The 57,671-nt window shown below is 44.6% G+C and carries 47 protein-coding genes, 2 tRNA genes and 2 riboswitches (1 of these 51 running past the window's edge); of the genes, 34 read left to right on the top strand and 15 right to left on the bottom strand.

The window, feature by feature from the left end; all coding sequences use genetic code 11:
• From ruvX to recN, 3 genes are all read right to left on the bottom strand, one after another.
• Positions 1-329, bottom strand: the 5' portion of a protein-coding gene (gene ruvX / locus AS194_RS00915; RefSeq protein ID WP_083499554.1) for a Holliday junction resolvase RuvX. Its footprint begins 253 nt before the window's first position; the window shows 329 of its 582 coding nt (coding positions 1-329); its start codon is at positions 327-329; its stop codon lies off the left edge, out of view.
• A gap of 64 nt (positions 330-393) precedes the next feature.
• The gene (locus AS194_RS00910) at positions 394-957 is read right to left on the bottom strand and encodes a YqgE/AlgH family protein (protein WP_058023618.1); all 564 of its coding nucleotides are present in this window, start codon (positions 955-957) and stop codon (positions 394-396) included.
• 157 nt (positions 958-1,114) lie between these two features.
• Positions 1,115-2,794, bottom strand: a complete 1,680-nt coding sequence (recN, locus tag AS194_RS00905; RefSeq protein ID WP_058023617.1) for a DNA repair protein RecN — start codon at positions 2,792-2,794, stop codon at positions 1,115-1,117.
• 719 nt (positions 2,795-3,513) lie between these two features.
• On the opposite strand from recN, the gene AS194_RS00900 reads away from it, so the two are divergent.
• A complete protein-coding gene (locus AS194_RS00900) occupies positions 3,514-3,849 on the top strand; it encodes a pyrimidine/purine nucleoside phosphorylase (protein ID WP_058023616.1) in 336 nt (111 codons plus the stop codon).
• Between the two features lie 246 nt (positions 3,850-4,095).
• Positions 4,096-4,866: a 23S rRNA (guanosine(2251)-2'-O)-methyltransferase RlmB gene (gene rlmB, locus AS194_RS00895; RefSeq protein ID WP_058023615.1), complete on the top strand. Its 771-nt coding sequence runs from the start codon at positions 4,096-4,098 to the stop codon at positions 4,864-4,866.
• On the opposite strand, the gene coaE is transcribed toward rlmB, so the two are convergent.
• The 4 genes from coaE to pilB form a co-directional block, all read right to left on the bottom strand.
• A complete protein-coding gene (coaE, locus tag AS194_RS00890) occupies positions 4,829-5,515 on the bottom strand; it encodes a dephospho-CoA kinase (RefSeq protein ID WP_058023614.1) in 687 nt (228 codons plus the stop codon). The two genes, rlmB and coaE, sit on opposite strands and share 38 nt — an antisense overlap.
• Positions 5,516-5,619: 104 nt before the next feature.
• Positions 5,620-6,522, bottom strand: a complete 903-nt coding sequence (locus AS194_RS00885) for a prepilin peptidase (RefSeq protein ID WP_058023613.1) — start codon at positions 6,520-6,522, stop codon at positions 5,620-5,622.
• 7 nt (positions 6,523-6,529) lie between these two features.
• Positions 6,530-7,753 carry a type II secretion system F family protein gene (locus AS194_RS00880; protein ID WP_058023612.1) on the bottom strand — a complete coding sequence of 408 codons (1,224 nt, stop codon included), beginning with the start codon at positions 7,751-7,753 and terminating at the stop codon, positions 6,530-6,532.
• A gap of 220 nt (positions 7,754-7,973) precedes the next feature.
• Positions 7,974-9,689: a type IV-A pilus assembly ATPase PilB gene (gene pilB / locus AS194_RS00875; RefSeq protein WP_058023611.1), complete on the bottom strand. Its 1,716-nt coding sequence runs from the start codon at positions 9,687-9,689 to the stop codon at positions 7,974-7,976.
• Positions 9,690-10,078: 389 nt separating this feature from the next.
• Between pilB and tpiA the strand changes: the two genes are divergently transcribed.
• The 14 genes from tpiA (at position 10,079) to pnp (ending at position 23,901) form a co-directional block, all read left to right on the top strand.
• Positions 10,079-10,891 (top strand): triose-phosphate isomerase, encoded by an 813-nt coding sequence (gene tpiA / locus AS194_RS00870; RefSeq protein WP_058023610.1) that lies wholly within the window; start codon positions 10,079-10,081, stop codon positions 10,889-10,891.
• A gap of 215 nt (positions 10,892-11,106) precedes the next feature.
• Complete coding sequence (gene secG / locus AS194_RS00865) at positions 11,107-11,415, top strand: preprotein translocase subunit SecG (protein WP_021814138.1); 309 nt, start codon at positions 11,107-11,109, stop codon at positions 11,413-11,415.
• 142 nt (positions 11,416-11,557) lie between these two features.
• Positions 11,558-11,641, top strand: a tRNA-Leu gene (locus tag AS194_RS00860).
• 123 nt (positions 11,642-11,764) lie between these two features.
• Positions 11,765-11,841 (top strand) — tRNA-Met (locus tag AS194_RS00855).
• Between the two features lie 443 nt (positions 11,842-12,284).
• Entirely contained in the window at positions 12,285-12,785 is a 501-nt protein-coding gene (gene rimP / locus AS194_RS00850; protein WP_058023609.1) for a ribosome maturation factor RimP, read from the top strand.
• A gap of 137 nt (positions 12,786-12,922) precedes the next feature.
• Positions 12,923-14,407, top strand: coding sequence for a transcription termination factor NusA (gene nusA / locus AS194_RS00845; RefSeq protein WP_058023608.1), 1,485 nt, complete (start codon positions 12,923-12,925; stop codon positions 14,405-14,407).
• A 151-nt stretch (positions 14,408-14,558) separates the two neighbouring features.
• Positions 14,559-17,294: a translation initiation factor IF-2 gene (gene infB / locus AS194_RS00840; protein ID WP_058023607.1), complete on the top strand. Its 2,736-nt coding sequence runs from the start codon at positions 14,559-14,561 to the stop codon at positions 17,292-17,294.
• A gap of 202 nt (positions 17,295-17,496) precedes the next feature.
• Entirely contained in the window at positions 17,497-17,886 is a 390-nt protein-coding gene (locus tag AS194_RS00835) for a ribosome-binding factor A (RefSeq protein ID WP_058023606.1), read from the top strand.
• A gap of 9 nt (positions 17,887-17,895) precedes the next feature.
• Positions 17,896-18,984, top strand: coding sequence for a tRNA pseudouridine(55) synthase TruB (gene truB, locus AS194_RS00830; RefSeq protein WP_058023605.1), 1,089 nt, complete (start codon positions 17,896-17,898; stop codon positions 18,982-18,984).
• A 385-nt stretch (positions 18,985-19,369) separates the two neighbouring features.
• Positions 19,370-19,894, top strand: coding sequence for a type 1 glutamine amidotransferase domain-containing protein (locus AS194_RS00825; RefSeq protein WP_058023604.1), 525 nt, complete (start codon positions 19,370-19,372; stop codon positions 19,892-19,894).
• 74 nt (positions 19,895-19,968) lie between these two features.
• Entirely contained in the window at positions 19,969-20,130 is a 162-nt protein-coding gene (locus tag AS194_RS13680) for a hypothetical protein (protein WP_161808403.1), read from the top strand.
• 126 nt (positions 20,131-20,256) lie between these two features.
• Positions 20,257-20,433: a hypothetical protein gene (locus AS194_RS13750; protein ID WP_167337585.1), complete on the top strand. Its 177-nt coding sequence runs from the start codon at positions 20,257-20,259 to the stop codon at positions 20,431-20,433.
• Positions 20,434-20,807: 374 nt separating this feature from the next.
• Positions 20,808-21,074, top strand: a complete 267-nt coding sequence (gene rpsO / locus AS194_RS00820) for a 30S ribosomal protein S15 (protein WP_058023603.1) — start codon at positions 20,808-20,810, stop codon at positions 21,072-21,074.
• Between the two features lie 724 nt (positions 21,075-21,798).
• Positions 21,799-23,901 carry a polyribonucleotide nucleotidyltransferase gene (gene pnp / locus AS194_RS00815; RefSeq protein WP_058023602.1) on the top strand — a complete coding sequence of 701 codons (2,103 nt, stop codon included), beginning with the start codon at positions 21,799-21,801 and terminating at the stop codon, positions 23,899-23,901.
• A gap of 113 nt (positions 23,902-24,014) precedes the next feature.
• On the opposite strand, the gene AS194_RS00810 is transcribed toward pnp, so the two are convergent.
• From AS194_RS00810 to AS194_RS00795, 4 genes are all read right to left on the bottom strand, one after another.
• Positions 24,015-24,578: a hypothetical protein gene (locus AS194_RS00810; RefSeq protein WP_058023601.1), complete on the bottom strand. Its 564-nt coding sequence runs from the start codon at positions 24,576-24,578 to the stop codon at positions 24,015-24,017.
• A 28-nt stretch (positions 24,579-24,606) separates the two neighbouring features.
• Positions 24,607-25,155, bottom strand: coding sequence for a cell envelope integrity protein TolA (locus tag AS194_RS00805; protein ID WP_058023600.1), 549 nt, complete (start codon positions 25,153-25,155; stop codon positions 24,607-24,609).
• A gap of 142 nt (positions 25,156-25,297) precedes the next feature.
• Positions 25,298-25,555, bottom strand: a complete 258-nt coding sequence (locus AS194_RS00800) for a YheV family putative metal-binding protein (RefSeq protein ID WP_058023599.1) — start codon at positions 25,553-25,555, stop codon at positions 25,298-25,300.
• Entirely contained in the window at positions 25,556-27,757 is a 2,202-nt protein-coding gene (locus AS194_RS00795; protein ID WP_058023598.1) for a M3 family metallopeptidase, read from the bottom strand.
• Positions 27,758-28,310: 553 nt separating this feature from the next.
• Between AS194_RS00795 and AS194_RS00790 the strand changes: the two genes are divergently transcribed.
• The 11 genes from AS194_RS00790 (at position 28,311) to AS194_RS00740 (ending at position 43,726) form a co-directional block, all read left to right on the top strand.
• On the top strand, positions 28,311-29,423 hold the full coding sequence (locus AS194_RS00790) for a hypothetical protein (protein WP_058023597.1): 1,113 nt from the start codon (positions 28,311-28,313) through the stop codon (positions 29,421-29,423).
• 551 nt (positions 29,424-29,974) lie between these two features.
• Positions 29,975-30,091: riboswitch (guanidine-I (ykkC/yxkD leader) on the top strand.
• A 46-nt stretch (positions 30,092-30,137) separates the two neighbouring features.
• Complete coding sequence (locus tag AS194_RS00785; RefSeq protein ID WP_058023596.1) at positions 30,138-30,902, top strand: urea amidolyase associated protein UAAP1; 765 nt, start codon at positions 30,138-30,140, stop codon at positions 30,900-30,902.
• 155 nt (positions 30,903-31,057) lie between these two features.
• The gene (locus AS194_RS00780) at positions 31,058-31,759 is read left to right on the top strand and encodes an urea amidolyase associated protein UAAP2 (RefSeq protein WP_083499553.1); all 702 of its coding nucleotides are present in this window, start codon (positions 31,058-31,060) and stop codon (positions 31,757-31,759) included.
• 52 nt (positions 31,760-31,811) lie between these two features.
• A complete protein-coding gene (gene uca / locus AS194_RS00775) occupies positions 31,812-35,453 on the top strand; it encodes an urea carboxylase (RefSeq protein WP_058023595.1) in 3,642 nt (1,213 codons plus the stop codon).
• 76 nt (positions 35,454-35,529) lie between these two features.
• Complete coding sequence (atzF, locus tag AS194_RS00770) at positions 35,530-37,359, top strand: allophanate hydrolase (RefSeq protein WP_058023594.1); 1,830 nt, start codon at positions 35,530-35,532, stop codon at positions 37,357-37,359.
• Positions 37,360-37,496: 137 nt separating this feature from the next.
• Positions 37,497-38,522 carry an ABC transporter substrate-binding protein gene (locus AS194_RS00765; RefSeq protein WP_058023593.1) on the top strand — a complete coding sequence of 342 codons (1,026 nt, stop codon included), beginning with the start codon at positions 37,497-37,499 and terminating at the stop codon, positions 38,520-38,522.
• A 61-nt stretch (positions 38,523-38,583) separates the two neighbouring features.
• Positions 38,584-39,525, top strand: coding sequence for an ABC transporter permease (locus tag AS194_RS00760; RefSeq protein WP_058023592.1), 942 nt, complete (start codon positions 38,584-38,586; stop codon positions 39,523-39,525).
• Positions 39,526-40,503 (top strand): ABC transporter ATP-binding protein, encoded by a 978-nt coding sequence (locus tag AS194_RS00755; RefSeq protein ID WP_227511547.1) that lies wholly within the window; start codon positions 39,526-39,528, stop codon positions 40,501-40,503. It begins immediately after the preceding gene.
• Positions 40,504-40,717: 214 nt separating this feature from the next.
• Positions 40,718-41,473: an endonuclease/exonuclease/phosphatase family protein gene (locus AS194_RS00750; protein ID WP_058023591.1), complete on the top strand. Its 756-nt coding sequence runs from the start codon at positions 40,718-40,720 to the stop codon at positions 41,471-41,473.
• A gap of 178 nt (positions 41,474-41,651) precedes the next feature.
• Positions 41,652-42,677: an NADP-dependent oxidoreductase gene (locus AS194_RS00745; RefSeq protein WP_058023590.1), complete on the top strand. Its 1,026-nt coding sequence runs from the start codon at positions 41,652-41,654 to the stop codon at positions 42,675-42,677.
• A gap of 164 nt (positions 42,678-42,841) precedes the next feature.
• The gene (locus AS194_RS00740) at positions 42,842-43,726 is read left to right on the top strand and encodes an EcsC family protein (RefSeq protein ID WP_058023589.1); all 885 of its coding nucleotides are present in this window, start codon (positions 42,842-42,844) and stop codon (positions 43,724-43,726) included.
• Between the two features lie 32 nt (positions 43,727-43,758).
• On the opposite strand, the gene AS194_RS00735 is transcribed toward AS194_RS00740, so the two are convergent.
• From AS194_RS00735 to AS194_RS00725, 3 genes are read right to left on the bottom strand one after another with little or no spacing between them, the layout of a single operon-like run.
• Entirely contained in the window at positions 43,759-44,376 is a 618-nt protein-coding gene (locus AS194_RS00735) for an alpha-ketoglutarate-dependent dioxygenase AlkB family protein (RefSeq protein ID WP_058023588.1), read from the bottom strand.
• Between the two features lie 20 nt (positions 44,377-44,396).
• Positions 44,397-45,287, bottom strand: a complete 891-nt coding sequence (locus AS194_RS00730; RefSeq protein WP_058023587.1) for an alpha/beta fold hydrolase — start codon at positions 45,285-45,287, stop codon at positions 44,397-44,399.
• Between the two features lie 37 nt (positions 45,288-45,324).
• Complete coding sequence (locus AS194_RS00725; RefSeq protein WP_058023586.1) at positions 45,325-47,238, bottom strand: ABC transporter ATP-binding protein; 1,914 nt, start codon at positions 47,236-47,238, stop codon at positions 45,325-45,327.
• 361 nt (positions 47,239-47,599) lie between these two features.
• On the opposite strand from AS194_RS00725, the gene AS194_RS00720 reads away from it, so the two are divergent.
• Entirely contained in the window at positions 47,600-48,448 is an 849-nt protein-coding gene (locus tag AS194_RS00720; RefSeq protein WP_058023585.1) for a hypothetical protein, read from the top strand.
• A 177-nt stretch (positions 48,449-48,625) separates the two neighbouring features.
• Entirely contained in the window at positions 48,626-49,516 is an 891-nt protein-coding gene (locus tag AS194_RS00715; protein ID WP_058023584.1) for a fructose bisphosphate aldolase, read from the top strand.
• Between the two features lie 74 nt (positions 49,517-49,590).
• On the opposite strand, the gene thiC is transcribed toward AS194_RS00715, so the two are convergent.
• Entirely contained in the window at positions 49,591-51,717 is a 2,127-nt protein-coding gene (gene thiC, locus AS194_RS00710; protein ID WP_227511546.1) for a phosphomethylpyrimidine synthase ThiC, read from the bottom strand.
• A 246-nt stretch (positions 51,718-51,963) separates the two neighbouring features.
• Positions 51,964-52,119: riboswitch (TPP riboswitch) on the bottom strand.
• A gap of 292 nt (positions 52,120-52,411) precedes the next feature.
• Here thiC and pstS point away from each other — a divergent pair.
• The 5 genes from pstS (at position 52,412) to phoU (ending at position 57,604) form a co-directional block, all read left to right on the top strand.
• Positions 52,412-53,584, top strand: coding sequence for a phosphate ABC transporter substrate-binding protein PstS (gene pstS / locus AS194_RS00705; protein ID WP_058023583.1), 1,173 nt, complete (start codon positions 52,412-52,414; stop codon positions 53,582-53,584).
• A 219-nt stretch (positions 53,585-53,803) separates the two neighbouring features.
• A complete protein-coding gene (gene pstC, locus AS194_RS00700; protein ID WP_058023582.1) occupies positions 53,804-54,757 on the top strand; it encodes a phosphate ABC transporter permease subunit PstC in 954 nt (317 codons plus the stop codon).
• Between the two features lie 153 nt (positions 54,758-54,910).
• Entirely contained in the window at positions 54,911-55,723 is an 813-nt protein-coding gene (pstA, locus tag AS194_RS00695) for a phosphate ABC transporter permease PstA (protein WP_413771700.1), read from the top strand.
• A 77-nt stretch (positions 55,724-55,800) separates the two neighbouring features.
• Entirely contained in the window at positions 55,801-56,721 is a 921-nt protein-coding gene (pstB, locus tag AS194_RS00690; protein ID WP_058023581.1) for a phosphate ABC transporter ATP-binding protein PstB, read from the top strand.
• Positions 56,722-56,821: 100 nt separating this feature from the next.
• Complete coding sequence (phoU, locus tag AS194_RS00685; protein WP_058023580.1) at positions 56,822-57,604, top strand: phosphate signaling complex protein PhoU; 783 nt, start codon at positions 56,822-56,824, stop codon at positions 57,602-57,604.
• Positions 57,605-57,671: the final 67 nt, after the last annotated feature.

Genomic DNA, 57,671 nt, shown 5'->3' with positions numbered 1-57,671 from the left:
GAGCTGCTACCATCCATATTAAGTGGCAGTCCGACCACTACCTGTGCCACGCCCCAGACTTTTATAATACCGATGAGATTGTCCCAGTCAGGCTGACCATTATTCATCGCCAAGATATCAAAAGCGCGTGCGGTCTGGGTCAGGCTATTACCGAGTGCCATGCCCATTTTTTTGACGCCATAATCTAGCGCCAAGATAAGATGCGGCTTTATTTCTGGCTCAGAGTCGCTAAGACCATTGAGGTTAGACTCATTACTGTCAATGCCATTTATATCAAGATCATGATCTGTAGCTTCTGTGCTATCCACCATAAAAGTACTATCCACCATAGTGACGGCTATCCTTTATTTCTTTATCTGTATTCATAGAGCACAATTCATAGAACATGTGCTATTAAGCATGACCGATGTCACTGCTAAGATAGTCAAAGTTGACGCCGATTTTGTCAGCGGCGATTTGCCAACGCTCTTCGAACGGCGTATCAAACAATAAAGTCAGATCGGCAGGGCAGACGAGCCAATCACCGTTACCCAGTTCTTGGTCTAACTGTTTTTTGCCCCAGCTGGCATGACCTAAGCACAGTTGATAGTGACCGACGCCTTGACCTGCCGCGATACGCTTTAGAATATCTTGGCTGGTGGTGATGCAGACATTCTCTGAAATCGCAAAAGAAGACGCCCATTCAGGCTGACCTGTATGCAGCACAAAGCCCACCTCAGGATACATAGGGCCACCTTCTAAAGCCACATCTTCCATCACTTGCGGATCGGTCACCTCAATATCCAAATCTTCTAGCAGTTTACCCACTCGCGCCTGCTCTAACGGACGATTGACCATTAGACCTAGTGCACCGTGATTATCATGGCGACAAATATAAATGAGTGCCTGTTCAAACCTTGGGTCTGACAGCTCTGGTGCCGCAATTAAGAAATGATGGGTCAAATTGGTTTTAGACATAGAAACAAACGCAACCGAATAATAAGGGTGAAAGACCACTATATGGTGATAACCAATAGAAAAGCAAGATTCCCGCCAACTGCTATTGATAGCCACAAAGATTTAACAAGTACTTTTTTGATGAATCGTGCTGGATGATTTAACGACAATTAATGTGTCATTTGACATCAGACAGCAAGCTACGAGCATGATCACGAGTGACATCAGTGATCGTTACACCACCAGACATACGCGCCAGCTCATCTACTTGCGCTTGATCGGTTAGGATTACCAGCTCGCTTTCGGTTTGTTCTTGATGATGCTTTTGTACCAAAATATGCTGATGCGCTTGCGCCGCGACTTGTGCTTGGTGCGTGATCGCGAGCAATTGCTGCGTTTGCCCAAGCGCGCGTAGTAGCTCGCCGACCACCTGTGCCGTACCGCCGCTGATACCGACATCGACTTCATCGAATACGAGCATGGGTTTGGCAGCGTTGTTATCAGCGCTGGTTGCTTGCAAGACTTGCATGACCAGCGCCATTCGTGACAGCTCACCACCTGAGGCGATTTTATGCAGTGGCTGCATGGGCATACCGACATTGGCACTGAACAATAAATCAATATCGTAGCAGCCATGTGCATTGTACTGGCTAGGCTCTGTCTTTTTGGTAAAAACGAACTCGCAGCGCGCATTGGGTAAGGCAAGCGGTTGTAGTTGTTCTATAAGCTGTTTACTAATGGTTGGTGCCGCTTTTGTACGCTCTTGATTTAGCTGTGTGGCCAGTGCTAGATAATCCTGCCAAGCTTGCTCAATTTGCGCGGCCATCGCATCACTGCTCGGCTCGTTTTCTAACTGTTCTAATTGCTCTTGCCACGCTTTTGCTTCATCAATCAAATCGCTCGCTGGCAAGTTGTACTTACGTGATAAGCGATGACCTAAACTGATGAGATTGTCTAATGCTTGTAAGCGCTCAGGGTCAGGTAGTTGCTGCTCAGCATAGTCTGAGAGGAGCGCCGTTACTTCGGTGATTTGCTGCTGTGCCAAATGCAGCTGCTCAGAGGCTTGCTCAAAGGTTTGGCTGACACCAACTTGATGATCGCAAAGTTTGATTACTTGCCCGAGCAAGGTCATTACATCTGGCTCATCGGTATCGTTGTCGAGCAGATGCAAGCCATGGCTGGCCTCTTGCATTAAGGCTTCAATATTAGAGAGCTCCTCGTGCTCAGATTCAACTTCTGCATAGTCCACAGCCAATAGAGGGGTGATGTCTGCCAGTTGGCTTTGTAAAAGTTGAATACGGTCTTGACGCTGAGCCTCGCGACTTGCAATATCATCAGCGCGACGCTTTAGCTGCTGATACTGCTGATAGCTACTGGCTGTCTGACGCGTGAGTGGCGTTATTTGTGCCATCTCATCGAGCCAATTCACCACAAACTGCGGCTTGAGTAAGGCTTGCTGAGCATGTTGGCTATGAATATTGACCAGTAATGCGCCCAAGCTTTTTAGCTCAGCCAAACTGGCAGGCGAACCATTCAACCATGCTTTTGAGCGACCAGTATTGCTCAGCTGCCGCCGAATAAGTACTTCAGGCTCGTCTAGCGCCCGATCATTCTTGGCAAACCATTCGGCGATGACGCTGTTGTTGTGTACATCAAACTGAGCATAGATATCTGCGTTGTCTGCGCCATGTCTGACCATCGCGCTGTCTGCGCGTGCACCTACACACAAGGATAGTGCATCCAGCAATAACGACTTGCCAGCCCCTGTTTCACCAGTGATGACATTGAAGCCTTCAGCGACACTCAGCTCATGCTGAGCGATCAACGCAAACTGATGTAAAGTTAATGATACTAGCATCAACGCCTCTCATGACAGACAATGAACTTCATATAAATCTTAAGAAGCCATCTATAAAATAAGGTAAATAAAGCAATGAATTTATCTATTTAACGACACTAAATAGATAAATATTGTAGGCAAACAGTATGGTGCTAAATGTGCTCAAATACAAACATTAAGGGAGTGTATAATCGAATTTGTGATTGGAAGATTACCACAAAATTATCAAAAACTGGCAATGAGTAATCGCTGTAATATCAATCATTAAGAGGGTTGATTATAGCAAAATTATGTCTATATACTAAGCGCGATTTCGGACAAAATTCATAAAAATAGACCCAGTATAATGATGCGTTAATGGCATAAAAGCAGATAAATAAGTCTATCTAAGCTTAGCATCAAATAGTATTTTCCTAGTCGCTTTAACAAACTTTATAGAGATAATGTGGTAGCATAATCTCACATAATGATAAACTCTTCTTGTTATATTGATGACATACGGTGCATGATAACGAGTCATGATTTTGTAAAATTACAGGCGTATAGTGAGAAGAGTATGCCAATCAGTCATTATTCCAAAGCGTTTTCATAGAACCTGTGGCTACTCTTAGCACGCAGATATCTAGTAGAGAAGGATACCGCACTCAGTGCAGAGATGTGTGTTGATGACGCGGCTCTAGCGGTAACCAGTTACTTATTTTTTAGTTTTACCATAATTATTTGATAAGGAAGCCACTATGACAGCGGCGCAATTTACTAACGTAACAGTTAATGCCCAAGCGACAGTATCTTATGATGGTCGCTGTTCCAGCCATACCATTATGTTTGAAGACGGTCGTCACAAAACCTTGGGTGTGATCTTACCTTGTGATAACTTGGTTGAGCATTATCACTTTAGCACCAATACATCCGAGCGTATCGAAATCACCGGCGGCGAGTGTGAAGTGAAAATTAATGGTGATGACGAGTTTAGCTACTACCGTGCTGGTCAATCGTTTGTTGTCGAAGGCAATAGCGGTTTCAATCTACGTACCGAAGAAATCGTCCAGTATGTCTGCCATTTAGAAGGTTGATATTATCAACAATGCGATTAAGTTAACATTGGCTGCAATTAAGCTAGTATCATCAGTGAACAGCTAACGCCATCAAATATTAATGACCAAACAATAAACAATATCAGATTGGTATTGTTTATTTCTGTTTTTAGTGCTGACTTAATCGCTCCCTCATTGCCAACGAGTTGCAGTGCTCAATGCCAATGACATTCTTCTTATTCCATCGCTTAGCGCGATATCCAACTAATACTTAATAGGCCTGTTATGGCAAAACCCATTTATTTTTACGGCATTCATGCCATTGATGCGTTACTTAAACACCGCCCTTTGGATGGTCTTAGCTTGTTTGTGCAACAGGGGCGCGAGAGTGACAGCCATGTACAAGCCATTATGGCTGAGGCGGAAGCTAATGGTATCAGTATCCAGCCGACCCAAAAAGATAAGCTGACACAGCTATGTGGTAGCCCGCAGCATCAAGGCGTGGTACTCAATGCTCGTCCGCTAGGTTTTGCTGATGAAGGTCTACTTGATACCATTATTGGTCGCGAACAGTGCTTATTGTTAGTGCTAGATCAAATCACAGACGCACATAATTTTGGTGCTTGCTTGCGTACCGCGGTAGCAATGGGTGTGGATGCGGTCGTATGTCCAAAACACCATGCAGCAAGTCTGACGCCCACAGTCGCTAAAGTATCGGTTGGTGCCGCAGAGCTGATGCCGATTGTTAGTGTCACTAACCTGGCACGTACGTTATCCCAAATCAAAAATGCTGGGGTCTTTGTGTTTGGGACAGCGCTCAATGCGGATGCCAAACCAATACATGCAGCTGACTTGACTGGCAAGACGGCCATTATTATGGGGTCAGAAGGAGAGGGGATGCGCCGCCTGACAATGGAGAGCTGCGATGAGCTGGTTTATATTCCGATGTCAGGAAACGAGCATGGCAACCTACAGAGCCTAAACGTCAGTGTTGCTACTGGTATGGCACTGTATGAGGTTAATCGACAGCGAACTTTAGCTGCTGGGCAAGTTTAAGATATTCTTGATGCAAAGGCTCTAATTGTAAGTACAAAGAGTCAAGATCGCTCTCGTTGAGGATAACATTGTCTGCATGACGATTACGCTCTTCGCGACTGAGCTGATTGGTCATAATGGCTTTGATTTTTTGAATGCTCTGGCCATCACGTTGGCTGGCACGCGCAAGCTGCGTGTCTTCGGTGGCATCCATCACAAGGATACGTTGGCATAAATTGGCCAGCCCAGCTTCTGCGCCCTCAATGAGTAGAGGTGCGGACAATACCACATAAGGTGAGGTACTAGACTCTAACTGTGCTTTGGCTGTCTCACGTATCGCTGGATGCGTGATCGCCTCAAGCTCAATAAGCGCTTCAGGGTTTGCAAATACATGCGTACGTACAGCGGCCCTATCCATTGACCCATCACCATTTAACACCCAATCACCGAATCTTTTTTGGATTTTGCGCAGAGTATCGCTGCCTTTAGTAACGATCTCATGAGCGATCACATCGGCATCGATAATATCGATCCCTTGCTGAGCAAACCAAGCACTAGCAGCGGATTTGCCACTACCGATCCCGCCTGTTAAACCAACGACGAGCGTCTTGTTTTTTGTCTGTAGATTCTGTGGTTGACGCGAATAAGATTGTGCGGCTTTATTTGACATAATGATGGCTTATTTGACAGAGGTAGTAAAAGCAGTGACTAATGAAGAAATTGCTTATCAATAATTATGCTTATAGATTAGGGTAAAAAACTTACTATCAAGACTTAGTAAGTATACATACCAAGATACCAGCTGACGATATCTGAGCCGTATAATAAAGCAACAATGCCTGCGATAGCAATGTAAGGACCAAAGGCAAAAGGCCTGCTCTCACCTTGTTTTTTCATCAAGATTATTCCGACGATCGACCCAAGCAAGGATGACAATAAAATAATTAATGGCAACATCATGGGCCCGAGCCAAGCACCTAATACTGCTAGTAATTTAAAATCACCTTGTCCCATCCCATGTTTCTTAGTGATTAAGTAGAATACTTTAACGACGATCCAGAGTGATAAAAACCCGAAGAGTAAACCCCATATCGACTGCGTTGGTGAGACAAACCAGCCTTGTGAGTTGACGGCCAATCCTAGACCTGCTAGTGGAAAAGTCAGGCGATCGGGTAGTAGCTGCGTATCAAAATCAATACCGGTTAGAGCCACTAGTGTCCACACTAAAACGAGCGCTGACAATCCAGTTGCATTGACACCGAATTTGTAGATCACGAGCACCGATAGTAAAGCGGTTGCTAACTCAACTACAGGATAACGCAAACCAATCGCAGCTTTGCAGTTTGAGCAGCGCCCTTTTAGTGCCAGCCAGCTGATTAAGGGTATGTTTTCATACCATCTGATCTTATGAGCGCAATGGGGGCAGCGTGAGGCAGGTCGACTCAAAGTAATGGGTTGGTCAGTAGCCACGACATTCGCTATAGGTAACGTATGCTCGCGTGGCATATCTGCCTGTTCGATCATAAATTGGCTACATTCTTGTCGCCAACCGTAAATCATCATAAGTGGGATACGATGAATCACAACATTTAAAAAACTGCCAACACAAAGACCTAACAAACCAAATACGACCAAGGCTAGAGCTATATTTTCTTGTAGTAACTGTATGAATTGCATTAAACCATTATCCTACGACTGAGCCCATTTGGAAGATTGGTAAGTACATCGCAATGACCAAACCACCAACTAATACACCCAGTACAGCCATGATCATAGGTTCCATTAAGCTGGTCAAACCATCAACGGCATTGTCGACTTCGTTTTCGTAGTAGATAGCGACTTTATCTAGCATGTCTTCCAAGCTACCAGACTCTTCGCCGATACCCACCATTTGAATGACTAGACTTGGGAATAAATTGGTTGAACGTATGGAGAACTGTAGTTGCTGACCAGTAGAAACGTCATTTTTAATCTGCTGAGTGGCATTATAAAAAACGACATTATTGGTCGCACCAGCAGTAGAATCTAGCGCATCAATGAGAGGTACACCAGCGGCAAAAGTGGTAGATAGGGTACGAGCAAAGCGAGCAATAATTGCTTGATAAGCAATATTACCAAAAATTGGTGCTTTTAGTACCGCACGGTCTAAAAAGTCACGGAATTTTTTAGAGCGTTTTTTGGCTTCTGAAAATCCGATAATAGCCCCACCGATAAAAATAATTAAAATAAACCACCATGCTTTCATCCACTCAGACATACCCACTACCATTTGAGTAAAAGCAGGTAGCTCTGCGCCAAATGACTCAAATAGGTCTGAAAATACAGGCACGACTTTTATTAGTAGAATCATAGTAACGATAATGGCAACTACGATGACAGCAATCGGATATTTTACTGCTTTCTTAATCTTCGCTTTTAGTAGTTCGCTTTTTTCTTTGTAAGTCGCTACACGCTCAAGCATGGTCTCTAGCGCACCCGATTGTTCACCAGATTCGACGAGTGAGCAGAATAGATCATCAAAGTAACGAGGGTGTTTACGTAGGGCGGAAGCAAAGGTGCCACCTGCTTCGATATCAGCTTTGATTTGTAGCACCAAGTCTTTCATACTTGGATTATCAAGCGAATCTGCTACAATTTCAAAAGATTGAGTCAGCGGGACACCTGCTTTCATCATCGTTGCCAATTGTCGCGCAAAAATCGCAATATCAATGGCTTTAATTGGTTTTTTGAAGGTGTAGAGCGGTTTTGGTTTCTTCTTGATACCTTTAACCGTGATCCCTTGCTTGCGTAAAGTTGCTTTGGCTAACTCTAAGCTACGACTAGTGGTTTCGCCTTTCACCTTTTGTCCACGTCGGTTTACGCCATCATAGACAAAGTCCAACAGCATGTCAGTCTTAGCTTTTGCCATATTACTACCCTCGAAATTGTCTAATATAGATATTGCAAACATAAAGCAGAATACCAGACAAAATTGTTGGCTGATATACTTTATTTTAGCGCAAAAAACCAGTGCCTATCTGTTTTATTTTTAAGTATATCTATTAGATAGTATTTCTACGTTAGGAGCCTTTAGAAAGAAAAATACTAGAAGATTAATAGCTGCATATACGACTTAATGCTTATGCTACTTATTCAGAAGTAACGCGCATCATTTCTTGAATACTAGTGACACCTTGCAGAACTTTTAAGACCCCAGAACGGCGTAGATCTCGAAAACCATTTTTGAGCGCCGCATCTTTGATATCTATGGCATTGCCATCTTCCATAATAATACGTGAGATGTCGGGGCTGACCTTCATCACCTCATAAATACCTACACGGCCTTTATAACCTTCACGGCACTCATTGCAGCCCACTGGCTCATAAATCACGTTGTCTGGATTATCCAAATCTGCATCAGTAAAACCAATCTCTAGCAAACTTTGACGAGGGATATTGATCGGTTTTTTACAGTTCTTGCACAGTCGCCGTGCCAAACGTTGCGCAATGACTAAGTTGACTGACGTTGCAATGTTAAAAGAAGCCACACCCATATTACGCAAACGCGTTAATGTCTCGGGTGCTGAATTGGTATGTAGGGTGGAGAGTACCATATGCCCTGTTTGTGCCGCTTTAATAGCGATCTCGGCAGTCTCCAAGTCACGAATCTCACCAACCATGACAATATCAGGATCTTGACGCAAAAAAGACTTGAGCGCATTAGCAAAGGTTAGGCCGACCTTGGCGTTGACATTGACCTGATTGATACCCTCAAGGTTAATCTCCACAGGGTCTTCGGCGGTTGAAATATTGGTGGCACCAGTGTTTAAGATATTGATACCTGTGTAAAGAGAGACTGTCTTACCAGAACCAGTAGGGCCAGTAATCAGTAGCATACCTTGTGGTTTGTGCAGCGCTTCTAAAAACATCTCCTGCTGATCAGGTTCATACCCTAGCGCATCAATACCAAGCATGGCTGATGAAGGATCTAGGATACGCAAAACGATTTTTTCACCGAACAAAGTTGGTAATGAGTTCACACGGAAATCAATGGCTTTCGTTTTAGAGATTTTGAGCTTGATACGTCCATCTTGCGGTACTCGGCGCTCTGAGATATCCATTTGCGACATGACTTTCAAACGCGCTGCGATTTTGCCAGCGAGCTGGACTGGCGGATTGGCTATTTTTTCCATCACGCCATCAACACGAAAACGTACTCGGAAAGATTTTTCATAGGGTTCAAAGTGCAAATCAGAAGCACCCATACGAATGGCGTCAACCAGCATTTTATTAACAAATTTTACAACAGGTGCTTCATCGACCCCATCACTAAGCTTCGTTTCACCGTTATCGTTACCTTCATCACCATCTTCAAAACCAACATTTAAGTCACTGTCAGAGAAGCTGTCAAAGCTCTGCATCGTATCAGCGTAAACGCTTTCGATACGCTTTTTTAGCTTGTTTTCTTCAACAACAATCGTTTCAATAGACAAGCGAGAATTAAAGGCAATAGCATCAATAGCATCAACACGAGTTGGATCACTGAGCGCTACAAATAAGCGTTGGCCGCGCTTGAATAATGGCAATGCATTAAACTTACGGACGATTTTTTCATCGACTAAGTCCTTTGGAATGACATCAGTGCTGAGCGCATCGAGATCGAACAAGGGATCGCCAAAGGCTTGTGATAACATTTGAGCAAGGTGATAAGAATCAGCCAGTTTATTGTCTACAAGGTACGGCACCAATCCGATTTTCTGCTCCTGCGACTCAATCTGCGCTGTTTTCATATTTGCTTCGCTAACGACGCCATCACTGATGAGCTGCTGCGCTAGACCACCATATTTACTGGTTGTAATAGACATTATGACCTCTCCTTGATAAAGGGTTTGCACACCGCTTTAGAATACAGACTACTATATATGCTTTAATAATATTTGCGGTAATGGATACGTATTTTGATTCAGCAAGTTATTTCTACTTCTTTCGTAATAACTTAGAGAGCATTTAATAATTTTTAATTTCTGTTAGACACAATATACGACTTGACTTTATTTTAGTTTAAAGGCTTTCTACAAATGATTAAACAATCAATACATCAAAATCTCTGTTTTTAGTTGTCATTTTTGAACATAGGTATTGAAAAGCACCGGTGCTTCTGGCAGCACACTACTATAGCACTTACGAATTATTTGTTATACTGGCGCGCATATGAGCCGAATTGGCGCGAATACATGAGACAAGGTAAATAAGTATGCAAGCTTGGGTGATCGGTAATTGGAAGCAGAATCCAGCAACTAGCCATGATGTTGATGCGCTGTTAAATGACCTGCTGACTAAGGTTGATGCTAAAAATCAAGCTAAAATGCCAACCTCTAATAGTCAATGCAAATTGATGGTAGCACCAAGCTGTATTCATTTGGCCGCAGTCAGTGCACGCTTAGCAAATACTTCAATAATCAGCGCCGCTCAAGACGTGAGCGCTCATAGTGCAAGCATAGGCGCTTACACCGGAGACTGCTCAGCACAGCAAGTCGCAGATACAGGAGCTACTTGGACGATACTTGGTCACTCTGAGCGTCGCCAGTATCATAAAGAATCTCATGACTGTCTAATAAATAAACTGTCTCATGCGTTTTCTCAAAATCTTGGTGTGGTGTTCTGTATCGGCGAAACGCAAGAACAGTATGATAATGGTCAAACACTTGACGTTATCAATGAACAACTCTCAGTGATTAAAGATATGCTTGTTCAGCAACCAGATTTAGCAGCATCGTTATCTGAAAAGCTACTCGTCGCTTACGAACCTGTCTGGGCAATTGGTACAGGTAAAGTACCGACTGTGGCAGAAGTGAGTAAGACTCATCAACATATCAAACAAACCGTTGCGGGCTTTGCTGATATGGCCGATACAGTCACCGTCTTATACGGTGGTAGCGTTAATGCTGATAATGCTGATAGCTTTGCTGCTGACTCTATGATTGATGGCGCATTGGTTGGCGGTGCCTCATTGAAAGCAGATAGCTTCTTAGCGGTCGCTGATGCTTTTAGTCAAGCGAATGCTTAATCAAATAAATAACGCTCAGATATCAGTATCATAGCTGATAGACAGCGTGGTTTTACCAGTTGGTAAAAGTAGGTTTAACAGTACCCTTGCAATCGTGTACAATGCGCCTTATTTATATAATCGATTTGGTATCATGAGATGCTAGTCATTATTTTTATTAACCTTACGTTTTATTTTCCGTTATCAGTCGTCATTACGCGGCAAAAGAGGCCACCATGTTTACGTTTATATTAGCCCTGCATATTATCGTGGCCATTGCCATGATCGGCTTGATTTTGATACAGCATGGTAAAGGGGCAGATGCTGGGGCTTCTTTTGGTGCCGGCTCATCAGGTACCGTATTTGGTGCAGCGGGAACTGCCAACTTTTTGACGCGTGCGACTGCAGTACTAACGGTCATATTCTTTATTACCAGTATGACGCTGGCGGTGCATGCGCGTAAGCAGGCCGAAGACCAGTTTCGTCTAGACGCGCCAGTGTCAGCACCGCAAACGCCGCGTCCATTGACACAAAATCCTGAATAAGTGGCTTTTGAGTAGTCAGCGCTTGCTATTTTGGTAGGTTACATTTACAATGCTTTTCTGTTTTCGCAAGTCCTTATCTATTAATGCCTACCTTACGCATTATATATAGTAGATAGGAAGTTAGAGAGCAGGGTAGTAAAATGCGATTGTGGTGGAATGGTAGACACGCCATCTTGAGGGGGTGGTGGCGCAAGCCGTGGGGGTTCAAGTCCCCCCAATCGCACCAAGTTTCACAGACGCAGCATAGCGTCAGGTTGGATTTTTAGTAGTAACCACTTGATTTATAATTTTTTTAAATAAAGTGTTGACACTTCTACATTATCTCCCTATAATATGCGTTCTAGATTGATGCGGGGTGGAGCAGTCTGGTAGCTCGTCGGGCTCATAACCCGAAGGTCGTTGGTTCAAATCCAGCCCCCGCTACCACTTTTTATACTGATGTTTTGTACACTAAATTTGTCAGTACCGATTAACCCACCATAATGTTTGTGGGTTTTTTTGTATCTGAAGGTCAGTGTTATCGCGGTATCTATCCTACTTATGCTAAGCTCTAGGTCTATAGAGTACGATATTACTCGTCACTGGTCATCATCGGCCGCCACTGGCACGATGCTCCTTAAGCAACACTATCTTTTATTCCTCACGCTTTTATCGATAGTAGTGCTTTATAACTAATAAAAGCATTGTTTGGCTGAGCTTGATGTTTTTTAGGCTCGTCCCTATATAAACGCACAATACCTGTTATATGTTTGTGGTTTACCATTATATAATGACCGTAATTCTTACTATATATAAGTACGAAAAGAGCAAAGCTTTGATACGGTTTACTGAGTACGATAGATAAGCGAATAGGAAAATACAAAGAGATTATGAAGCTTTCGACTAAAGTTGCAGAACTGACTAATATTATTGCCCCTGCTGTGGCCGCTTGCGATGTGTCGCTATGGGGTATAGAATTTGCGCCACAAGGCCGTCGCTCTTTATTGCGTATTTATATTGAGGCATTGCCAGAAGAGCAAGCCCAAGATAAGCACGTTACTATCGAAGACTGTGCCGCAGTGAACCATCAAGTAAGCGGTATCTTAGAAGTTCATGATCCTATCGCTGGTGAATATATTTTAGAAGTGTCTTCACCTGGTTTTGACCGTGCATTTTTCTCAGATGAGCAGATGCATGCCTATGTGGGTCAAACAGTAAGCTTACGTTTGATTCAAGCTATCGGCACAGGTGATCAAAAACGTCGTAAAGCAACAGGTACATTAGATAGTATCGATGATAAAGTTTTAAAACTGACGTCAAGCGATGGTGAGCAGTTTGAGATTGCATTAAGTAATATTGATAAAGCCAACTTAGTTTACGAAGATGCCTAACTACATATTATTAGGCAGCTGCTCATAGATCAGCAGTGTCATCTTCAAATAGCTTATGTGGCTTATAGTAACTATATAATAGCAACACCCAAATTATAAAATTTAAGTCAATTAAAAAATGATAGGACAGGTATAGCATGAGTCGTGAAATCTTAACGGTAGTAGAAACTGTCAGTAATGAAAAGGGCTTAAATCCTGAAGATATCTTTGAAGCCATAGAAGACGCTTTGGTGGTATCGACCAAGAAAAAAGTATATACCGAGCAGCCAGAAGTGGCTGTGCGAGTAGCTATTGACCGTGCAACTGGCGATTATGACACTTATCGTTATTGGACCGTGGTTGCAGATGAAGACCATGAAATGCCTGCTTGTCAGCTTGCCATCACAGATCTTGATCAAGAAGAATGGTCAATTGGTGATATCAAAGAAGAGCAAATCGAATCGATTGAATTTGGTCGTATTGCAGCCACTCAAGCAAAACAGGTCATCATCCAAAAAATCCGTGAAGCTGAGCGCGCACTTGTGGCAGACGCTTTTGAGCCGCGTGTTGGTGAAATGATGTATGGCGAAGTCAAGAAACAGACCCGTGATGGCTATATCATCGACTTAGGCGACAATGCTGAAGGCTACTTGTCACGCGATCAAATGTTGCCATGTGAGCAGCTACGTGCCAAATCGCGTATCAACGCCATCTTATATCATGTAAACCGTGAAAACCGCGGTGCACAACTATTGTTATCTCGCACGCATCCTGAAATGCTATCAGCGTTGATGCAAAAAGAAGTACCTGAGATTGCAGAACAAATTATCGAAATCCGTAACGTCGCTCGCTTGCCGGGCACCCGTGCTAAAATAGCCGTGAAGACCAACGATCATCGGATTGATCCAGTCGGTGCCTGTATTGGTATGCGTGGTACACGTATCCAAGCAGTACAGCAAGAGCTAGATGGTGAGCGTATCGATGTCGTGGTATGGTCAGATGATCCAGCTCAGTTCATCATCAGCTCTTTAGAACCAGCTGATGTAAGCAGCATCATCTTAGATGAAGACACTCAAACAGCAGATATTATCTTTAGCACCAACGATCAACTGGCACGCGCGATTGGCTCACAAGGCCAAAACGTACGCTTGGCTTCTGAGTTGACTGGCTATAAGCTGAATATGATGCTCGAAGAAGAGTACAAACAGCGTCAAGAAAACGAATCAAAAGCATTCATTGAATTATTTTATGAGCGTTTAGAGGTTGATCAAGATCTAGCGCAGGCGCTGGTTGATATTGGTTTTACCAGTATTGAAGAAGTCGCCTATGTGCCAGTCGATACCTTCTATGACATTGAAGGGTTAGACGATGAAGCAATCGACATGATTCAAGAACGTGCTAAAGACGTCGTCATTGCTGATGAGCTGGTCAAACAACAGAACATGAAAGAGCCAAGTCAAGAGCTCCAAGAGCTTGAAGGTATGACAGTCAGCTGGGCCTATAAAATGGCACAAAAAGACATTATTACCGTGGATGATTTGGCAGAACAAGCCGTCTTCGATCTAGAAGATATCGAAGGATTAGACTCCGAAACTGCAGGAAAACTCATCATGAAAGCTCGGGAATCTTGGTTCGATGAATAAGCGGTAACTGCATATCGCTGTCTTTTGGTGATATGCTATTGAGAATAAAGTGCTGGTGTCTACATACTGTAAATACTGGCCTTAACCCAATCATTTGTAGCCAACAACTGAATTGAACATATAGCAAATAATAGACAGTAGGTGATAATAAATGGCAGATAAGACCGTCAAAGAACTGGCAGAAATGGTAGGCAAAACTACAAGTGCTGTAAAGCAGCAATTAGTAGATGCTGGCCTGCCTGCTCGCGCAGAGGATGACCTAGTCACCGAGTTTGAGCAAGAGAAGTTGGTGACGTATTTAAAACAAAGTCATGGTCAAAACGAAAAGCGTCGTATTAGTCTCAAATCTAAGACAACGAGTACCGCTCGTGTGACTGGCTCTTCGGGCAAATCTAAGAGCGTCAATGTTGAAGTACGCAAAAAGAAAGTATTTGAGAAGCCGGATCCAAAGAAAATAGCTGAAGAATTAGCCGCGCGAGAGCAGGCTCTCATTGAATCTCAAGAACGTGCTGCTAAAGAAGCAGAAGAACGTGCTGCGACCAAGAAAAAAGCAGAAGAGCGCCAAGCGGCAACTTTAGCTGCAATGCGTGCAAGCTTAGGCTCTAGCAAAAAATCAGACGACAAAAACGATGATATTTCTACGTCAGTTGTCGTTAAAAAAGGCGGTAAAGCGAGCAAAGCCACCGTTGAAGTCAAGCCTAAAGAGCAGCCGAAGAAAAAGGTTGCTGCTACTAAGCCTAAAGTGGAAACCGCTGCTGAGCGTAAAGCTCGCGAAACTCGTGAGAAAGAAGAAGCGCGTCTACGTGAAATCGAATTAGAAACTCGCCGCACTCAAGCTGAAGAAGCGCAAAAGCGTACACTTGAGCAAATGCGTAAAATGGCTGGTAAATATACCGATCGTGAGCCTGTTACCGAAGTGCGTAAAGATGAACCATTGGCTGAAGGCCTGGTCGGTGATGCATTAGAAGAGTCATTTGAAAAAGAACGTCGCGAAATCAAGCGCGGTGCAAACAGCACTGGTGCTCGTGGTCGTCGTCGTAAAAATCAAGATGAGCGTGAAATCAAAAACCGTAAAAACGGTTTGCGTTCAACACAAGCATCACAACATAAGTTTGAAAAGCCAGTTGAAAAAATCGTCTATGATGTTGAGATTAGTGAGCAAATTTCAGTTGCTGATCTGGCACAGCGTATGGCGGTCAAAGCTCGTGAAGTGACTAAGTTACTCATGAAAATGGGCGAAATGGCTCGTGAATCAGACACGATTGACCAAGCAACTGCAAGTTTACTGGTTGAAGAGATGGGTCATAACCCAGTACCAGTCAGTGATACCAAAGTGGAAGACGATCTACAAGACGCAGTTGATGAGCGTAGCAGTAACGTTCAAACACGTCCGCCAGTAGTGACGATCATGGGTCACGTCGATCATGGTAAGACATCACTACTTGATAAAATTCGTGAAACGAAAGTTGCGAATGGTGAAGCGGGTGGTATTACTCAGCATATCGGTGCTTACCACGTAAAAACCGATCGTGGTGTTATCACTTTCCTTGATACTCCAGGTCACGCAGCGTTTAGCGCAATGCGTTCACGCGGTGCTCAGGCAACTGATATTGTTGTACTTGTCGTCGCAGCTGATGATGGCATGATGCCACAAACGGCAGAAGCGATTGATCATGCACGTGCTGCTGGTACGCCAATCATTGTTGCTATTAATAAAATGGATAAGCCAAGTGCTGATCCTGACCGTGTTCTCAATGAATTGACAACGAAAGAAGTCGTCTCAGAAGAGTGGGGCGGCGACACACCAATGGCACGTATTTCAGCCAAGACAGGCGAAGGTATCGACGACTTACTAGAGTTTATTAGCTTGCAAGCTGAGTTAATGGAGTTAGAGGCGCCACTAGACGGTGCTGCACAAGGTGTGGTTATTGAATCAAGACTGGAAAAAGGTCGTGGCCCTGTGGTTAGTGTTCTAGTTAAGAAAGGCACGTTGAAACAAGGCGACTTGGTTCTAGCTGGTGAGCACTACGGTAAAGTACGTGCACTAACGGATGAGAATGGTCAACGTGTTAAATCAGCTGGCCCTTCTATTCCTGTAGAGATTTTAGGTCTGCCTGAAACACCTGCGGCTGGTAGTGAATTCTTAGTAGTAACGGACGAGAAGAAAGCCCGTGAAGTTGCGGCCTTTAGAACCAACCGTGAGCGTGAGCGTCAACTTGAGCGTCAAAATGCCATGCGTTTAGAAAGCATGTTCGATCAGATGGGTCAAGGCGATGTGTCATTCTTGAACATTGTATTGAAAACAGACGTACGTGGTTCACTTGAAGCACTACTAGCTGCCCTAAATGAATTGTCTACTGATGAAGTAAAAGTCAGAGTTATCAGTTCAGGTGTTGGTCCTATCTCTGAGTCTGACGTAACACTTGCAGAATCTAGCGAAGCGGTATTGTTAGGCTTTAACGTCCGTGCAGATGCCACCGCACGCCGTAAAGCAGATACAGCTAACATGGATATTCGTTACTATAGTGTCATCTATGGTTTGATTGATGATGTGAAATCTGCAATGAGTGGTATGCTTGCTCCTGAACATCGTGAGAAAATCCTTGGTGTTGCAGAAGTTCGTGAAGTATTCCGCTCTAGTAAGTTTGGTGCGGCTGCTGGTTGTATGGTGGTTGAAGGTACAATCTATCGCAACAAACCTATCCGCGTATTACGTGATGACCAAGTTATCTTTACTGGTCAATTGCAATCATTACGTCGCTATAAAGAAGACGTCAATGAAGTACGTACTGGTATGGAATGTGGTCTGGCCGTTCGTGGCTATGATGTCGAAGCTGGCGATAAGATCGAAGTCTTTGAAATTCAAGAGTTCGCCCGTACTATCTAAAGCCGCTGTTCGATAACAGAGTATGTAGCAATGCAATATGCCAAATGTGCTGAGCATGCTAGATACTCTGTCGATATTCAGCTGTACTTAGGCCTATCAGGTACACCCTGCTAGGCCTTTTTTAGCAAATATCATTACTACATTTTTTAGCAAACAGTTCTATATATTAATAACAATAAACCCATTAAAGTAAGGTAACAACATGAACCAACGTCTACAACGCTTATCCGATCAGATCCAGCGTGAGCTTGCTGTTCTTATTCGTGATGAAGTCAATGATCCTCGTCTGACAGGTTTTGTCACAATCTCTAGTGTCAAAGTGAGCCCAGATTTAGGCTATGCAGATATCTATGTCACTATCATGGAGCCTGAGCTCAATGATGCCATGACTAAGACCAATCACGAAGAAAGCGTCAAAGTACTGAATAAAGCAGCAGGATTTTTGCGTACTGAGCTGAGCCATAGCCTAAAAACACGTACTACGCCGCGTCTACGCTTTCACTATGATGAAGTGACTGCTCGTGGTAACTACATGATGGACTTGATCAGTAAAGCCGTCACCAAAACTGAGCAAAACGAGAATGACGAGTAAGTTATTATTATGTCTATAGCGTCTAAGCAACCTGATAAAAAAGCCAGCAAAGCACCTGAAAAAATAAAAGTTTCAGGGGTTATCTTGGTGGACAAACCCAAAGGTATGACATCCCAGCAAGTTGTGTCGAAAGTGAAGTATTTGTTTAAGTCACCGATACACGATAGCAAAAAGGCTGGTCATACTGGTACGCTTGATCCGATGGCAACTGGTTTACTGCCGATTTGCCTAGGCGAAGCGACCAAGTTTAGTCATTATCAACTGGATGCTGACAAATCTTATCAAGCAACGATTTTACTTGGTAGCCAAACCGATACGGGTGATGCAGACGGTCAAGTGGTGGCACAATCATCTATTCCAACATTTGATGATGTTTCATTGGCTACTATCGCACAGCAGTTTCTGGGCCCTCAGCAGCAGATACCACCAATGTATTCAGCATTAAAAAAAAATGGCAAAAAACTGTATGAGTATGCCCGCGCTGGTATTGAAATCGATAGGCCACCGAGAGATATCATTATTAAGGCGATTGAGCTGCATGCGATTGATGATATACAGATTTGTTTGACAGTCACTTGTACCAAAGGGACTTACGTACGCGTATTAGCAGAGGATATTGCGAAAACATTGGGTACGCTTGGACATTTAACGGCATTGCGTCGCACGCAAGTCGGTAATTTTAGTATTGATGACTCTATTGCACTATCGGCTTTAGAAGACAAAGACTTAGATAGCCGACACTCTCAGTTATTGCCTGTCGATGCGTGTATTGATATCGATGCTGAGTTGGTACTGACCGAAGAACAGTGCGCGCGCGTACATATGGGACAGCGCTTAAACGTATCCGATAGCTTGATAGGTAAGCTTAGAGATTATGTTGCAAGCAATGCTGCTCATCAAATATCCCATGCCAGTGAAGTAGAAACCAATATTGCTGGTTCTGATATCGGTACTGGAGACAGCATGGACATCTCGCAGCCTTTACAGCACGAGTTAGCTGTTGATATACGCTTGCTAAATGAGCAAGGAGCATTTCTTGGATTGGGGGCCGTTAGCCTTAATGGTCGATTACAGCCTAAAAAGTTGATTCAGCGCTGATAATAGAGTGATTGCTATAGCTAGTCTGTTAACTGAGGCCTATTCAATTTACTAATAGTTTACACTAATCACATACCGTCACATTTTATTGCAGGTTTCACCTATGGTGAGACCTGTTTTTTTTGTACAGTAGATACATCAGCTAGGGAAGACTGGATGAAAAATAAACTGGAAAAATAATATAACAATAAAAAATAAGAATAAAAAGCATGTAGAAAGGACATTCTTTAATAAGAAAAAATATGTCAGAGGATGACTATTATTAATGCAAAAATCATTTATCAAATCATAATAAACAACAAAAATTATCGCGCAATAATAAATTCGATTATAAAAACTCGAATGTAAATAAACAAAAACAAGTACAGACAGAAAAGGAAATATTATGAAAACGATCGCTTTTTTACTACACAATAATTTTGAGCAAGCAGAATACGAAGACGTTAATAACCAGCTGAAAGACAAAGGTTACAAGACCCTTCTGATCACTACTAATGAAGATAAAGAAGTGCAAGCTATGCAGCAAGATGTAAATAAAGGTGATACCTTTACTGCTGATATCTTCGCAAAAGATGCAAATGTTTCCGATTATGATGCATTGGTATTACCAGGTGGTACGGTCAATGCGGATACCATTCGCGGTAATAAAGAAGCCCATGACATTATCAATGCTATCAATGATGCAGGTAAACCATTAGCTGTGATATGCCACGCTCCTTGGGCACTTATCAACACGGGCATTGCTAAAGGCAAAACACTAACAGCCTATCATACGCTGCAAACCGATCTAGAAAATGCTGGTGCGACGTACGTCGACAAGACTGTACAAGTCGATGGCAACTTAATTACTTCACGTAATCCAGATGATATCAGTAATTTTGTCGATGCTATCGACAAAGCATTGTCTTAAATTTTGCTTCATTTATTGAAAGATGAAAAATTAAAAATTCTCAACTATTTATAATTACAATTAAGGAAAATATTATGTCTAACTCTAACCCAAATGATACTGAACTTGAGCAACAACGTGCTGAATCGGCAACCGCTGCTCTTAAGAGTCAAACTGAAGACAACCATACTGAAAACAGCGAAGCAGCAGCAGACCGTATTGCTAGTAATGTAGAAGATGCTAAAGAAGACCAATAGTATCTTTGTGTGTCATTCAGTCTAGAATGGCACAGCTGCATTTGGCTTTAGCTTAGTAGTAATAATTATATTAGTATTGGTAACTGTAAAATAGATATGTTGAAAAATAATAATGTAGGAGCTAACATGAGTAACTCAACAGATAATATGGATGCGCAAGAAAAAGAAATTCAGCAATTATCAGAAGACATTGATCCTAGTGAGGATGCTACTCCTGATAGTTTGGCAGAAGTCACCACAGCGTCACCACTTGACGATGACGAGCTAGGTGGCAATGCAACACAAGATGATGTTAACAAATAAGCAAACATTGTCATCTGTTGATAAATTGTCATCCCATTAAGGCCAGATCCAAATTTACAAGTTTTATGAAAAACTGCTGATAGTTCAGCAGTTTTTTGTTATAATTGCCCTCACATTTAAATCAGTTTTTGAATAATGTATGTTGGTTAGATCCACACCTTAACTAGGTGTTGACGTGAACAAATATAATGCATACGTTCAAACGTGTTAAATGGTTGTTATCTTTAACTGAATTTGTCGTACACTAGGTCAACTCTAGTAATGCAGGGTTGTCCTGAATGGCGCGCAAGTTATTTTATTTACTATTCTACTGCTTTTAATCTGACTCAAATTGTAGTCCGTTTTTAAAGTTTTTAGCATTGCCGGAGATATTTATGCTAACTAATACCGATCGTGAACAAATCATCGCTCAATACCAACGTGGCGAAAACGACACTGGCTCCCCAGAAGTTCAAGTAGCTTTGTTGAGCGCTCGTATCAACGATTTGCAGAATCATTTCAAAGAACATAAAGCTGACCATCATAGCCGTCGCGGTCTTATCCGTATGGTTAACACGCGTCGCAAATTGCTTGATTACCTAAAAGGTAAAGATCTTGGTCGCTACACCACTCTTATCAGTCAGTTAGGTCTACGTCGCTAATCTAACTACAATAGTACGAGTGGGTGGTAAAACAAAGGACGCCATTATATGGCAGAATCTTAAAACTTTTGCTAACTGCTTGGAACTTGTTTGTTGTTATCGATAAAATAGATTTTTCTAAAAACGGTGTGGAATAGTTTCACGCCGTTTTTTTTATGCTTATTCATTTTGAAAGCTATGTTTAGATAGCACCATTTGTCTAAAACACATCAAGGTCGACAAACATAAGCTACCAAAAATAGTGATAATGATGCTGATTGGGCATTAAAATCAGTATTTCCTATCGATAACGTCTCTGTTCTGCAATTAATTGGTCAATGGCTATAAATCACTGTAAAATAATGCCTTGTGAGTTCGATAGTATATCTACTGAATATATAGCGACTACTGATAAAGTACTTGTCTCTTAGCTTACTGCGTAAATAGCTGATTCTTAAGAGCGTAGACATAGCCTAGACGGTCTTTAGCGCCGAAGTCTTTTGACTTAATGTCTGTTTGATAGTATTTATAGTAAAGCCAAAATTGAACGACCAAATATACATAATAGTACGATGTCTAGCACGAAAAGATATATGAAATAATTAGGTAAAGTTATTGGCATTGATTGAGATGATTTCTAATAGAGAGATTGTCAGTTAATGACCATATACACAGAATTTTAATGACAGATATCAGGTTTTTTAAAGCTGATATCACTTTTGTCAGTCAACATTAGGAAGATTATATGACAATGTTTAATACCATTAAGCGTGAATTTCAGTACGGCGACCAGCAGGTCGTTATCGAGACAGGACGTATTGCTCGTCAAGCAAACTCTGTATTAGTACACATGGGTGGCGTGACCGTACTTGTCGCAGCAGTCGTAAAATCAGAAGCCAAAGAAGGTCAAAACTTCTTTCCATTGACCGTAAACTATCAAGAAAAAATGTATGCAGCGGGTAAAATCCCAGGTGCTTACGGCAAACGTGAAGGCCGTGCGAGCGAGTTTGAAACGCTGACCTCTCGCTTGATCGACCGTCCGATTCGTCCGTTATTTCCTGAAGGTTATGTAAACGAGATTCAAATTACTGCCACCGTTGTATCATCAGATAAAACGCAGTCTGCAGACATCGCTGCATTAATCGGTGCTTCAGCCGCATTGGCTATCTCTGATGCGCCATTCAATGGCCCTGTCGCTGCCGCTCGTGTTGGTTTTATTAACGGCGAATACGTACTAAACCCAACGACTGAGCAGCTTGAAACCAGTGATCTAGATTTGGTCGTGGCTGGTACTAAGTCAGCGGTATTGATGGTTGAATCTGAAGCAGCTGAGCTGTCAGAAGATCAGATGTTAGGTGCCGTATTGTATGGTCATCAGCAGCAGCAAATCGTTATCGATAATATCGCATCAATGGCGGAAGAAATTGGTACTGCTAAGCAGCAGTATTCTGCGCCTGAGCGTGATCAAGCACTGACTAGCAGCATGAAAGAGCAGTTCGGTGAGCAAGTTGCAGATGCATACACCATCACTGATAAGCAAGAGCGCTACACGAAGCTTGATGAGATCAAACAATCAATCATTGATACGCTTGCTGGTGATGCTGAGTCAGAAACTTATGCAGATACTGTGTCTGAGCTAAAAGAAATCTACAACGACCTTAAATATCGTACCGTTCGTGACAATATCTTGTCAGGTAAGCCGCGTATTGATGGTCGTGATCTTGAGACGGTTCGTGCGCTTGACGTACAAGTGGGTGTATTACCATATACACATGGTTCAGCGTTGTTTACCCGCGGTGAGACGCAAGCACTAGTTACAACCACACTTGGTAACAGCCGTGACGTCAACATGATTGACTCATTAGGTGGCACGATTCGTGACCATTTCATGCTGCATTACAACTTCCCGCATTTCTCAGTGGGTGAGACAGGCCGCGAAGGTATTCCAAAGCGTCGTGAAATCGGCCATGGTCGCCTTGCACGCCGCGGTGTACAAGCGATGCTGCCAGATAGCGAACGCTTCCCATATGTCATCCGTGTGGTATCAGAAATCACTGAATCAAACGGTTCATCTTCTATGGCGTCTGTTTGCGGTGCAAGCTTGGCGTTGATGGATGCAGGCGTACCATTAAAAGCACCAGTTGCTGGTATCGCGATGGGTCTGGTTAAAGAAGGCGAGCGTTTTGCTGTCTTGTCAGATATCTTAGGTGACGAAGATCATCTAGGTGATATGGACTTTAAAGTAGCCGGTTCTAAAAACGGTATCACTGCACTACAGATGGATATCAAAATCGAAGGTATTACCCCTGACATCATGGAGCAAGCGCTTAAGCAAGCCCACGCTGGTCGTATCCATATCTTGGACGCAATGAACCAAGTATTGCCTGAGAGCCGTACTGAAATCAACGCTCATGCACCAAACTATGCCGTTATCGAAATCAACCCAGACAAAATTCGTGACGTTATCGGTAAAGGCGGCGCAACCATCCGTCAGCTAACCGAAGAGACTGGTGCGGTTATCGATATCGATGACGCTGGTACGATTCGTATCTTTGGTGAAAACAAAGCAGCGACTAAAGCCGCTATCGGTAAAATCGAAGCAATAACTGCTGAAGTTGAAGTTGGCAAAACTTATGAAGGTACGGTTGCTCGTATCGTCGACTTTGGGGCATTTGTGAATGTTTTACCAAACACTGATGGTTTAGTACATATTTCACAAATCGCAGAAGAGCGCGTAGAAAATGTATCTGATTATCTGAAAGAAGGTCAGGTCGTTAAAGTGCTTGTGCAAGACGTTGATAACCGCGGCCGTATCAAACTGACGATGAAAGGTGTTGAGCAGAACTAAGGCTCAGTATTTGATGTAGTTTGATTCATAAAAACCGCCTTGGGATGCTCTTATGGGTGCCCAAGACGGTTTTTTTATGGGCGCAAAAAAATGATGACTGGCTAGAGAGCCATTTATAAATCAATGCTTTTGGGCATATGTATATCGATACGCAGTTTTGGTAGGTCTTGTAAATACGTGGTCAATAATGGCAACGTATCAGTCTGCCAATCTAGAGGCAGCGAATTTATACTCCCATTTTTATTAGATATAGGATCGCGTGGATTATCGGAGATAAGCGGACGAGCGAGTAGCGCAACTCTGCGTATGCCTTGGTAGCGTATGAGCGGAATTAATTGTTGCTGTAGGTCGATCAAAGCCGCGATGAGCCAACGCGACCGCGCAGGATAGTATGGGTGGTTTGATACAGCAAGGTTGGCGATATAACTCGGTTGATTGCCGTTACTACTGATGCCAAGACCAGATTGCTCACGTGTGCGCTTATACAGTAAGCAGCTGCCAACACTCAGACTGCCATCACGGCACGCGCTATGATAACGATGATAGTTATCAGGAAACAATGTTTTGGCTCGCGTGAGCACAGGGTCTAGAATGACACCAGCGTTATTGACAGGTAAAACAAGCAGCTGTGCATTGCTATTTAAAATAGAGGCATGCGTAAGTTGCAGAAACGCCATTATAGACCTCTTTGTGAAAATCCTGCGTTTATTGTGTCTCTGTACTAGTAGAGCTATCCGCTTCTAATTGTGCTATTTGCTGTTCAAGTAGAGCGATTTGTTCTGCTTTCATATCGGTTAGCTGTTTATTCATTGCCAATTGCTCAGCAGCCAACTTTTCTTGTTCAGCTAAGCGTTTACGTTCATCTTCTAAACGATCAATTTCTTCTTTGGCTAAGCTGTCCGTCTTTGGCAGCGGTGCATTTAAGATAGCTTTAGGGTTTCGCGTTTCAACACCCTTATTGTCGTCTGCACTGGCGCTTTCATCAGTGAAACTGCTGTCAGTGAGTACAGTGTCAGGCTCATCAGTTATGACGTGTGGAGTCGAAGCCGCTTGAGCAGCCTCGGTTTGCTTATTCATCGTAGTTGATTGAATGATAGGTGAAACCACTTCTGGCTCGGGTTTTACCCAAAGTAAGTAACCAACAGCAATGAGTATCACCGCAAAAATAAGGATAATCCAAACTCGTCGGCCAGCTGTCGCAGATGTTGCCCTAGAAGGCTTGGTCGATAAAGGGCGCATTTTTTTACGGTTCATATTATGATCGATTTGTGTCAAGAATATAAGTAGACCTACTATATCAAACTCAAAATAAAAAGCCTATCTATTGATAGATAGGCTTAAGTCAGTATTAAATAGTGAGTTGCTTAGGTGGTAGTCTAGAAACCACACTGGATAACTAGGGTTTGAACTTGACTGTACCACTGGTGCCTGTTGTCATGGCATCGCGAGCAAGCTGATCCTCAAGATGGTTTTTGGCGCTGATGGCATCAGGGTCAGGGCGGTGTTCCGAATGGCCACACTTTGTGCATTCGATGTATTCATCTGGCGCTGGCGTAACAATATTTATCTGTACCACAGCGTCCATCTCCTGGCATTTTGGACAGCGCACTCCTGCTAAAAATCGACGTTTAGGGCTTGATGACTGATAGCGCATTTAGATAGCCTCGCGTGTTGTTTGAGCATTTGCAGCATCAGTATTCTTTGCATCAGTGAAACCGTTATGGCGTAGCAAGGCATCTATGTTCGCACTACGGCCACGGAAGTTTTCGAAATTGGTTTTGGCTGGAAAACTGCCTCCAACAGACAGGATCGACTCACGAAAAGCTTTACCCGTTGCTGGGTTAAAAATGCCGTCTTCTTCAAACTTACTAAACGCGTCAGCTGATAGCAGCTCAGCCCATTTATACGAGTAATAACCTGCAGCATAGCCACCTGCGAATATATGGCTGAAGCCATTGGCAAAGCGGTTATAGTCAGGTGTTTGCATGATAGCGATATCGCTACGTACGGCATTTAAAGTCGCTAAGATACCCTCATAATTAAGTGCTGGTGTATGGGCGTGAATCAGCAAATCAAACAGCGCAAACTCAATCTGGCGCAGCGTTTGTAGGCCGCTTTGGAAGTTTTTGACGGCCAATAGTGCATCGAGTTTGTCCTTGGGCAGTGGCTCGCCAGTGTCGACATGACTGCTAATAAGGGCAATGCCTTCAGCATCCCAAGCCCAGTTTTCCATAAACTGACTAGGAAGCTCGACGGCATCCCATTCGACGCCATTGACACCCGCGACATCACCGACCGTCACTTGAGTTAACAAATGATGTAAGCCGTGACCAAATTCGTGGAATAAGGTCAGCACCTCATCATGGGTCAATAAGCTTGGCTTGCCATCAAGTGCGGGCGTAAAATTGCCAACCATGAAGCAAACAGGTAGCTGCTGATGGTTTTGTTCCTCGTAACTGTAACGAGATTGAAAACCACTCATCCATGCACCGCCACGCTTACCGCTGCGCGCAAATAAGTCAAAGTAAAACCCGCCAATCAAGCGATCATCAGCGTCAAACAGCTGATAAAAGCGTACATCATCGTGCCAGCGTGATACAGAATGATCATCTGCACCCTCATAGCTTTGCTCTTGTACGGTAATACCATATAGACGTTCGACAATGGCAAACAAACCGCTAGTCACTTTTGGCAGTGGGAAGTAAGGACGAATCTCTTCTTGTGACAAGCTAAATTCACTTTGTTTTACTTTCTCAGCGATGTAGGCGCTATCCCAAGGTTGCAATTCATCAATGCCATAATCCTGCGCACACCTCTGTAACTGTGCTAAATCTTTCTGCGCGGCTGGGGTCGCTTGGGCCGCCAAGTCACGTAAGAATGTCTCTACTTCCAAGACACTGTCTGCCATCTTAGTCGATAGGGATACTTCAGCATAATTATCAAAGCCTAATAACTTGGCCTTTTGTTCACGTAAGGTGAGAATTTGGCTCATGATGTCAGCATTGTTTAATGACTCACCTTTAGCATTGGTATGCGTATCAAATTCAGAGGCGCGCGTGACATAAGCGCGATACAGCGTTTCCCGTAAGCTGCGGTCATCAGCGTGGGTCATAACCGCTAGATATACAGGAATGTTCAAGCTTGCGACATAATAAGGCGTCGGAAGCGCGTCTATATCTGTTTGACTCAGGGTGCCATTAGCAAGCTCACGAGTCTTGAACTGTTCACCTGCATCTGCCAATAGCGCCAAACCGCTCTCTGTTAAGCCTTTTAGCTGACTTTCTTCTAAAGGCAATGCAAAGGCTTGGGTTGCATCCAAGATATGATCTGAGAATGTCGCAGATAAGGTAGATAGCTCACTTTGAATAGCAGCAAATTTATCTTGCTCAGTCTTAGGTAATGCCACCCCTGATAACTCAAAGCTACGTAGTGCCAGCTCGATCGCCCGCGCACGTGCCGGCTCAAGTGCCGCAAAAAACTCGGTATCATCGACGATCGTTTGATAGCGGGTAAAAAGTGGCTGATGTTGACCAACCCGCGTCCCGTAAGCCGATAACTTGGGCAGTAGCTCGTGGTGGACATGACGAATCTCATCGTTACTCATCACGCCATTGAGATGAGATAAGATTCCCCAGCTACGATCTAGCGCTAGATTGATATGATCAAACTGCATCACATCTGCCAGTGCTTGCTCAGCGCTTAATTTTGCAATGCCAGTACTATTGTCAGCCACCGCCGTCAAGTTATCTAAGAAACTATTGGCATCGTCGATAGCATTGATGACTTGGGTTTGTAATGTACTTGGCGCAGCATTGGTAAAATCAACAAGGCGTAAATCTGAAGAAGGAAGAGTCATAAAGGTATCCGATATTAATGATTATTATTAAAGAAACATTGGGCAAACGTAGCTTTTAAATCGCGCTTGATACGAGCTAACTTTGCGACGTACTACGACTCGCGCCATTTAAAATTTATATTTAGTTATATAAAAGATGGGTTCATTTAGTCAAAATACAACCTGAGTACTTATAAACTAAGAGTGAATGCTTAAACTAAAAGTGAATGCTCAAAGGAAACGACAAATAATATAGTAAGCTGAGTTGTTAGAAATCTTTAACAATACAGATTGCTCTACTTACAAAGTGCTATCATTTGCTTGCAAATTAACCCTATAGCGAATGAGGGGTAGCTGTTAGCATCAAGATAAAGGAATTTAAAAATTGTACGCCGATCAGGCGTACAGATAGACAATGGACAAAAAATATTGATGAATTGACAGCATAATTCGTTGTTTACCGACAATGATTAGAGCTGCTATTAATAATAAACAAGGCAAGATGCCCTGACATTGTACTCATAAAAGAATGTATAAAATCGAAAGTAAATGATAATAAAACAAGGAGCAATATATGAAAGCGACTCTTAAAAGCTTACGTGAAACCAAAGCCAATCCAGCGGTAAGTATCTTTGTTAAGACTCACCGAGCACATCCAGCTAACGAGCAAGATCCTATCGCTCTAAAAAATCAGTTGAAAGTTGTCGAAGACCGCCTAAATAAAGAATATGATAAGAGCACAGCGACGACTATTTTAGATAATATTCATGCAAAGACCAAAGAATTAAATCATAACTATAATCTCGATACTTTAGCGATATTTGCTAGTACAGATGATGTGCAAATCGTCCGTATGCCAATCGATACGACCGAGCGCGTTGTCATATCAGACAGCTTTGCCACTCGTGATTTAGTGCGTGATATGGCCAGTGCGGTACATTACTACACGGTTGTCCTAACCCGCGATAATTCTCGTCTGATTGAAGCATCAAATGATCGCGTCATTAGAGAGTTTGATAAAGATGACGACATACAAAACAACATGGAAAATATCCAGTTTCCTGTTGAAAATAACGGGCTGTATACCACAGGTGACGGTGGGTCAGATCGCTCATCAAATAATGAAAGCAGCCACTTAAAAGAATACTTTAATCAAGTCGATAAAAGCGTACAAGAGCTATGGGGTGAGCACAAAATGCCACTCGTGATCGTTGGTGACGCCAAAAACATCGGTTACTATAAAGAAGTCTGTGATCGTCCAGACAACATCATTGCTACCGTGTCAAATGTTACTAATTTAGAAGATGGCAGCGCTCAGCATATCGTTGATAGCGTACAAGAAGCGGTAGAAGAATACCGTACATCATTACATCATGCTGCTTTGGGCGAAATCGATAAAGCCCGCGGTGCAAATATGCTGCAAACTGATCTACAGGAAGTATATCGTAGCGCATTCCAAGGCGCTGGCGAGACCCTTTATGTACGTCGTGGCTATATCCAATCTGCCAAAATTGATGAAAAAGCGCAAACTCTAAGCCTTGTAAGCGACGCTAGCGCAGAAGGCGTGACTGATGATGCGATCGGTGAAATCATCGAGCATGTCATCCATAATGGTGGTAAAGCTGTATTTATGCCACAAGATATCATGGGTGAAGATCAACCAATCGCGTTGGTTACTCGTTACTAATTCGGTCATATACTGATGAGTATCATTTGATTAAATGAATTTATAAATCGAGTCACTGATACCTTATAACTGACATCGTATAGATATAACAAAAAGCGCTGGTTCAATAGGAACCAGTGCTTTTTTAGTGTCTGTTATTTGTATGGTATAAGATAGAAGAGAGCTTACGTAAGTTTTGTAAGGTTCAGAATAGGGCATTGTTTATCACTATGGTGCACAATGTTTCAATATAGTGCACGCCTTATTTCTTCTATAAATTCATTTATGACTGATCTGTAGGGTTACTATATACCACGTCGACTCTCTATTTTTAGTATTGTATAAATATCACTAATGTTTGGTACAGCCTATATATATCAGTCTATGAGCGAACCAATAGGATAGATTGTTAAATAACAAAATGGAGCTAATGCTATCAAATTTTGGATAAATAGCGCTTATTTTTTTGAAATATAATAAGCAATTGGAGAGCTATCAATTTTGCTTGGCATAAGGCTTGCACTGTAGATAATACACGGTTAACTACCGTTTATTACCAATCTAAGAGCTAAAAAAATGCCGTCTAGGGTTCCGATACAGTAGAGGAAGCACATCTTCCCACACTGTATGACTGGTCCGAGAGATGGCGGTTCGAAAGAACTACACGGAGGGATAAAAGCCCGGGAGACTCTAAGTGACACTGTTCACTTAAGCTCATAACTGTGGAGTTTTTTTATGTCATATCCTGCAAGCACTACTGCCAACACGCTGTCTTCAGATCGCTTCATCACGCCGCTACCAGGTGGTCATCATTGGTGTGGCCGCATCAACAAAAACCATGTAATCAAGCTCAAGTCACTGGCAGCCAACGCCAATGCCAGCCTGTATGTGGTCAATGCGGACGAGAAGCTTGAACGCTTCAATATGCCAGATAGCCTAAAAGCGCAGTACACGCTGTACTTATCTGAAGGCCATGTACTGTATTCTGACATGGGCCGAGTGATGGCTTCTATCATCAGCGATGACCATGGCTGGAATGATGCTATTTGTGGTCCTAGCACCGCTGCGATGGTCAGCAGGCAATATGGCGAAAAAACCTTTCAAGATGCTCGCAATGAGCGCTATCAAAACGGCCTTGATGGACTACTGACAGAGATGTCGAAGTTTGCACTGAACGAGAGCGACCTTACCGCAACGGTGAATTTCTTTTCTAAGGTTACCCCTGATCTACAAGGGCAGCTGTCTTATATCATAACTGACAATACTGACCAATCTATTTCCCTACGCTTTGAGATGAACTGCTTAGTATTTATCTGTAATGCTCCGCACCCCCTTGATCCCTCACACATTTACGATCCAGCTGATATTGAGCTTACCATCAGTCAGGCAGCCCCTATTTTGCCAAAAGGCAAATCAGATGTCTGCCGCGACTCTTGTGAGCAAAACCAGCGTGGGTTTGAAAATAATGCCCGTTATTTTGGTGACTATGAGAATGCTTAATCAGCGTTATGTTTAGTAGCCGCGTACGCTGATTCAGTGATTATAAATTCCGAATTTTTGACTGACAAAACGCCTTTATATAGATCCATTTGATTTATATCTGGATCCATCACGTTTAAAAACAGTCATACCAACTAAGATAAGAGAGCACGCTCATGACAATAAATAATGACATCAAGAATAAAAATGAATCTACGCAAAGTCCAGTATCAATAGCTTTAGAGTCAACCGATCTCAAGCACATCAAACAGCGCGAGGTTTGCGCGGCTGGAGACGGTTGGATGGCAGAGGTCAAACAAGGACAGACATTACGCATTGTAGATACCAAAGGCAATCAGGCAGTTGATACGTTATTTATCAGATGTGCGGATACGGTCGAGCGCTATAGCGCCACGGATACGTTGGCACAAAACCAAAAGCTGTTTTTGGAAAAAGGCAGCCAGCTGTTTACCAACAAAGGGCGCGTTATTGCCACTATTACCGATGATACTTGTGGTCGCCATGACACTTTGGGCGGTGCTTGTTCATGCGAGAGTAATACCGTGCGTTACGCGCATGACACTTATCCCATGCACAGCTGCCGCAACAACTTTATGCACACCATAGCAACGCACCCAATCGCGCAAAAATATGATCTGACCCTACGTAATGTTGGACCCAATATCAATTTTTTTATGAATGTACCCATCACTCCAGATGGCAGTTTGGCATTCGATGATGGTATCTCAGCACCGGGTAAATATGTCGATATCACCGCACACATGGACATGATTGTCCTCATATCAAATTGTCCTCAGCTCAACAATCCCTGCAATGGCTATAACCCGACACCCATTGAGCTTGTGATCTATGAGTAAATCGTTTGTAGAGTGAACGACCCTGTATACATAAAAAATTGAGGAAACTGTGATGTTTAATAAAGTATTGATTGCCAATCGCGGTGCTATCGCTTGCCGAATTATACGCACGCTAAACGAGATGGGGGTTGGTTCAGTCGCTGTCTATACCGATGTGGATCGTGGCTCACTACATGTCAGTCAGGCGGATGAAGCCATAAATATCGGCTCTGGACCTGCCAGTGACAGCTATTTAAATATGGATAAAGTATTGCAAGCAGCGATCGATTCAGGTGCTGAAGCGATTCATCCTGGCTATGGGTTTTTGTCAGAAAACGCGACCTTCTGTGACCGCTGCAGTGATGCTGGGATCGCTTTTATTGGGCCGACATCTGAGCAGCTACTGAGCTTTGGACTCAAGCATACGGCTCGTAAGCTGGCTATTGAGAGCCAAGTGCCCTTGTTACCGGGTAGCGAGCTGCTACAAGATATAGACGAAGCATTACGTGAGGCTGAGCGCATTGGCTACCCTGTGATGCTAAAAAGTACGGCAGGCGGCGGTGGTATCGGCATGCGCCTAGTCTGGAATGAGACTGAGCTAAAAGACGCTTATGACTCTGTGCATCATTTGGCGCAAAGCAACTTTAGTGATGCAGGTCTTTATCTTGAAAAGTTTGTAGAACATGCTCGTCATATTGAGGTGCAAGTATTCGGTGACGGGGCAGGTAATATCATCACTTTGGGTGAGCGTGATTGCTCTATCCAAAGGCGCAATCAAAAGGTCATTGAAGAGACGCCAGCGCCGCTATTATCAGATGCACAAAGACAAAACCTGCAACAGGTGGCGACCCAATTGATGCAGCAGGTCAACTATCGCTCTGCTGGTACCGTTGAGTTTGTGATGGATGTATCGACCCAAGCGTTTTACTTTTTGGAAGTGAATACCCGCTTACAAGTTGAGCATGGGGTTACCGAAGAGATTTATCAGGTAGATTTGGTGCGCTGGATGATTGAGCTGGCAGCAGGCGATTTTATATTGCCAGAACTGCCACTACAGACATCAGGACACTCGATTCAGGTTCGTCTATATGCTGAAGATCCTATCAAAAGCTTTCAGCCGAGCACGGGTATTTTGACAGATGCCTATTTTGATACAGCAGCGCGGGTGGAGACTTGGATAGAAACAGGTAGTGAGATATCAGCCTTTTACGACCCGATGCTGGCAAAAATTATCGTTACAGCGCCTGATCGCATGCAAGCACTGACGAAGATGAGTCAATGCTTATCAGTGTCACGCATGGCAGGTCTTGAGACCAATCTCGAGTATTTGCAGCAGATCGTAGCCTCAGAGACGTTTGGTGAAGGCAAGCAAACGACTCGGTTTTTGAATAGCTTTACTTGGCTTAGCCAAAAAATAGAAGTACTACAGTCAGGCGTACAGACAGCGGTGCAAGATGTACTCGGTCGTCAGGGCTACTGGGATGTGGGCGTACCACCATCAGGGGCGATAGATGGTTTGAGCCTCAACACGGCCAATCAGCTTTTGGACAATCCATTTAATACCGCGGGTCTTGAGTGTGTGGTCACCGGACCGACACTGCGGTTCCATTGTGACAGTCAAATCGCCATCACTGGCGGTGAAATGGCATGTACGCTGGATGGCGAAGTACAGCAAATGTGGCAAACCATCACAGTGAATAAAGGTCAAACGCTTGTTTGTGGCAATATCACCTCAGGCTGTCGCAGCTATATTGCTATCAAAGGGGGTATAGGGGTCCCTGAATATTTGGGCAGTCAAGCGACCTTCAGTTTAGGTCAGTTTGGTGGACACGCTGGTCGTAATTTGCTCATCGGCGATATGTTACCGATTAAACAGTACGACATAGCTAACGATATCAACGTATTACCTATTGCACAGCGACCAAAGTTTGATGGGGTATGGCAAATCGCGGTGATGTATGGGCCACATGGCGCGCCAGATTTCTTTACCGATGCTGATGTGACGCAGTTCTTTGGACATGAATGGGAGGTGCATCACAACTCTAGCCGTACCGGTATCCGTTTGGTTGGACCTAAACCTGAATGGGCACGTGAAGATGGTGGCGAAGCAGGTTTACATCCATCAAACATCCATGACAATGCCTATGCGGTTGGAGCGATTGACTTTACTGGTGACATGCCGATTATTTTGGGTCCTGACGGTCCAAGCTTAGGCGGATTTGTTTGCTTAAGCGTTATCGTCGCCGGTGAGCGTTGGAAAATGGGCCAGCTAAAAGCGGGTGATCGAGTACAGTTTGTACCAGTCAGTTATGAGCAAGCTGCAAAGCTCCATCAACGTTATGACGATATGCTGCGTGCTGATCACTGTGATTTGGTGGATTATGATTTACCCATCACGACAGATAAGACTACATTGCAGACAGCCATATTGGATACATTACCTATCAATAGTGAGCAGCCAAAAGCAGTCTATCGTCCTGCAGGCGACAGTTATCTATTGGTTGAATATGGTGAGCAGGTACTTGATTTGCAATTACGCTTCCGCGTTCAGGCATTAATGGAGTGGCTACAAGCGCAGCAGATTGATGCCATCATCGATTTGACCCCGGGCATTCGCTCATTGTTGGTCCATTACCACTCATTGAAATTGTCACAAACCGATCTACTAGCGATGCTCAAAGACGCAGAAAACGCGTTACCTGATATCAAGCATATGCAAGTACCTTCTAGAATCGTCCATCTCCCCATGGCATGGGCGGATTCACAGACCAAACTGGCAACGGAGAAATACCAGCAACTGGTCTACCCTGATGCGCCTTGGTGCCCTGACAATATCGAGTTTATCAGACGTATCAATGGTTTGGCCTCTGCTCAAGCGGTCAAAGACATTGTCTATGACGCCAGTTATTTAGTCATGGGACTCGGCGATGTTTATCTCGGTGCGCCTGTTGCCACGCCACTTGATCCAAGACATCGCTTGGTCACCACCAAATACAATCCAGCCAGAACGTGGACACCAGAGAACGCCGTAGGCATCGGCGGTGCTTATATGTGCATCTATGGCATGGAAGGCCCAGGCGGTTATCAGTTCGTTGGTAGAACGCTACAAATCTGGAACCGTTATCGCTCGCACCCGAGTTTTGAAGCCGAAAAACCCTGGCTACTGCGATTTTTTGATCAGATTCGCTTTTATGAAGTCAGTGAAGAAAAGTTGCTATCAATGCGTACGGCATTCAAAGCAGGTGAGCTGGCGATTGAGGTCGAGGACAGCGTTCTCAATCTCGCTGAGTATTACGACATGTTGCATGAGAACAAAGACAGTATCCAGACATTTAAAGATCAGCAGCAGGCTAACTTTGATGCTGAACGACAACGCTGGAAACAACAAGGGCTGGATCAGTATATTGGCGAAGATATTGACACAGTGGAGGTGTTATCAGATATCACCGTGCCCGAAGGCGGCATAGTCGTCAACGCGCACATGATGGGTAGCGTCTGGAAGATCTCTTGTGCGGTAGGCGATGTCATCGATGAAGGCCAGACTCTGGCGATCATAGAAGCGATGAAAATTGAGATACCGATTGTCTCACCTGTTGCCATGCAGGTCGTGAGTATCGAGATTGAGATTGGCATGACGGTGAAACCCGAGCAGCCTTTATTTGTACTGGCACCCGTTGCTGTTAACGAAGCGCAGGTAACAGACATCGCGATCTAGCAGGTTTTGTAAGGATACATCTGGTCGATAGTCAGCAAATACCGACAATCATATTTGAGAATAAGAGAGAACACTCATGCAAAAGAATTGGACGATTAACGATTGGCAAAGCGGCTATTGCAACGGTCACATTCAGCTCAGCGACTTGCTGGAGTATGTGGCAAATATTGACAATGATAACAACGCTTGGATTGAGATTGCTACTCCTGAGCAACTTACCGCACAGATTGAAAGTATCGCGCCGCAAAACCCCAAAGATTTACCATTATACGGCATACCGTTTGCGGTAAAAGACAACATCGATGTGGCAGGATTTTATACCACGGCAGGATGTACCGCGCCTTTTTATTTGGCTGACAAAGACGCCCATGTGATTGCTAAGCTTAAAGCCGCAGGCGCTATCGTTATCGGTAAAACCAATCTTGACCAGTTCGCGACAGGATTGGTAGGTACACGCTCACCTTATGGGGCAGTGGCCAACAGTTTCAATTCTGAATATATTAGTGGCGGCTCAAGCTCAGGCTCCGCAGTAAGTGTTGCCAATGGCAATGTGCCTTTCGCTCTAGGTACAGATACAGCAGGTTCTGGACGTGTGCCTGCTGGGCACAACAATATCGTAGGTCTAAAGCCAACCAAAGGCTGGCTATCTAGTACGGGTCTCATTCCCGCTTGTCGCTTGCATGACGTTATCTCTATTTTCGCGCTTGGCGTTGATGATGCATGGCAAGTAGCTCAGGTGATGGAAGGCTATGATGCAGAGGATGATTATAGCCGTGTCCATCCTGCCACTACGCCAGCTGCCTTTAGTCTTGGCAAAGTCGCGATTCCTGATACTTTAGAGTTCTACGGTGATACCAAGTCAGAACAGGCTTTTGAGAGAGCCATCACGCAGCTACAGACGATGGGTTATGAGGTCGCGCTGATAGATTTTACGGTCTTTAATGAGTTGGCCGATGCACTCTATAACGACAGCTGGGTCAGTGAACGTACCTTTGCAGTCGAGCAGCTTGTGGCGCGTGATGAGCTGCTACCTATTACCCGTCAAATCATTAGCCAAGCCGATGATTATAGCGCCGTCGATGCGATGAGCGCTGAGTATACGCGCGCTGCACTCAGCCGCCAAATTCAGCAAGTGATGTCTGAATTTGATGCCTTAATGGTACCTACCGCACCGACTATCTATACCATCGATGCCGTCAATGCTGATCCATTAACCAAGAACAGTCACATGGGCGCGTATACCAATTTTGTGAATTTGGCTGACTTGTCGGCATTGGCTTTACCGAATGTGATTACTGATGACGGATTGCCGCGTGGCGTCACTTTTATCTCGATGGCTTGGCACGATGAAGCCTTGGCCAATTTTGGTCATCAGTGGCAAGCTGCCCTCAATATACCGATAGGAACATCTCAGCATCATTATCAAGCTGACACATCTCAAATAGAAACAGCTCAATCTGATAAATCGCCATCGCTTATACCGCTTAGTATCGTATTTTCTAATGATAGCAGTGTGGAATTAGCAGTGGTTGGGGCGCATTTGAGCGGTATGCCGCTCAACTATCAGCTGACCGATCGCGGCGGTGTGTTGTCCGAACAAACTCAAACGGCAGCGACCTATCAGCTGTTCGCCTTAGCAGGAGCAACACCTGCCAAGCCGGGACTTATGCGCCATAGCGACGGACGCGCCATCGAGGTAGAAGTCTGGCGTATTCCTACCGCAAGGTTTGGCGAAATCGTTAACGAGGTACCTGCGCCATTAGGTATCGGCAACGTTGAGCTGGCAGACGGTCGCTGGGTGAAAAGCTTTATTTGCGAACCATATGGTTTTGAAGGCAGTACCGATGTGACCCGATTTGGTGGCTGGAGGGCGTACATCGCCAAACAGTCTGAACCTATTGTTTAGAGCAGATAGTAGACGCACAAATTTACGCATGATCTAAAACAGCAGCGCTTGCGATGTCATTTTCCCTAATGGCATCGCAAACACTTATCAGCAGACACTCTCATAATGAGACTGTCTATATTCAAGGAGTAAGACTCATGAATCGACGCTTATTTACTTTTGCCATTCTCTCAAGCTTTATGCTATTTGGTTGTGACAATACTGCCACCGTATCTGCACCTGAAGGCGAGGCGACATCAGAAAAAGTCACTGCCGCAAATGATGATCCGATTTCTATCGGTTACAGTGATTGGCCTGGCTGGGTGGCTTGGCAGATTGCGATTGATAAAGGCTGGTTTGATGAAGCTGGTGTGAATGTTGAGTTTCAGTGGTTTGATTACTCGGCCTCGTTATCTGCTTTTGCCTCCAACCAATTAGACGCTATTTCTGTGACCAATGGTGACAACCTTGTCAACGCAGCGAGCGGTAGTGAAGGTATCATTATCTTGGTCAACGACTATTCGGCAGGTAATGATCAGATCATTGCAAAGCCCGGTATCACGAGCATAGCGGACCTAAAAGGTAAATCGATTGGGGTTGAAAAAGGCTTGGTTGATCATCTACTGCTCAATAGTGCGCTGACTGACAACGGCCTCACGGAAGCGGATGTGACACTAGTGAATGCCACCACCAACGAGCTGCCACAAGTCTTCACCAATGACAGTATTGATGCCGTTTCTATCTGGCAGCCCAATGCCAATCAAGCGCTAAAAAACGTACCGAGCGCAAAGGCTATCTATACCTCAGCGGACAAGCCGGGGCTTATTTATGACACTTTAGCGGTCAGTCCCGCCAGTTTATCTGCGCACAAAGCTGAATATGCCAAAATTATCCAAGTATGGGGCAAAGTCGTTAACTACATCAATGACCCCGCTACTAGAGACGATGCGATTAGCATTATGTCCAACAAGGTCAATGTTCCTGCTGAGCAATATAAAGACTTTTTGAATGGGACGAAGCTAATGAGTTTAGAAGACAACAAAAAGGTTTTTGAAAAGTCTGATGCGCTGAGCTCTATCTATGGCTCAAGCTATCACGTCAACCAGTTCAATATTGACAATCAGATTTATGATCAACAGCTAGATATCGATAAATTGATCTATCCCAACCTAATTACTCAGTAAGGTTAAGCGATATTTAATCTAGTAGTTACTGTGTCGTCATCATCATCTTAGAGGGTAGCTCATGAGTCATATCAATAAACATCTCACCAAGAAAACTAAACTTGGGCTCAATGTGCTCTCATTTTTGATTCCAATCTTATTATGGTGTGCGGTCAGCTATCTGCCTTTTATTTGGCATCCGCAAGTTGAAATCACTGAGGCAGGTGCGAGCACTTATCTACAAGAAGGCAGCCGCATTGATAGGTCGGTATTCTATCAAGAAGCGCAGGACGCGAGGGCATCTGATGCGCCACTGCCACAAGGCAAACTGGTCAACCCAATCTATCTGCCAGCGCCTGACGAGGTGGCCACAGCAATGTTTACCGCTTTTGTCACGCCGCCTGCGCAAGCGGATGGTCCGTGGTTACATGAGAGCCTTTGGCAAAGTATACGTACCGTATTTATTGCTTTTCTTCTCTCATCAATCGTTGGTATTCCACTAGGGCTAATTTGTGGGTTTTCTCAAAAAATCGCCCAGATCACGCAGCCATTTGTCGAGTTTTTTCGCTACCTGCCAGCACCTGCATTTGGCCCTTTAGCGGTCGCCATACTGGGTATTTACGATGGTCCTAAAATTGCCATCATTGTGATTGGGACTTTGTTTCAGCAGATTTTAATTATTGCTAATACCACCCGTACGATGGATCTTAGCTTGATTGAAGCGGGATATACCCTTGGTACTACCAAACTCAAAAGCTTCTTTTATGTGCTACTGCCTGCTGTACTGCCTGACGTCTATCGAGACTTGCGTGTGCTATTAGGCTGGGCATGGACGTATCTGATTGTCGCCGAGCTGATAGGGACGACCTCAGGCATCACATGGTTTATTGTGCAACAAGCCCGTTATCAGCAGTTCGATAATGTCTATGCAGGTATTCTTCTCATTGGGTTTATTGGGCTAGGGACAGATATTTTGTTGTACCAGCTTGGTAAAAAACTCTTCAAATGGAAAGCGAGTATTTAAATGATGACTAATAATATGACCGCTTCAGGCTCAGTAGACAGTGCTTCAATAAATAGTGCTTCAATAGACAAGGCTCACACTAGCTCTCACAGGACAACTGATGAGTATTTCAAAGCGCTCTACCAGCGAGACGTGGTGTTACAGGTAGATAAGCTGACGCAATCATTTGACCAAGGCGGCAGTAAAAAGGTAATCCTACAAGATGTCAGTTTGCAGATTCATGAGCGTGAGTTTGTTTGCGTGATTGGTCCATCAGGTTGTGGCAAGTCGACGTTAGGACGCATCATTGCAGGTTTGGACGCTTATCCAAGTGGCGAGGTAATCGTTGATAAAGAAGTGGTCAAAGGGCCGAGCGCTAGCCGTGGTATGGTCTTTCAGGGTTATACCTTATTTCCTTGGAAAACCGTCAAACAAAATGTCATGTTTGGTCCCATTATGGAAGGCCGTAGTAAGTCAAACGCCGAGCGTAGCGCCCGTGAATGGTTGGATATCGTGGGTCTGAGCAAATATGAAAACCATTACCCGCATCAGCTGTCAGGAGGCATGAAGCAACGTGTCGCTATTGCACGAGCGCTCATCAATGAACCCAAAGTACTCATCATGGATGAGCCCTTTGGCGCGCTTGATCCGTATACTCGCCAAAAGATGCAAAAGCATCTGCTGGATCTCTGGCGCAATATCGACATTACTATTGTGTTTATCACGCATGATATGGACGAGGCAGTGCTGCTCTCAGATCGCATTGTGGTATTAAAAGCCAATCCCGGTGAGGTGCAAGACATTATCGAAGTACCACTTGCACGGCCGCGTGCCCCTGATATTGTCACGGACAGCCGATTTTTGCAATTGAAAGCTCGTATCAACAATATCGTTCACAATCCGCAGCCACAGCCGGACTTCGATCCTGCTTTGGCTGAGATGCCAGATATTCCGCGTATGGTTCCTTTGGATAAAAAAGATCAGCAGGTCAATCATTGATATTAGCGGCTAAAAAAATCATATAGTTACTAATTATCATCGTTGTCAGTGATACCGTGCCACGGTTATGTATCCTCTTTATTGTGCATGACCGCGTCATGCGATATCAGCCTCACTTAGCAAGACGATTACCGATTATATTTGATTAACTGCTGCTGATAAATACGACTGCTGTTATACTCAGTAGCGTATTCATTTGCTTATCGACCTTTTTATGACTACCACCTCTTTTATTTTAACCAGCTACAACATTCACAAAGGCATGTCACCTCTGAACCGTCAGGTGAAAATGCAAGGCATTGCTCAAGCGCTAGAAACTGTGGGTGCGGATATATTGTGTCTACAAGAAGTGCAGGGACAAAACCTCAAACGTAATATGCAATACAATGAGTACCCTAATCAGTCTCAGCATGAGTGGTTTGGCGAGTTTTTAGATCTAGAAAATAGCTATGGCAAAAATTCAGAATACGAGAATGGTCATCACGGCAATGCCGTATTAAGCCGATTCCCATTAGACCCAAAACACAACGTCAATATTACTGTTAATAGGCTGGAGCAGCGCGGCGTCCTGCACTGTGAAGTGCAGCCTATCGGTTGGGAGCGGCCAGTCGTGGTGCTATGTGCGCATCTGAATTTATTTGAGCGCGATCGTATCAAGCAATATCAGGCCATCAGCGATTATGTAAAAAATGAGATTGCACCTGATCAACCGCTCATCTTGGCAGGCGATTTTAACGATTGGAAAAAAATGTCTTGCGACAAACTGGCTACCGAGCTTGGCATGATAGAAGCATTTAAACATTGTCATGGCAAACTGCTACCGACATTCCCAGCAAAACTGCCAGTGCTCAGTTTAGATCGTATCTATCTGCGTAATTTGGTCGTCAAAAACGCGTGGGTACATAGTGGAAAGCCATGGTCATCACTGTCGGATCATTTGCCGATTAGTGCAGAACTGATGCTGCCTTAATACTTTCTTAATATTTGGTGGTAACTTGCTCGGATGCACTGCCTTGATAATCTATCGAGACTAAAACATTTTTTTAGCAAAAATACTATCGACTAAAATCGTCCCTTATGAAATAGTCACCTAACGTAAGATAAATAGTAACCATGCCCTAATGAACAAAATATAAGGATATTCTGCAATGGCAACGCCAGCTACTAATGACAACAATCAGCAACCTCAACGCCCCAATACCCAGCACGCTGCGCTGATACGTGAATTCGGTGAACCAGAAGTAATGATATATCAGGATGGTGTCGATATCCCTGAATTACAGGACGATCAGGTATTGGTCAAAGTCGCCTACGCCGGTATCAACCCTGTCGATTATAAAACCCGCCAAGGCAAAGGCTGGGGCGCAGAAAATATACAAAAACAAAAATTCGATAACGACCAGCCTGCTATTTTAGGGTTTGACGTATCAGGTACAGTGGTTGATAGCAATAGCGATGAGTTCGCTATTGGAGATCGCGTTGCCGCCTTGACCTTTACTGGTGGTTGCTATGCGCAGTACGTGGCGGTAGACACCAAAATGCTGGCCAAAGTGCCAGAAAATGTCACATTAGAGCAAGCAGGGGCATTGCCGTGCATTGGGCAAACAGCGCTACAGTTTGTGGAATTTGCAGATATCAAAGAGGGTGAGCATGTCGTAATCAATGCACCAGCAGGCGGCGTCGGTCACTTATTAATACAGTTGTTAATGGACAAAGTGAGCCGTGATGATATCAAAGTCACAGTCATTTGCTCACCAGAAAAATGTGCCAAGCTCGGTGAGCTTATCGATACTGACAAGCTGGCAGGCTGGATCGATTATACCAAAGATGAGGATTTTCCTGATTTGCAAGCTGATGTATTGCTTGACTTGGTTGGCGATGATGCTGGCGTGCGCGCCCTGAGTGTGCTCAAATCGGGCGCGCGCGTGAATGTGTTGCCAACCATTTGGGTCGATAAACTCAAAGAAGCTGGCAAAGAGAAAAACCTAGAAGTATCAGGTTATAAAGCGCAGCGTAGTGGTGACGATATGGCGCGTGTTTTACAGCTCGTTGCTGATGGTCAATTAACCTTAAAAATCCAAAAAATCTATCCTTTATCAGAAGTGGTAGCCGCGCACCATGAGCTACAAAAGGGCGATGCATTCGGAAAAATTGTCCTTGCTGCTTCTGAATAAGGGGCGCTAACCAGTTTTTTAAAAATCATAGGATCCTTTACGTACTTCATAAAACTCTACAAGAATGGTGTCTCTGACAACACAACAGGCCTACTCTCTAATGTTGTCTGCTGTAGGATAGTGAGAGACACGCTGATAAATGAAGTAATAACAAAGGATGTTCTATGACTATGAATAAAGACATTGAAAATAAAGATACAGAGAATAAAAAAACAGACGAAAAAGTCACGGATCATGTCGCCTATGAAGCGCAAGTGCGTGAAGAAATAGAAGCATGGAAAAACCCTGATAAAGGCGTTTTGGACAAAGCTTTTGCGGTCCTTAATACGCCTATTGTCGCGGCAGGTGATGCATTAATGGATGTGCCGCAATTCGGCGATGCCTTAAAAAAAGCAACTGAGCAAACCATCAGTACTTTGAGTAATGCTGCCAATTGGACATTGAACATTCAAGACGTTATCGAGAGCTATCAAGAGGAGCCTGATATTGAAGGCTCGTCAATCAAGACGCTTTCTGATATTAAACATCTACCAATTGCGGTTGTCGATAAACAAGTCAAACTTCTTAAAAGTAAATATGTCGCGCTCACCAGTGCGCAAGGTGTGACGACAGGGGTGGTTGGCTGGGTAGGTATTCCTGCTGATATAGTGGGCCTTATCACTGCCAATCTACGCGCCATTGGAGAGTATGCGACTTGCTATGGCTTTGACATGAGTGATAAAAGCGAGCAGTTGTTTGCCATGTCTTTGTTGGCGGTGGCTACTTCTGCCTCTGCTGAAGCGCGCAAAGCAGCACTGGATGATACCCGTGCGATGATTAAAGATCCAGAAACGCAGACATTTAATCAGATTAATGAAGAGGTCATGTCGCGAGTACTCCGTCAAACAGCAACCAAAGTGGCCACCAATATGGTCAAAACGAAAGCCGCGCAAATCATTCCTGCGGTGGGTGCAGTAGTGGCAGGCGGTGTTAATGCCAACTATACGGCCAATGTCTGTGAAGCGGCGTATCAATGCTACCGTGAACGTTTTTTAGATCGCATTGCATAGGTAATCGTTTACTCAACCTGACCATGGCAGTTTTAGTTTGCAAGCATTTGACGAAATGTCAGGCTAATCCGTCCAGTATCGACTGTTTTTGTTTTCGTGATTGTATGCTTCCAAAAGCGCTGTGTGTCCCCATGCATGACGATTAATTGTCCAGACTCAAGATAAAGCGCGACTTTTTCTTGAGTTTTTTTGTGCTTAAAAACAAATTTGCGGGTGGCACCAAGGGAGAGAGACGCAATGATTGGTTGATGACCGAGCTCTTTTTCATCATCGGCATGATAGCCCATGCCATCAGTGCCAGTTGGATAATAGTTGAGCAAGCAGGTGTTGAAATGCGCTGCAATACCGATGTCTGCCAACGCTTTTTCTACATGTTGTTTCACATGGAGCACTATATCTGACCATGGTATTGTCTGTCGCGTGTGCCCTGAATACTGGTAATCTGCATCCGTGTCTCCCATCCAGACAATTTGGCGAGTCGTCACATGAGTTTTACCAAATAACGTCACTATATCCGATTGCCAAGGCAACCCATTTAGCAATGTATCGTATAGGGTATTGGCATCGTTTATGACTATGCCTAGATCGTTTACATTACCATCATAGGGCAATATATTATCTGTGGGTGCGGGCGCAAAAAGGTCAGTCATAGATCAATAGTTATCTCTCATTATTTGCTGCGTTGATAGTGCTCTTGAATGATCTGAGCACACAGTTTGGGCGCTTCCATTGGCAGCAGGTGACCATAGTCTATTAAGGAGATGATGCTGCTATCAGGCACAAATTTTTGCCATTGTTGTCGTACTTTATCATTGATGAATAAGGTAGGCTTACCGGTAATCAGCGTGTAAGGACAGCGCAGTTTTTTGAGTGCGGCATCGATATGAGGTGCGGCAAAATAATTGGCCAGCTCTTGCTCTGGAGCAAATATAAGCGTGTAGCTATCATCTGGGTTTTTGCTCGAGCTCTGTTCGGCAAATATCTGCAAGTGTTCATCACTGATTCGTCTATAAGCACGCTGCGCACGCAAGTTGTCATAATAAGCATCGACACTTGGCCACGTAGATTGCCGATTTACTGTGCTTTTGAAAGGCTCACGGCTCAGTAGGATAGAACGCGGTAACAGATTATACAAGGTGGCTTGATTTTTAGTGAACGTGACAGGCTCTATCAGATATAGCTGCGAAAACAGCTCTGGACGTTTGGCTGCTGCCATGGCTGTGGCGGTTGCGCCTTGTGAATGTCCGATACCGACGACAGGCTTATCTTGTGTTTTTTCTAAAAACTCAATAAGCAGGTCAGCATCTTGCTCACGCGTTAGACGACGGCTGTGCGGTTTGTCATACCAATAGCCACGCAGGGCAAGTGAGCTGATATCAAACTCAGTTGCCAGCTCATTTAGCAATGGCGTATAGGTACCAACGGTGAAACTATTACCACCATAAAAATGCGCGGGTGTGCGGCGATGGTTATCTGTTTGAACTGACTGATTGAGCTGGCTAAGATGATAGTAACGTGCTTTTTTACCATCAAGATTGATGCTGTTTGTAAATGCTTCCATAAAATAAACACTTCCTTGTGATTTATTTTGATAGGTCTTAGTTGTCTTCACCTAAAAACCCACCGCTTTGACGTTGCCATAATTTAGCATAGACGCCATCGCGTGCGAGCAGCGCCTCGTGACTGCCTTGTTCAATGATGCGCCCTTTGTCCATCACTACTAGTCGATCCAGTGCCGCAATGGTTGATAAACGGTGGGCAATGGCAATCACGGTTTTGCCAGTCATCATGTCGTTTAAGCTTTCAGTAATGGCAAATTCGATTTCAGAGTCAAGGGCACTCGTGGCTTCATCAAGCAGCAAAATTGGTGCGTTTTTCAGCATTACGCGGGAGATGGCGATACGCTGGCGCTGACCACCTGAGAGTTTGACGCCGCGCTCACCGACCTGGGTATCAAGGTCGGTGTTGCCTTTGTCATCGCTTAAGTCTTTGATAAAGTCCCATGCTTGGGCTTGCTTAGTGGCTTCAATAATTTCAGCATCGGTGGCATCTGGACGACCATAAGCAATGTTTTCACGGATGGTACGATGCAATAATGAGGTGTCTTGGGTCACCATACCAATTTGCTGGCGCAGTGACTCTTGAGTGACCTCATCAATTGCCTGTCCATCAATAAAGATTTTGCTACTATCGACATCAAAGAAGCGTAGTAGTAAATTCACCAAGGTTGATTTGCCAGCGCCTGAGCGTCCGACCAGACCGATTTTTTCACCTGGTTTGATGTCCAAATAAAAGTCATCTAGCAGCTTCACACGGTTGCTCGCCAGTGCGGTACCTGCAGTGTGCGCCTCATCGACGCGCGCGCCTTCATCATCGGCAGCGCTCATATCCTCTTCGTAACCAAAATCAATATGATCAAAGACAATACGACCATCAGTGACCGTTAGTGTTTGCGCATTAGGTTTATCGACGATTTTTTGCGGGGCTGATAGAGTACGCATACCATCTTGTACCGTACCAATACTCTCAAACAAACTGGTGGTCTGCCACATAATCCAGTGGGTCAAACCATTCAAACGCAGTGCCATAGCAGTCGCTGCGGCAATCGCACCAACACCAACATCACCTTGTTGCCACAAATATACACCGATAGCTGCAGTCGAGCCAATCAGAGTCACACTGATGGCATGGTTGACGACCTCAAGATAGCTGACCCAGCGCATCTGTGCGTGTACCGTACCCAAAAACTGATTCATCGCGTATTTGGCATAACCCAATTCGCGCTGCGAGTGGCTAAACAGCTTGACGGTCATGATATTGGCATAAGCATCGGTGATGCGCCCGGTCATCAACGCACGGGCATCCGCTTGGACAATGGCCGTACGTTTGAGGCGCGGAATAAAGTACCACATGGCAAGCCCAAACAGTACAAACCAAACCGCAAATGGAATGAGCAGCAAGCTGTCCAGATTAAATAAAATCACACCCGTGGTGACAAAATACACCACCACATACATCATCATATCGGTGATGGTCATCACTGTATCACGCACGGCCAATGCCGTTTGCATCACCTTTGCTGAGACACGTCCTGAAAACTCGTCTTGATAAAACTGCATCGATTGTCCGAGCATGCGGCGATGAAAACGCCAGCGCATTTGCATTGGAAACACGCCCTGAATGACCTGAAAATGTATCAAGGAGGACATGGCAATCCAAAAAGGACTGAGGATCAAGACGGCAAACATCAGCAGCAGCATATCTCTTTTTTCTGCCCACAACGTCTGCGGGGTATAAGCACCCAGCCAATCCACCAAGTTGCCAATCCATGCAAACAGCATGGCCTCATAGACCCCGACGCCAGCGGAGAGGATCATAAATAAGAACAGCCAGCCACGCAAACCATGCGTACAGGCCCACAAAAATCTCAATAACCCCTTACGAGGTAATGGCATAGGCGTTTCAGGAAAGGCAGGGAGACGGGATTCAAAAAAGCGAAATAGAGCGTTCATAGGCGGCAATAATACGTCAAACCAGAGCGGTTTTGAGTCGTTACTTATGTTAATAAAATAGCAGGGTATTTTATCAAAACTTGGCAATCAGGCGTGCAGTAAATTGTAATTTACCCATGCATAGTGCTTTTGGTTGATACGTTATTGCCAATAACACGCGTGGAAATACGGATAAATAGATTGCTGTCAAAAATATATTTTGCTACCTTCTAGACCGCAACTGGCTTAGTTGATCGAATGATGAGCGTTGTAATCATATTTTTTAATGAAATCAGTTGAATACAAAGCGGCTTACTTGATGCTGCGCCACCAGTGTACGGACAATAAATACCCAGTACTAGGGTTCAAAAGGTAGGCCTTAATGATGTATCTAACCATTGCGGTGCTGTGTAGCGTCGCTGTTTCAGTGCTTTTAAAAATACTACGCCAAAAGAAAATGGATATTCGTCAGACCATTGTCGCAGGTTATCCCGTCGCTTTTTTATTGACGTGGATTTTATTGAAGCCTGATGTCGGCGCCATAAATGCGCTAGACAGTGCTTGGGGCATCATCATCGCGCTTGGGATCTTGCTACCGGCCGTGTTTATCATTCTTGGACGTGCTATTGAGGCGGTGGGTATGGTGGCAACGGATGCCTCCCAGCGCTTATCATTGATTATTCCGATCATTGCCGCTTTTTTGCTATTTGGTGAGGTGCTGACAGGTACGCGTGTGCTGGGATTGGTGCTTGGATTTTTGGCGCTAGGAGCACTGGTTTATCGACCACAGCAGACAGATACCCCTAAGCAAACAAAATACACACCGCTGTGGTTATTCGGTGTATGGGCGGGTTACGGCATCATCGATATCTTGTTTAAGCAGGTTGCCAAGCAGGGTACTGCTTTTCCGTTGACACTGTTTGTGAGTTTTGGAGTCGCAGGTTTATTATTACTCGTCTATCTGCTCGTCACTCGGGTGCGCTGGCAGGCAGACGCCCTTGTCGCTGGATTGCTACTTGGCGCGCTGAATATGGGTAATATTTATGCTTATGTCAGAGCCCATCAAGTGCTCTCCGATTCACCCAGTATTGTGTTTACGGGGATGAACGTGGGTGTCATCGCAGTCGCCACATTGATCGGAGTGGGCGTGTTTAAAGAACGACTCAATCGCATCAATTTGGTGGGACTGCTACTCGCAGTATGCTGTGTGGGCGTCTTATTTTTGGCGTGAGATATGTTGTCCAAAGAAGGATACAGTAGAATTTTTAGCAAAGTTGTCACGTTTTCTATATAGGCATACTTATCATCCTATGATAAGGTCATCTACAAATAGCAGACCTTATATAGGTGATAGAAAGCTTGATTTATAATGTTTAATTTCACTCAATAAAAATAGGATGTACTTTCAATGGAATACGACAATCAGTTACAGCGCATAAAAGACGGTTCAGGGTTTATCGCTGCGCTCGACCAAAGTGGTGGCAGCACACCAAAGGCTTTAGAGAATTACGGCATCAGCGGCGATGAGTATGAGAATGATGAGGCCATGTTTGATTTGGTGCATGAGATGCGTGCCCGTATCATGACGTGCGACTGTTTTGACAATGAGCGTGTGCTTGGTGCGATCTTATTTGAAGATACCATGGAGCGCGACGTCAATGGTAAGTCGACCGCCAACTATTTGTGGGAAGACAAGCAAATCGTTCCATTCTTGAAAGTAGATAAAGGTTTGGCGGAGCAGATGAGCGGCGTCCAAGTCATGAAGCCGATGCCTAATCTAGACCTGTTGCTAGATAAAGCCAAGAACTATCCAGTATTTGGTACCAAGATGCGCTCAGTCATTTATGAGCCAAATGTCGATGGTATTGAGCTCGTTGTACAGCAGCAGTTTGATGTGGCAAAGCAAATCATCTCAAAAGGCTTGATGCCAATCGTTGAACCAGAGGTCAATATTGATAGTGCCCAAAAGCATGATTGCGAAGTGCTATTAAAAGCCAATATTTTGCGTAATCTGGAACGCTTAAATGACGAACAGCAAGTAATGCTCAAGCTGACATTGCCTGAGGAAGCAGGATTTTATCAGGAACTGGTTGACCATCCAAAAGTGCTCAAAGTCGTGGCGCTATCAGGCGGTTATAGCCGCACTGATGCGTGCGCGAAGCTCAAACAAAACCCCGGTATGATTGCCAGCTTCTCGCGCGCCTTTACCGAAGGGTTGAGTAAGCAGCAAAGCGACGAAGAGTTTGCCGATACCATTAATACGTCGATTGAGGAGATTTATCAGGCGTCGAAGGTTTGATATTACTAAATACATAAACTAAAAAAGCCCAAACCTGATAGTCAGGTTTGGGCTTTTTACTATAATAAAAAAGCTTATACCTCTTTATATAACTGGCGTCCTTCCTTGTTGTATTTTTCCATCATCTCAGCCATGCCTTGACGGACTTCTTCAGCACTGGCTTCGCCTACTTGTCCGACCAGTTCTGTATCGACTTTTTTGATCAAATGATCATCATCGCTTAAGTCGCCTGATTGCGGCGTCACTTTTTGGTTGGCGGCGTCTTTGTCCAGTCCTGCTGCATACTCACGCACGTTTTGCGTGATTTTCATGGAGCAAAACTTCGGACCACACATAGAGCAAAAGTGTGCCGATTTATGCGCATCTTTTGGCAACGTTTCATCGTGATATTCGCGCGCGGTATCAGGGTCGAGCGCCAGATTGAACTGATCATCCCAGCGGAATTCAAAGCGCGCTTTGGATAGCGCATTATCACGCGCCTGTGCACCAGGGTGACCTTTGGCAAGGTCGGCGGCGTGTGCAGCGATTTTATAGGTAATAATGCCGTCTTTGACGTCTTTTTTGTTTGGTAGCCCTAAGTGCTCTTTTGGTGTGACATAGCATAGCATCGCGGTACCAAACCAGCCAATCATCGCCGCACCAATCGCACTAGTAATGTGGTCATAACCCGGTGCGATGTCAGTCGTTAATGGGCCCAAGGTATAAAACGGCGCGTCAGCACACAGCTCAAGCTGCAAGTCCATGTTTTCTTTGATACGGTTCATCGCCACGTGTCCAGGGCCTTCAATCATGACCTGTACATCGTGCTCCCATGCCACTTTGGTCAATTCTCCAAGGGTGCGTAGCTCACCGAACTGCGCTTCATCATTGGCATCTTGCAAGCAGCCGGGGCGTAAGCCATCACCTAGACTGAACGCCACATCGTATTGCTTCATAATCTCGCAGATATCTTCAAAATGCGTGTATAAAAAGCTCTCTTTGTGATGCGCCAGACACCACTGTGCCATGATAGAGCCGCCGCGTGAGACGATACCCGTTAGGCGTTTTGCGGTGAGCGGTACATAGCGAAGCAGGACGCCGGCGTGAATGGTGAAGTAATCCACACCTTGCTCGGCTTGCTCGATCAACGTATCACGGAAGATTTCCCACGTCAGATCTTCAGCGACGCCATCTACTTTTTCTAAGGCTTGATAAATGGGTACGGTACCAATCGGCACAGGCGAGTTACGGATTAGCCATTCGCGGGTTTCGTGAATGTGATTGCCCGTGGACAAATCCATGATGGTATCCGCGCCCCAACGCGTGGCCCATGTCATTTTGGAGACTTCTTCATCAATCGATGAGCCGAGCGCTGAGTTGCCGATATTGGCATTGATTTTTACCAAAAAGTTGCGCCCGATAATCATTGGCTCAGATTCAGGGTGGTTGATGTTGTTGGGGATAATTGCGCGTCCAGCGGCTACTTCATCACGGACAAACTCAGGGGTGATAATTTTGGGCGTATTGGCACCAAAGCTCTCGCCATCATGTTGGCGCATGTCGGTCAGCTCATGCTGCTTTTGCGTCTCACGTATCGCGATATATTCCATCTCAGGGGTAATGATGCCGCGACGCGCGTAGTACATCTGCGTGACGTTTTTCCCTGCTTTGGCACGGCGCGGTTTGTCAATATGGGCAAACCTGAGGTTGGCAGTACTGATATCGCGAGCACGCGCTTGCCCGTACGAGCTAGACAGACCGCTTAGTTGCTCGGTATCACCGCGCTCAGCGATCCAGTTTTCACGCAGTTTGGGTAGACCGCGGGTCAGATCAATCTCGACATTGGGGTCAGTGTACACACCTGAAGTATCGTACACATAAAAAGGCGGATTGTGCTCGCCATCCTTATCACCCGTACCGCCAACAGGCGTATCCGCCAAGCTGATTTCACGCATGGGTACTTGGATGTCAGGTCGTGAGCCTTCGATATAGACTTTGCGCGAGGCGGGTAGGATACGGTGTAAGTCGCGCGCGTCTTCTTCAAAGCGTGCATCACTGGCGGCGCGGTGGGCAGGTGTCTTTAGCGCGTCGGCTTTTTTATCGGCTTTGGTGTCTGATACGAGAGGTATGTTATCGGCTGGGTTGTGCGTTTGGACTTGTGATGCCGCTGAGGCACTGTCAAAAGAGGCACTGTCAAAAGAGCTGCTGTTTGAAATAGTCATATGCTGTCCTAGCGTGTTGGTTTTTAAATAAAAGCAACACCGCCAGTAGCTGCGGGGCAAACACTCGTCATTCAGACAAATTTATATTATCAACACCTAACAGCGAGCAAAGAAATTGTCGCGGTTAATGGTCATCAAATAGTGGACGCCGCTTTCTATCTTCTCTCGTTATCTACGTATGCGACGTGCATCGTTAGACAATAGCGATGATAAAAAGGTATTTCTACGCGTCCGTTGTCATCAATAACAACGTGCTTAAGACTTCCCTGCGTCGGTACTAACCGCATCAGGTTCGGCGGGTGATCTCTCAGCGAATGTAGATAGGTGGCTACTTTTATCAATGTTTAACTATAAACGTTTAATAAAGTAGGCCAATGCTACACCGCACCCCGAGTCTGTCAGTGTTGTAAATCTTCTTCATACTAACAAAATTCTACGTTAACGGCTAATGGAATTTGGATGAAAATATCAGGCGCTTATTTTGCTATTTAGCATGGATACAAAGAACAGGAGCTATTGATAATAATTAAAATTCCTTGATATTACTGATACTTATAGGCGATGGCTAAATATTGTGTAAAGCGAATGCAGGATTTGAGAGGTTGTCATTAAACTGTCATAAAGATTTGGCAAGATAACGCTCATATCACAAACAATGCTTTTTTATATCGTTGTTAAATTTCAGGAGTCCTACATGCGTTATTCGTTATTAGCAGTGGCCGTTAGTTGTACATTAATGCTTACGGCGTGTAATAAGTCAACAGAGACGGCAGAACCAGCTGCTGATACGACCAGTAGCGCCGCTACCACGGCTGAAACCACCACTCAGACTCAGGCAACGCCTTCTGCTGACACGGGTTTCAAATCTGCTGAAGACATCGCCATGAATATCACAGGTGCAGGCGCATCATTCCCGCAGCCGATCTATGCCAAATGGTCTTATGACTATAACGCTGCCACAGGTGGCCAAGTCAACTATCAATCTATTGGTTCATCTGGTGGTATCAAACAAATCCAATCAAAAACCGTCGATTTTGGTGCTTCTGACGCGCCATTGACACCTGAAGAGCTTGAAGAGTCTGGTCTTATCCAGTTCCCAACCGTGATTGGTGGCGTTGTGCCAATCGTTAACATTGATGGCGTTGAGCCAGGTCAGTTAAAGCTAGATGGTGAAACCTTAGCCAATATCTATCTGGGTAAAATCAATAACTGGAATGATCCTGCGATCAAAGCCATGAACCCAGATTTGACTTTGCCAGATGCCGCCATCACCACAGTATTCCGCTCAGACGGTTCAGGTACGACTTTTAACTTTACCGATTATCTCGCCAAGGTATCACCAGATTGGAAAGACAGCGTTGGTGTTGATAAAACCGTTAAGTGGCCAACCTCTGCGACTGGTGCAGGTGGTAAAGGTAATGAGGGCGTCTCAAGCTACGTCAACCGCATGAAAAATTCTATCGGCTATGTGGAGTATGCCTACGCCAAGCAAAACAACATGTCACATGCCGCGCTTAAAAATGCCGCGGGCAATATCGTGCAGCCATCTGCTGAAACCTTTGCCGCCGCTGGTGACATCGATTGGTCACAACAAGAAGGCTTTTATAAAGTCATCACCAACTCTGAGACGGATCAAGCATGGCCAATCGCTGCTGCTACTTTCATCTTAGTACACAAGCAACCAGAGAATCCTCAGCAAGTCGCTGGCGTGTTGAACTTCTTTGACTGGGCGTATACCCAAGGTGATGATGATGCCATGGCGCTAGATTATGTCCCATTCTCTGATACAGCAGTGGCTCTATTCAAAGAGAAATGGAATGAGGTCAAAGGTAGCGATGGACAGCCTGTTTATAAGCCAGCGCAATAAACGATCTGTACAAGCTGCTGCTTAATGACTTTTTGATTTCCTCTTAAGCCACTATTCTCCGGTAGTGGTTTGAGAGGTTTTATCACAGCAAATTTGACCAAAACACTAATCGCTATGTTTCACGATAACCATTAGTACGGATACAAGTTGCGTTTGCTGTCATAAAACGAAATGAACCCCCTGGTTTTTTGAATTCACCCATTCAATGCTGAGACACTTATGACAGACTTAAGGTCCCAACTGGCTAAACAAAAACGTTACGACGCTTTATTTGTCAACTCTACCAAAGCGTTTGCCATACTCGTCCTCCTATCGTTAGGGGGCATTTTGGTGTCTCTGATTGTTGGGGCGTGGCCGAGTATCCAAGAGTTTGGTCTGGGGTTTTATACCAGTAATAATTGGGATACGGTTGCCAATGAGTACGGGGCGCTCGCGCCTATTTATGGCACCTTGGTGACGTCATTTATCGCGATTGTTATCGCTGTACCAGTCAGTTTTGGTATTGCGATATTTTTGACCGAAATGTGTCCAAAGTTCCTTAAAAAACCCCTTGGTATTGCGATTGAGCTGTTGGCAGGTATTCCTTCTATCATTTATGGTATGTGGGGCTTGTTTGTCTTTGCGCCTTTCTTTGGTGAGCACATTCAGCCATGGTTTATTGAGCATGTTGGCCCGCTACCGATCATCGGTAAGCTGTTTACAGGCGCACCCATGGGACTAGGGATGTTTACCGCGTCCTTGGTACTTGCCATCATGATTATCCCTTTTATCGCCGCCACCATGCGTGATGTTTTCTCTGTGGTGCCAGATCTACTCAAAGAGTCGGCCTACGGTATGGGTGCGACGACGTGGGAAGTGATGTTCAAGATTATCCTGCCTTATACCAAAGCGGGTGTCGTTGGTGGCGTGATTTTGGGACTTGGTCGTGCGCTCGGTGAAACCATGGCAGTGACTTTCTTGATCGGTAATGCGTTCAATATCAGCCCAAGTCTATTTACTTCTGGTGTAACCATCACCTCAGCATTGGCCAACGAGTTTGCCGAAGCGTCAAGTGAGCTGCATCTAGCGTCTTTACTGCATCTGGGCTTAATCTTGTTTATCATCACCTTCATCGTGCTGTCGTTGGCCAAACTGATGCTCATGCGCATGGATCACAAAGCAGGTAACCGATAAGCCTAAGCATAGTTATTGGATCTCGATTGATATTGATAAAAGATATGGGAAATAAATAGTATGGCTGCTAACAATGCGATGAATGCGTCCATGACCACCAAGCCAGGCAGCGTGGGGCGTTATAACAAGAGTCTGTACAACAAACGTCGCTGGATGAATAAGCTGGGTTTGGGGTTTGCCATGTCAGCCATGGTGTTTGGCTTATTTTGGTTATCATGGATCTTGGTGACGCTGTTTATTGAAGGCTTTCAAGGTATGGTGCAGCTGCCAATTTTTACCGCTGATACGCCGCCGCCGATGAGCTCAGGTGGTTTGCGCAATGCGATCGTCGGTTCGGTGATGCTGGCATTTTCAGGATTATTCATTGGTGCGCCTATTGGCCTGATGACTGGTATTTATTTATCTGAATTCTCTAAAGGCAGCATGCTTGGCAAAGTGACCCGTTTTTTGAACGATATTTTATTATCGGCACCATCCATTGTCATTGGTCTGTTTATATATGCTTTAATGGTCAAAGGTCAAAATTTCTCTGGTTGGGCAGGCGCATTGGCATTGGCATTGATCGTCATTCCAGTCGTCGTACGTACCACAGAGAATATGCTGAATCTGGTGCCCAATAGCTTACGCGAAGCGGCTTATGCACTTGGCACGCCCAAGTGGAAAATGGTGACGCAAGTGACTATCAAAGCTGCCAAAGCGGGACTGACGACAGGGGTGCTTTTGGCTTTTGCTCGTATCACTGGTGAGACGGCGCCATTGCTATTTACCGCCCTCAATAATCAGTATTTCAGTACCGATATGGGTCAGCCAATTGCCAACTTACCCAATACCATCTATCAGTTTGCGATGAGTCCTTATGATAACTGGCACACACTGGCATGGGCAGCCGCGCTGCTGATCACAGCGTCTGTCTTGGTATTGAATATTTTGGCAAGATTTATTGGCAATCGCGGTCAGGTCAAATAAAGACAGATATCGCTGCAAAGATACCAAGCATTTACTTATATTTATACGAAATACACTAAGCTAGGTTGGATAATATTATGAATGATGTCGTAAGCAAAGCCCGCACAGAAACAACGGCTGATCGCTTTAACAGTACAACAGACAGCTTGTTAAATAGAACCGCGTCTCATAGTGCGCAATCGCAGCAACCCAATACTGCTGACTTCACCAAGCAAAGTATTCATGATATGCCCAAAAACATGCCCAAAGCAAAAATGGAAGTCCGCGATCTCAACTTTTACTACGATGATTTTCAGGCATTAAAAAACATCAATATCGATATCGCAGAAAAGAAAGTAACGGCGTTCATTGGTCCGTCAGGTTGCGGCAAATCGACGCTGCTACGTACCTTTAACCGCATGTATGATCTCTATCCAGGGATGCGTGCAGAGGGTGCTATCAATCTTGATGGGCGCAATATTTTGGGCAAAGACATCGATGTCAATTTGCTACGCGCGCAGGTCGGTATGGTATTTCAAAAGCCAACCCCGTTTCCCATGTCGATCTATGACAATGTTGCCTTTGGTGTCAAACTCTATGAGAAGCTCAGCAAAAGCGAAGTGGATGAGCGCGTGGAGTGGGCACTAAAAAAATCAGCACTGTGGCCAGAAGTGAAAGACAAACTAAAAGCATCCGGCCTGTCGCTATCAGGTGGTCAGCAGCAGCGTCTGTGTATTGCCCGTAGTGTCGCAACCAAGCCTGAAGTATTGCTGCTCGATGAGCCAACGTCTGCGCTTGACCCTATCTCGACGGGCGCTATCGAAGATCTGATAGAAGATCTCAAAAACGACTATACCATCGCCATTGTTACCCACAACATGCAGCAAGCGGCGCGGGTATCAGACTATACCGTCTATATGTATCTAGGCGATATGATCGAGATGGGTGAGACTGATCAGATCTTTACCAAACCTACCCAAACTGCGACAGAAGATTATATTACTGGTCGCTATGGCTAGGGCCGATTAATTAGTACTGAAGAGCTAATACTGAAGTTGGGTCGTTTCACTCAACCAGCATATCGCGCTACTAAAATATAGATTTCAGGGAATACCTCTTATGCAAAGTGACAAGCATATCTCCAAAAGTTTTGACCAAGATCTTGATGAAGCCATCCGTTTGTTCTTATACATGGGTGATAGTGCTGCCAACCAAGTGGCCAAAGCGATTCATGCACTTATTGATAGAGACGAGACACTGGCGCAAGAGGTCATCGAGATGGATTTTGATATCAACCGCATGGAGGTTGAGCTCGATGAACATATTTTATTGTTGGTTGCTAAGCGTCAACCTGCCGCAGGAGATTTGCGTCTGGTTATGTCGATCAGTAAAGGCGTGGTAGATTTGGAGCGTATTGGCGATGAAGCCGTAAAAATCGCGAAAATGGCCAGCAGAATCGCGGCACAAGGCAAATCGTCTTACGGCTATGCTGAGGTACAGCATTTGAGCAATCAGGTAAGACTGATGCTTAACAACGCACTAGAAGCCTTTAGTCAATCGAATGCTGAGCAAGCGTTTGAGGTCATGCGCAATGACAGTGTGGTCAATAATGAATATCAATCTGCTATCCGAGCATTGATGACCTATATCATGGAAGACTCAAGACAAGTCTCAAAGGTTATCAATATCATGTGGATTTTGCGCTCGCTTGAACGCATCGGTGATCATGCGCAAAACGTGGCCGAGCTGGTCATCAACTATATCAGTGGTCAAGATGTACGCCATTCAGACTACGCCATGGTCGAAAAAGCAGTGCAAGAAGCCAATGATCGTCTGGCTGCTCGTCAAGTGAGCACGATGTCAGTCGACGACTACGAAGCTTTAGAAAGTAATGACGACTAATAACGCAAGCAAAATAGTCTTCTTACGTAAAAAACGCGCTTACGGTGTAATGGACAAAATTCATGCT

The sequence above is a fragment of the Psychrobacter piscatorii genome (assembly GCF_001444505.1).
Lineage (GTDB): Bacteria > Pseudomonadota > Gammaproteobacteria > Pseudomonadales > Moraxellaceae > Psychrobacter > Psychrobacter piscatorii_B.
Note: the sequence above shows the minus strand (reverse complement) of the source record. Positions and strands in the feature narration are given on the sequence as shown.

Coding starts and splice junctions, on each gene's coding strand:
- AS194_RS00745 (WP_058023590.1), top strand. CDS start 41,652: ATGGCAACGCCAGCTACTAATGACAACAATCAGCAACCTCAACGCCCC.
- AS194_RS00810 (WP_058023601.1), bottom strand. CDS start 24,578: ATGGCGTTTCTGCAACTTACGCATGCCTCTATTTTAAATAGCAATGCA.
- tpiA (WP_058023610.1), top strand. CDS start 10,079: ATGCAAGCTTGGGTGATCGGTAATTGGAAGCAGAATCCAGCAACTAGC.
- pstC (WP_058023582.1), top strand. CDS start 53,804: ATGACAGACTTAAGGTCCCAACTGGCTAAACAAAAACGTTACGACGCT.
- infB (WP_058023607.1), top strand. CDS start 14,559: ATGGCAGATAAGACCGTCAAAGAACTGGCAGAAATGGTAGGCAAAACT.
- AS194_RS00765 (WP_058023593.1), top strand. CDS start 37,497: ATGAATCGACGCTTATTTACTTTTGCCATTCTCTCAAGCTTTATGCTA.
- AS194_RS00910 (WP_058023618.1), bottom strand. CDS start 957: ATGTCTAAAACCAATTTGACCCATCATTTCTTAATTGCGGCACCAGAG.
- AS194_RS00715 (WP_058023584.1), top strand. CDS start 48,626: ATGGAATACGACAATCAGTTACAGCGCATAAAAGACGGTTCAGGGTTT.
- AS194_RS00805 (WP_058023600.1), bottom strand. CDS start 25,155: ATGAACCGTAAAAAAATGCGCCCTTTATCGACCAAGCCTTCTAGGGCA.
- pstB (WP_058023581.1), top strand. CDS start 55,801: ATGAATGATGTCGTAAGCAAAGCCCGCACAGAAACAACGGCTGATCGC.
- AS194_RS00790 (WP_058023597.1), top strand. CDS start 28,311: ATGAAAGCGACTCTTAAAAGCTTACGTGAAACCAAAGCCAATCCAGCG.
- nusA (WP_058023608.1), top strand. CDS start 12,923: ATGAGTCGTGAAATCTTAACGGTAGTAGAAACTGTCAGTAATGAAAAG.
- AS194_RS00750 (WP_058023591.1), top strand. CDS start 40,718: ATGACTACCACCTCTTTTATTTTAACCAGCTACAACATTCACAAAGGC.
- AS194_RS00720 (WP_058023585.1), top strand. CDS start 47,600: ATGATGTATCTAACCATTGCGGTGCTGTGTAGCGTCGCTGTTTCAGTG.
- pstS (WP_058023583.1), top strand. CDS start 52,412: ATGCGTTATTCGTTATTAGCAGTGGCCGTTAGTTGTACATTAATGCTT.
- AS194_RS00900 (WP_058023616.1), top strand. CDS start 3,514: ATGACAGCGGCGCAATTTACTAACGTAACAGTTAATGCCCAAGCGACA.
- AS194_RS00725 (WP_058023586.1), bottom strand. CDS start 47,238: ATGAACGCTCTATTTCGCTTTTTTGAATCCCGTCTCCCTGCCTTTCCT.
- AS194_RS00800 (WP_058023599.1), bottom strand. CDS start 25,555: ATGCGCTATCAGTCATCAAGCCCTAAACGTCGATTTTTAGCAGGAGTG.
- phoU (WP_058023580.1), top strand. CDS start 56,822: ATGCAAAGTGACAAGCATATCTCCAAAAGTTTTGACCAAGATCTTGAT.
- rimP (WP_058023609.1), top strand. CDS start 12,285: ATGAAGCTTTCGACTAAAGTTGCAGAACTGACTAATATTATTGCCCCT.
- AS194_RS13680 (WP_161808403.1), top strand. CDS start 19,969: ATGTCTAACTCTAACCCAAATGATACTGAACTTGAGCAACAACGTGCT.
- AS194_RS13750 (WP_167337585.1), top strand. CDS start 20,257: ATGAGTAACTCAACAGATAATATGGATGCGCAAGAAAAAGAAATTCAG.
- AS194_RS00795 (WP_058023598.1), bottom strand. CDS start 27,757: ATGACTCTTCCTTCTTCAGATTTACGCCTTGTTGATTTTACCAATGCT.
- AS194_RS00780 (WP_083499553.1), top strand. CDS start 31,058: ATGACAATAAATAATGACATCAAGAATAAAAATGAATCTACGCAAAGT.
- AS194_RS00755 (WP_227511547.1), top strand. CDS start 39,526: ATGATGACTAATAATATGACCGCTTCAGGCTCAGTAGACAGTGCTTCA.
- AS194_RS00730 (WP_058023587.1), bottom strand. CDS start 45,287: ATGGAAGCATTTACAAACAGCATCAATCTTGATGGTAAAAAAGCACGT.
- atzF (WP_058023594.1), top strand. CDS start 35,530: ATGCAAAAGAATTGGACGATTAACGATTGGCAAAGCGGCTATTGCAAC.
- rpsO (WP_058023603.1), top strand. CDS start 20,808: ATGCTAACTAATACCGATCGTGAACAAATCATCGCTCAATACCAACGT.
- AS194_RS00740 (WP_058023589.1), top strand. CDS start 42,842: ATGACTATGAATAAAGACATTGAAAATAAAGATACAGAGAATAAAAAA.
- AS194_RS00880 (WP_058023612.1), bottom strand. CDS start 7,753: ATGGCAAAAGCTAAGACTGACATGCTGTTGGACTTTGTCTATGATGGC.
- AS194_RS00735 (WP_058023588.1), bottom strand. CDS start 44,376: ATGACTGACCTTTTTGCGCCCGCACCCACAGATAATATATTGCCCTAT.
- AS194_RS00760 (WP_058023592.1), top strand. CDS start 38,584: ATGAGTCATATCAATAAACATCTCACCAAGAAAACTAAACTTGGGCTC.
- thiC (WP_227511546.1), bottom strand. CDS start 51,717: ATGACTATTTCAAACAGCAGCTCTTTTGACAGTGCCTCTTTTGACAGT.
- AS194_RS00825 (WP_058023604.1), top strand. CDS start 19,370: ATGAAAACGATCGCTTTTTTACTACACAATAATTTTGAGCAAGCAGAA.
- pnp (WP_058023602.1), top strand. CDS start 21,799: ATGACAATGTTTAATACCATTAAGCGTGAATTTCAGTACGGCGACCAG.
- pstA (WP_413771700.1), top strand. CDS start 54,911: ATGAATAAGCTGGGTTTGGGGTTTGCCATGTCAGCCATGGTGTTTGGC.
- AS194_RS00785 (WP_058023596.1), top strand. CDS start 30,138: ATGTCATATCCTGCAAGCACTACTGCCAACACGCTGTCTTCAGATCGC.
- uca (WP_058023595.1), top strand. CDS start 31,812: ATGTTTAATAAAGTATTGATTGCCAATCGCGGTGCTATCGCTTGCCGA.
- truB (WP_058023605.1), top strand. CDS start 17,896: ATGTCTATAGCGTCTAAGCAACCTGATAAAAAAGCCAGCAAAGCACCT.
- recN (WP_058023617.1), bottom strand. CDS start 2,794: ATGCTAGTATCATTAACTTTACATCAGTTTGCGTTGATCGCTCAGCAT.
- AS194_RS00835 (WP_058023606.1), top strand. CDS start 17,497: ATGAACCAACGTCTACAACGCTTATCCGATCAGATCCAGCGTGAGCTT.
- secG (WP_021814138.1), top strand. CDS start 11,107: ATGTTTACGTTTATATTAGCCCTGCATATTATCGTGGCCATTGCCATG.
- rlmB (WP_058023615.1), top strand. CDS start 4,096: ATGGCAAAACCCATTTATTTTTACGGCATTCATGCCATTGATGCGTTA.
- pilB (WP_058023611.1), bottom strand. CDS start 9,689: ATGTCTATTACAACCAGTAAATATGGTGGTCTAGCGCAGCAGCTCATC.
- coaE (WP_058023614.1), bottom strand. CDS start 5,515: ATGTCAAATAAAGCCGCACAATCTTATTCGCGTCAACCACAGAATCTA.
- AS194_RS00885 (WP_058023613.1), bottom strand. CDS start 6,522: ATGCAATTCATACAGTTACTACAAGAAAATATAGCTCTAGCCTTGGTC.